This window comes from Citrobacter sp. KTE151, from assembly GCF_000398845.1.
GTDB lineage: Bacteria > Pseudomonadota > Gammaproteobacteria > Enterobacterales > Enterobacteriaceae > Citrobacter > Citrobacter braakii.
This window is the reverse complement of the sequence record NZ_KB976065.1, coordinates 57,672-115,342: the sequence shown is the minus strand read 5'-3', so window position 1 is coordinate 115,342 and position 57,671 is coordinate 57,672. Positions and strand designations below refer to the sequence as shown.

At 49.3% G+C, this 57,671-nt stretch carries 43 protein-coding genes and 1 pseudogene (2 of these 44 cut by a window edge); 20 read left to right on the top strand and 24 right to left on the bottom strand.

The annotated features are described in order from the left end of the window. The 5 genes from gabT to WC7_RS08105 form a co-directional block, all read right to left on the bottom strand. Window positions 1–1,159, bottom strand: the 5' portion of a protein-coding gene (gene gabT, locus WC7_RS08085) for a 4-aminobutyrate--2-oxoglutarate transaminase (protein WP_016154135.1). 125 nt of this gene lie to the left of the window's left edge; only the first 1,159 of its 1,284 coding nucleotides appear in the window; the start codon lies at window positions 1,157–1,159; its stop codon lies beyond the left edge, outside the window. Between the two features lie 25 nt (window positions 1,160–1,184). Continuing rightward, on the bottom strand, window positions 1,185–2,633 hold the full coding sequence (gabD, locus tag WC7_RS08090; protein ID WP_016154134.1) for an NADP-dependent succinate-semialdehyde dehydrogenase: 1,449 nt from the start codon (window positions 2,631–2,633) through the stop codon (window positions 1,185–1,187). Window positions 2,634–2,656: 23 nt separating this feature from the next. Beyond that, window positions 2,657–3,925, bottom strand: coding sequence for an L-2-hydroxyglutarate oxidase (lhgO, locus tag WC7_RS08095; protein ID WP_016154133.1), 1,269 nt, complete (start codon window positions 3,923–3,925; stop codon window positions 2,657–2,659). Between the two features lie 19 nt (window positions 3,926–3,944). Next, window positions 3,945–4,922, bottom strand: a complete 978-nt coding sequence (gene glaH, locus WC7_RS08100) for a glutarate dioxygenase GlaH (protein WP_016154132.1) — start codon at window positions 4,920–4,922, stop codon at window positions 3,945–3,947. Window positions 4,923–5,182: 260 nt separating this feature from the next. After that, window positions 5,183–5,785, bottom strand: coding sequence for a short chain dehydrogenase (locus WC7_RS08105; RefSeq protein ID WP_016154131.1), 603 nt, complete (start codon window positions 5,783–5,785; stop codon window positions 5,183–5,185). Window positions 5,786–5,883: 98 nt separating this feature from the next. Here WC7_RS08105 and WC7_RS08110 point away from each other — a divergent pair, with 98 nt between their 5' ends. Then, the gene (locus WC7_RS08110) at window positions 5,884–6,774 is read left to right on the top strand and encodes a LysR family transcriptional regulator (RefSeq protein WP_016154130.1); all 891 of its coding nucleotides are present in this window, start codon (window positions 5,884–5,886) and stop codon (window positions 6,772–6,774) included. Window positions 6,775–6,817: 43 nt separating this feature from the next. On the opposite strand, the gene WC7_RS08115 is transcribed toward WC7_RS08110, so the two are convergent. From WC7_RS08115 to WC7_RS08125, 3 genes are read right to left on the bottom strand one after another with little or no spacing between them, the layout of a single operon-like run. Next, entirely contained in the window at window positions 6,818–8,332 is a 1,515-nt protein-coding gene (locus WC7_RS08115; RefSeq protein ID WP_016154129.1) for a tripartite tricarboxylate transporter permease, read from the bottom strand. 10 nt (window positions 8,333–8,342) lie between these two features. Then, on the bottom strand, window positions 8,343–8,777 hold the full coding sequence (locus tag WC7_RS08120) for a tripartite tricarboxylate transporter TctB family protein (RefSeq protein WP_016154128.1): 435 nt from the start codon (window positions 8,775–8,777) through the stop codon (window positions 8,343–8,345). Window positions 8,778–8,791: 14 nt separating this feature from the next. Beyond that, a complete protein-coding gene (locus WC7_RS08125; protein WP_016154127.1) occupies window positions 8,792–9,769 on the bottom strand; it encodes a Bug family tripartite tricarboxylate transporter substrate binding protein in 978 nt (325 codons plus the stop codon). Between the two features lie 153 nt (window positions 9,770–9,922). Here WC7_RS08125 and tctD point away from each other — a divergent pair, with 153 nt between their 5' ends. Further along, window positions 9,923–10,597 carry a transcriptional regulator TctD gene (gene tctD / locus WC7_RS08130; RefSeq protein ID WP_016154126.1) on the top strand — a complete coding sequence of 225 codons (675 nt, stop codon included), beginning with the start codon at window positions 9,923–9,925 and terminating at the stop codon, window positions 10,595–10,597. Further along, on the top strand, window positions 10,584–12,035 hold the full coding sequence (locus WC7_RS08135; protein ID WP_016154125.1) for a HAMP domain-containing histidine kinase: 1,452 nt from the start codon (window positions 10,584–10,586) through the stop codon (window positions 12,033–12,035). The genes tctD and WC7_RS08135 overlap by 14 nt, the downstream gene beginning before the upstream one ends. Here WC7_RS08135 and WC7_RS08140 read toward each other — a convergent pair. The 4 genes from WC7_RS08140 to WC7_RS08155 are packed head-to-tail and all read right to left on the bottom strand — an operon-like array spanning window position 12,028 to window position 16,982. Then, window positions 12,028–13,110: a fimbrial protein gene (locus WC7_RS08140; protein ID WP_016154124.1), complete on the bottom strand. Its 1,083-nt coding sequence runs from the start codon at window positions 13,108–13,110 to the stop codon at window positions 12,028–12,030. The two genes, WC7_RS08135 and WC7_RS08140, sit on opposite strands and share 8 nt — an antisense overlap. Window positions 13,111–13,120: 10 nt before the next feature. Next, on the bottom strand, window positions 13,121–15,673 hold the full coding sequence (locus WC7_RS08145; RefSeq protein WP_016154123.1) for a fimbria/pilus outer membrane usher protein: 2,553 nt from the start codon (window positions 15,671–15,673) through the stop codon (window positions 13,121–13,123). A gap of 13 nt (window positions 15,674–15,686) precedes the next feature. Beyond that, a complete protein-coding gene (locus tag WC7_RS08150) occupies window positions 15,687–16,358 on the bottom strand; it encodes a fimbrial biogenesis chaperone (RefSeq protein WP_016154122.1) in 672 nt (223 codons plus the stop codon). A 54-nt stretch (window positions 16,359–16,412) separates the two neighbouring features. Continuing rightward, complete coding sequence (locus WC7_RS08155; RefSeq protein ID WP_231390986.1) at window positions 16,413–16,982, bottom strand: fimbrial protein; 570 nt, start codon at window positions 16,980–16,982, stop codon at window positions 16,413–16,415. A gap of 1,046 nt (window positions 16,983–18,028) precedes the next feature. On the opposite strand from WC7_RS08155, the gene WC7_RS08160 reads away from it, so the two are divergent. From WC7_RS08160 to WC7_RS08210, 11 genes are read left to right on the top strand one after another with little or no spacing between them, the layout of a single operon-like run. Continuing rightward, window positions 18,029–19,444 (top strand): undecaprenyl-phosphate glucose phosphotransferase, encoded by a 1,416-nt coding sequence (locus WC7_RS08160; protein WP_016154120.1) that lies wholly within the window; start codon window positions 18,029–18,031, stop codon window positions 19,442–19,444. Further along, window positions 19,434–20,720: an outer membrane beta-barrel protein gene (locus WC7_RS08165; RefSeq protein ID WP_016154119.1), complete on the top strand. Its 1,287-nt coding sequence runs from the start codon at window positions 19,434–19,436 to the stop codon at window positions 20,718–20,720. Before WC7_RS08160 ends, WC7_RS08165 begins: the two co-directional genes overlap by 11 nt. 1 nt (window position 20,721) lies before the next feature. After that, on the top strand, window positions 20,722–21,279 hold the full coding sequence (locus WC7_RS08170; protein WP_016154118.1) for a polysaccharide biosynthesis/export family protein: 558 nt from the start codon (window positions 20,722–20,724) through the stop codon (window positions 21,277–21,279). Window positions 21,280–21,281: 2 nt separating this feature from the next. Continuing rightward, entirely contained in the window at window positions 21,282–23,411 is a 2,130-nt protein-coding gene (locus WC7_RS08175; RefSeq protein WP_016154117.1) for a GumC family protein, read from the top strand. Then, complete coding sequence (locus WC7_RS08180) at window positions 23,408–24,619, top strand: lipopolysaccharide biosynthesis protein (protein WP_016154116.1); 1,212 nt, start codon at window positions 23,408–23,410, stop codon at window positions 24,617–24,619. The genes WC7_RS08175 and WC7_RS08180 overlap by 4 nt, the downstream gene beginning before the upstream one ends. Next, a complete protein-coding gene (locus WC7_RS08185; RefSeq protein WP_016154115.1) occupies window positions 24,616–25,986 on the top strand; it encodes a hypothetical protein in 1,371 nt (456 codons plus the stop codon). Before WC7_RS08180 ends, WC7_RS08185 begins: the two co-directional genes overlap by 4 nt. 4 nt (window positions 25,987–25,990) lie before the next feature. After that, window positions 25,991–26,980: a glycosyltransferase family 2 protein gene (locus WC7_RS08190; protein WP_016154114.1), complete on the top strand. Its 990-nt coding sequence runs from the start codon at window positions 25,991–25,993 to the stop codon at window positions 26,978–26,980. A gap of 14 nt (window positions 26,981–26,994) precedes the next feature. After that, a complete protein-coding gene (locus WC7_RS08195; protein WP_016154113.1) occupies window positions 26,995–28,206 on the top strand; it encodes a glycosyltransferase family 4 protein in 1,212 nt (403 codons plus the stop codon). A 1-nt stretch (window position 28,207) separates the two neighbouring features. Further along, window positions 28,208–29,320, top strand: coding sequence for a glycosyltransferase family 4 protein (locus tag WC7_RS08200; RefSeq protein WP_016154112.1), 1,113 nt, complete (start codon window positions 28,208–28,210; stop codon window positions 29,318–29,320). 2 nt (window positions 29,321–29,322) lie between these two features. After that, entirely contained in the window at window positions 29,323–29,730 is a 408-nt protein-coding gene (locus tag WC7_RS08205; RefSeq protein ID WP_016154111.1) for a hypothetical protein, read from the top strand. Between the two features lie 31 nt (window positions 29,731–29,761). After that, complete coding sequence (locus WC7_RS08210; protein WP_016154110.1) at window positions 29,762–31,153, top strand: DUF4832 domain-containing protein; 1,392 nt, start codon at window positions 29,762–29,764, stop codon at window positions 31,151–31,153. A 40-nt stretch (window positions 31,154–31,193) separates the two neighbouring features. On the opposite strand, the gene galE is transcribed toward WC7_RS08210, so the two are convergent. The 6 genes from galE to melR form a co-directional block, all read right to left on the bottom strand. Further along, window positions 31,194–32,210: a UDP-glucose 4-epimerase GalE gene (galE, locus tag WC7_RS08215; RefSeq protein WP_016154109.1), complete on the bottom strand. Its 1,017-nt coding sequence runs from the start codon at window positions 32,208–32,210 to the stop codon at window positions 31,194–31,196. Between the two features lie 66 nt (window positions 32,211–32,276). Next, the gene (locus WC7_RS08220; protein ID WP_016154108.1) at window positions 32,277–33,215 is read right to left on the bottom strand and encodes a glucosamine inositolphosphorylceramide transferase family protein; all 939 of its coding nucleotides are present in this window, start codon (window positions 33,213–33,215) and stop codon (window positions 32,277–32,279) included. 208 nt (window positions 33,216–33,423) lie between these two features. After that, the gene (locus WC7_RS08225) at window positions 33,424–34,059 is read right to left on the bottom strand and encodes a carbonic anhydrase (RefSeq protein ID WP_016154107.1); all 636 of its coding nucleotides are present in this window, start codon (window positions 34,057–34,059) and stop codon (window positions 33,424–33,426) included. Window positions 34,060–34,213: 154 nt separating this feature from the next. Continuing rightward, entirely contained in the window at window positions 34,214–35,386 is a 1,173-nt protein-coding gene (locus WC7_RS08230) for a MalY/PatB family protein (protein WP_016154106.1), read from the bottom strand. 124 nt (window positions 35,387–35,510) lie between these two features. Then, the gene (nhaC, locus tag WC7_RS08235; RefSeq protein ID WP_016154105.1) at window positions 35,511–36,971 is read right to left on the bottom strand and encodes a Na+/H+ antiporter NhaC; all 1,461 of its coding nucleotides are present in this window, start codon (window positions 36,969–36,971) and stop codon (window positions 35,511–35,513) included. Window positions 36,972–37,164: 193 nt separating this feature from the next. Next, complete coding sequence (gene melR, locus WC7_RS08240) at window positions 37,165–38,103, bottom strand: transcriptional regulator MelR (RefSeq protein WP_016154104.1); 939 nt, start codon at window positions 38,101–38,103, stop codon at window positions 37,165–37,167. A gap of 309 nt (window positions 38,104–38,412) precedes the next feature. Here melR and WC7_RS08245 point away from each other — a divergent pair, with 309 nt between their 5' ends. From WC7_RS08245 to WC7_RS08250, 3 genes and pseudogenes are all read left to right on the top strand, one after another. Continuing rightward, a complete protein-coding gene (locus tag WC7_RS08245; protein ID WP_016154103.1) occupies window positions 38,413–38,913 on the top strand; it encodes an anti-virulence regulator CigR family protein in 501 nt (166 codons plus the stop codon). 630 nt (window positions 38,914–39,543) lie between these two features. Then, window positions 39,544–40,157: pseudogene (gene evgA, locus WC7_RS0124630) on the top strand (acid-sensing system DNA-binding response regulator EvgA). Window positions 40,158–40,161: 4 nt separating this feature from the next. After that, window positions 40,162–43,404, top strand: coding sequence for an ATP-binding protein (locus WC7_RS08250; RefSeq protein ID WP_016154100.1), 3,243 nt, complete (start codon window positions 40,162–40,164; stop codon window positions 43,402–43,404). Window positions 43,405–43,478: 74 nt separating this feature from the next. Here WC7_RS08250 and WC7_RS08255 read toward each other — a convergent pair whose 3' ends face one another. Next, window positions 43,479–44,105, bottom strand: coding sequence for a YfdX family protein (locus tag WC7_RS08255; protein WP_016154099.1), 627 nt, complete (start codon window positions 44,103–44,105; stop codon window positions 43,479–43,481). 280 nt (window positions 44,106–44,385) lie between these two features. Here WC7_RS08255 and WC7_RS08260 point away from each other — a divergent pair, with 280 nt between their 5' ends. Further along, window positions 44,386–44,982, top strand: a complete 597-nt coding sequence (locus WC7_RS08260; RefSeq protein ID WP_016154098.1) for a DUF308 domain-containing protein — start codon at window positions 44,386–44,388, stop codon at window positions 44,980–44,982. Then, window positions 44,982–45,329, top strand: a complete 348-nt coding sequence (locus WC7_RS08265; RefSeq protein ID WP_016154097.1) for an HdeA/HdeB family chaperone — start codon at window positions 44,982–44,984, stop codon at window positions 45,327–45,329. The genes WC7_RS08260 and WC7_RS08265 overlap by 1 nt, the downstream gene beginning before the upstream one ends. 361 nt (window positions 45,330–45,690) lie before the next feature. On the opposite strand, the gene WC7_RS08270 is transcribed toward WC7_RS08265, so the two are convergent. The 5 genes from WC7_RS08270 to WC7_RS08290 all read right to left on the bottom strand — a co-directional run bounded on the left by WC7_RS08270 (window position 45,691) and on the right by WC7_RS08290 (window position 52,380). Next, the gene (locus WC7_RS08270) at window positions 45,691–48,807 is read right to left on the bottom strand and encodes an efflux RND transporter permease subunit (RefSeq protein ID WP_016154096.1); all 3,117 of its coding nucleotides are present in this window, start codon (window positions 48,805–48,807) and stop codon (window positions 45,691–45,693) included. Window positions 48,808–48,835: 28 nt separating this feature from the next. After that, window positions 48,836–49,993 carry an efflux RND transporter periplasmic adaptor subunit gene (locus tag WC7_RS08275; protein ID WP_016154095.1) on the bottom strand — a complete coding sequence of 386 codons (1,158 nt, stop codon included), beginning with the start codon at window positions 49,991–49,993 and terminating at the stop codon, window positions 48,836–48,838. A 278-nt stretch (window positions 49,994–50,271) separates the two neighbouring features. Continuing rightward, the gene (locus WC7_RS08280) at window positions 50,272–50,838 is read right to left on the bottom strand and encodes a Slp family lipoprotein (RefSeq protein WP_016154094.1); all 567 of its coding nucleotides are present in this window, start codon (window positions 50,836–50,838) and stop codon (window positions 50,272–50,274) included. Window positions 50,839–51,107: 269 nt separating this feature from the next. Next, window positions 51,108–51,620, bottom strand: coding sequence for a hypothetical protein (locus WC7_RS08285; protein WP_016154093.1), 513 nt, complete (start codon window positions 51,618–51,620; stop codon window positions 51,108–51,110). Continuing rightward, window positions 51,610–52,380 carry a winged helix-turn-helix domain-containing protein gene (locus WC7_RS08290; RefSeq protein ID WP_016154092.1) on the bottom strand — a complete coding sequence of 257 codons (771 nt, stop codon included), beginning with the start codon at window positions 52,378–52,380 and terminating at the stop codon, window positions 51,610–51,612. Before WC7_RS08290 ends, WC7_RS08285 begins: the two co-directional genes overlap by 11 nt. Before the next feature lie 997 nt (window positions 52,381–53,377). Between WC7_RS08290 and WC7_RS08295 the strand changes: the two genes are divergently transcribed. Beyond that, a protein-coding gene (locus tag WC7_RS08295; protein ID WP_231390988.1) for an autotransporter outer membrane beta-barrel domain-containing protein crosses the window boundary here: on the top strand, window positions 53,378–57,671 show its 5' portion. 2,621 nt of this gene lie beyond the right edge of the window; the window shows 4,294 of its 6,915 coding nt (coding positions 1–4,294); the start codon lies at window positions 53,378–53,380; its stop codon lies beyond the right edge, outside the window.

Here is a 57,671-nt window from a genome sequence, read left to right as displayed (position 1 = left end):
GGATCAGCCCTTTATCGCGCGCACGCGCGACGATTTCCGCGGTCAGTTTGGCGTCTGGTTTCGTGTGATCGCCGTCTTCAAACAGTTCGATTGCGATCATCGCTCCCAGCCCGCGTACATCGCCAATCTCGCGGTGGCTTTCCGCGATAGCCAGCAGGCCTTCGCGCAGGGTTTGCCCCAGGTCGTTGGCTTTTTGCAGCAGATTTTCCTGTTCGAAAATATTCAGTACCGCCAGTGCGGCGGCGCAGGCAATCGGGTTACCGGCATAGGTACCGCCCAGACCGCCCGGTGGGATTGCGTCCATGACTTCGGCGCGCCCGGTCACTCCCGCCAGCGGGAAGCCACCGGCGATAGATTTGGCGAAGGTGGTGAGATCGGGCGCAACGCCCATCTGCTCCATAGCGAACAGCGTACCGGTACGGCCCGCGCCGCTCTGTACTTCATCGGCAATCAGCATGATGCCGTGCTCGTCACAAATAGCGCGCAGACGTTGCATAAAAGCAGGAGAGGCGGCGTAAAAACCACCTTCGCCCTGGACGGGCTCTATCACGATGGCGGCAACGTCTTCCGGAGCGGCATCATTTTTGAAGATACGGTGAATGCTGGCGATAGCATCGTCTTCACTGATGCCGTGCAGCGGGCAAGGATAAAGCGCACGGTACACGTGGCCCGGCATCAGTCCCATTCCTGCAGAGTACGGGTTTACTTTCCCGGTCAGCGACAGGGTGTAGTGGGTTCGACCGTGGTAAGCGCCGCTGAAGGCGATAGTGCCGGTTCGTTTGGTGGCAGCGCGGGCGATTTTCACCGCGTTTTCCACCGCTTCCGAGCCGGTTGTCACCAGCAGGGTTTTTTTGGCGAAATCGCCCGGCACTTTCTTATTCATGATTTCGCACAGCTCCAGGTACGGCTCATAGGCCAGCACCTGGAAACAGGTATGGGACAGCTTTTTCAACTGTGCTTCTACCGCAGAGACGATCTGCGGGTGCAGGTGGCCGGTGTTCAGCACCGCAATACCGCCAGCAAAATCGAGGAATTCACGGCCTTCAACGTCCCAGACTCGACAGTTTTCTGCACGCTCGGCAAAAATAGGGTGGATTTGTCCTACGCCACGGGGAACGGCGTTGCTGCGGCGTTGCATAAGTTCTTTGTTGGTGCTCATCAGGTGTTCTCCAGTATTTATTTTATTAAAGGCCGATGCACATATATTTGATTTCTAAGTAGTCTTCGATGCCGTATTTCGATCCTTCACGGCCAAGACCGGAGGCTTTGATTCCCCCAAACGGGGCGACTTCGTTGGAGATAATGCCGGTGTTAATCCCGACAATGCCGTATTCCAGCGCTTCGCCAACGCGAAAGACGCGGCTCAAATCACGGGCGTAGAAATAGGCGGCCAGACCAAACTCGGTGTCATTGGCCTGAGCGATGACGTCAGCCTCGTCCTTAAACCGGAACAGCGGAGCCAGCGGGCCGAACGTCTCTTCTTTGGCGACCTTAGCGTTGTCAGGCACATCCACCAAAATGGTGGGCTGGAAGAAGTTGCCGCCGAGTGCGTGAGGTTTGCCACCCGCGATAATGCGCGCGCCTTTATCCAGAGCATCGGCGATGTGTTCCTGCACTTTGGCTACCGCTTTCTCGTCGATCAGCGGCCCGGTGGTGACGTCAGGCTGCAGACCATCACCGAGGTGCAGTTTGCTCACTGCCTGCTGGAGTTTTTCGGCAAAACGGTCATACACGCCGTCCTGCACGTACAGGCGGTTGGCGCAGACACAGGTTTGGCCAGCGTTACGGAACTTCGATGCCAGTGCGCCTTCTACGGCTTTATCGAGATCGGCATCGTCAAAGACGATAAACGGCGCATTGCCGCCCAGCTCCAGCGACACTTTTTTGATGTCTTTGGCGCACTGCTGCATTAACTGACGGCCAATTTCGGTTGAGCCGGTAAATGACAGCTTGCGTACCAGCGGGTTGCCGGTCAGCTCGTTGCCGACCGCGCTCGCTGAACCAGTCACCACGCTGAAAACGCCTGCCGGGATCCCGGCGCGATTGGCAAGCTCTGCCAGCGCCAGTGCGGAGTAGGGGGTCTGGCTGGCCGGTTTAAGCACCATTGTGCAACCAGCCGCCAGCGCCGGACCGGCTTTGCGGGTAATCATCGCCGCGGGGAAGTTCCACGGCGTAATCGCGGCGGTAACGCCGATCGGCTGTTTGATGACGATTAGGCGTTTGTCGGCCTGGTGGCCGGGGATCGTATCGCCATAGATACGTTTGCCCTCTTCGGCAAACCACTCAATAAAGGAAGCGGCATAGGTGATTTCACCTTTGGCTTCTGCCAGCGGTTTACCCTGTTCCAGGGTCATCAGACGGGCGAGATCGTCCTGATGCTCAATCATCAGGTTGAACCAGCGGCGCAGGATGTTGGCCCGCTCTTTGGCGGTCAGCGCGCGCCAGGCGGGCAGAGCGCGGTTAGCGGCGTTAATCGCTTCGCGGGTTTCATCCGCCCCCATTTTCGGTACGCTACCTAATTGCTGACCGTTGGCGGGGTTGGTCACCGCGATGGTCTCGCCGCTGTTGGCGTCACGCCAGTTGCCGTCGATCAGTGCCTGCTGGCGAAATAAGGTTGGATCGTTAAGTTGCATAATTGCGTCCTGTCTTAATCGTTTTAACGGGTGAATGCGGCGTGTAATGTTTCCACGCTACGTGCCGCACGCAGCGTGCGTCCGGGATTACTCTGGTTCTCCAGCAGCGCATGAACTTTGCTGACAATATGCGCGCCGATAGGGATCGCCGACGTTGCTGCCGGAGAAGGCGCGTTACAGGTGTGAATTGAGTGTGGCGTGGTGACAAACAGGAAATCGTCGATTAGCTTGCCGTCCGGTGATACAGCCTGTGCCCGCACGCCTGCAGGCCAGGGCTGCAGATCCTTGAGCGTCAGACTCGGGCAGTACTTTTGTACCAGCCGCAGATAACCGCTTTTGCACAGCGAATTCTTCATTTCGCCAAGTCCTGAGCGCAGGTTGTTTTGCAGCACGCGACGAATGCCGGAAGAGCTGAGGATCTCCAGCGTATCGCTGAGCGAGAAGTCGCGTTTACGGTAGCCTTCACGTTTACATGCCAGTACCGCGTTGGGGCCCACGGTGACGCTGCCGTCAATCATCCGGGTCAGATGAACGCCGAGAAACGGCATCGCCGGGTCGGGGATGGGGTAGATCAGATGGTTGACTATCTGGTTATGTTCTGATGCCAGACGGAAATATTCGCCACGGAACGGACAGATGATAAAGCCGGGTTCAACGCCGAGCATTTTCACTAGTCGGTCCGCCATCAGGCCAGAGCAGCTAATCAGCGTCGCTCCCTCAAATTCCTGACCCTGACGGGTATGTACGACAACGCCCGCAGCGTGCTCTTTTAGCGCGCTGACCTCAGCGTTGTAGATAATCTCACCGCCTTTGGCCTGAAATATCTTCGCCATCGCGGCGGTGACTTCGCGGTAGCTGACGATCCCGCTCGACGGAACAAAAATACCGCCCAGCCCGGTGATGTTGGGTTCACGCTCGCGAAGCTCCTGCGCATTCAGCCATTCGCGCTCAAGGCCGTTAGCGGCGGTGCGATCCCACAGCGCGCGCATGCGCTCCATTTCCAGTTCGGAGGTGGCAACCAGCATTTTTCCGCAGACGTCGTAGCGGATGCCGTTTTGGTCGCAAAAGGCTTTTGTGGCGCGATTTCCGGCCAGGCAAAACTGCGCCTTCAGGCTGCCGGGGGTGTAATAGACCCCGGCATGAATTACGCCGCTGTTGTGGCCCGTCTGGTGACAGGCCGGGCCGGACTCTTTTTCCAGCAGCGCGATTCTGGCGTCCGGATAGACATCAATCAGCTGCATGGCGGTCGACATGCCGATAATGCCGCCGCCAATAATCACAAAATCATACATCCGCTTTATTCCTTCGCGCTTACTGATGAGTCTGGTAGTGGTTTGTCGCGTAAGCGAAATAACCACGCTGGCGCATCAGCTCGCGGCGCAGGTCAGGATGCGAGGTGAAGCGATCGCGACCGTGCAACCAGAACAGGTTGTTGATTAGCAAGAATTTACCGACTGAAACCGGAACGGAAATAATGGCCTTGCTGGTTTCCAACGCATCGGACAAATCGCTCAGCCAGACGCCTTCTTCATAATCTTTAGGCTGGACGAACTGGTCGATGTAGCGCATCACCGGGCGGCCCTGCTGGTCAACGTCAAACACCGGATGGAACACTTCCTGGCTGACGTTTTTGCTTGGCGGTGCGGCAAAGCGCATGGCGCGACGCGCCAGCGGGTGGGTAAAGTACTGATCCAGATGTTCCCAGTCGTCGAGGTGCAGCAGCAGCGAGTTACCGCCGGTCATGTTCTGCTCGTCAATCTTCATCATCAGCACATAGTCGGTGATTTCTTCGAGGTAGGTTCCGTCGTTATGCAGTTCCATTACACGGTGCGGCTGGCGCAGATAGCTGTCTGAGTTATCAACGTTTTTCACCACAAAACGGGCATAGTATTGACCGCTCATTGCATCAAAATTGGAGCGCCCGATAAGATGCGCTACCGCCGTCGCCAGCTTGACCATCTCTTCAGCCTGTGCCACATCATCCACGCCGACGGCGTTGATCAGCAGTGCGCCTTCGGCACGATCGAGCAACGTTTTCAGCAGCAAAGGCTGCAACTGATTGCCGCACAGGTCGTCGAGGATCTTGCCCACTTTGAAGCGCAGGAAGGATTTGTATTCCAGTGCCTGCACCGGCCACTGCGCTACGGCTTTCAGAAATTGCTCAGTGGTTTCAGCGGAAAAAGTCAGCTCCAGCAGGCGAGGCGACTGGGCTGATGGTTTCAACGTGAAACCGCTGTAGTGCTGGGCTGGATCATCAGCGTTCGGTTTTACGGCAGTCAGTGCGTTCATCAAATCGTTCCTCTCAGTAGATTGTCAGGGAGATATGGCGCAGCTCGTTTCGTAGCCATAAATTAAAAATATCTACATTTTTGAAAAACGCGCACAGAATGGGCTTATTTGTTTATTATTTGTGATCAAAAACAACAATTATTTAACATTATAAAAAGTGAGGTTAAGTGCGGGGAGGAGAAGGGAGGACAGGTAATGTTATTTTAAAACAAAGAGTTAATTATGCTGCCGCTGAGGGTAACTCAACGGCAGCAGCAAAGTCAGTAACCGACTTTATAAATGCGCCCGGTTTGGATGCCTTCCACGCTGCGGCGATAGGCATTGGCAACGGTAGCGGCGGGGACGCTTTCAAAGCCTGGGAAGAAACCATCGTATGCTTCGGCGGATTCACTGAGTACGGTTGGGCTTATCAGGTTAATGCGCTGGCCACGACCTAGCTCACAGGCAGCAGCGCGCACAAATCCTTCCAGCCCGGCATTGATCGTTGCCGCATTCGCCCCTTGTGCGATGGGTTCATGGGCGATAATGCCGCTAATCAGCGTAATCGAGCCGCCATCATTGAGGAAATGTTGCCCGGTTAATGCCAGACGTATCTGGCCTAACAGCTTATCCTGTAATCCCTGATTAAAGTCCTCGTCGGTCATTGTCGACAGCGGGCCAAAGAACAGGTTGCCGGTGGCGGAAACGATCGCATCTACCCGACCGACTTTTTCAAACAATGCCCCGACACTCTCCTGCGAGGTGATATCGACCTGGTAATCTCCCTGCGTGCGACCTACGCGGATCACCTCATGTTTACGGCTTAACGTTTCTGTGACTGCGCGCCCCACTGTACCGCTGGCACCAATAATGACGATTTTCATAACCACCTCCAGAATAGTGTGAGCCGCTATTCTTTAATGAAAATGAAATCGGATAAACTGGCTATAAGTTAGATGATTACTAACCAGAGGTTTGTAATATGGATAAGCTGCGCGGCATGGAAACGTTTATCGCCGTGGTGGAGAGCGGAAGCTTTACCTCCGCGGCAACAAGACTCGAGATGTCTGCGGTGATGGTGGGAAAATATATCACCCAACTGGAAGCACAGCTTGGCACGCGTCTGCTGGAGCGCAATACTCGCCGCCAGAGCCTGACCGATGCCGGGCGTGTCTATTTTGAAGAAGCCCGCCGCGTGCTGGAGCAGGTGTCGATAGCTGAGCGTTCGGTAGAGCATCTGCGGCTGGCCCCTGCGGGGACGCTGCGCATTAGCGCGCCTACTTCTTTTGGCGCTTGCGTTATCTCGCCGCTGGCCGCTGCGTTTTTACAGGCCTGGCCAGAGGTGCGCATTGAACTGGATCTGACCAACCGGATGGTTGATCTGGTGAATGAAGGCGTCGACCTGGCGATCCGTATTGGCGATATCCATCAGACTGATGTGGTGGCGAAATACCTGTGTCCTTACCGTATGGCGATCTGTGCATCAAAGGATTATCTTGCCCGTCATGGCACGCCCCTTACGCCTGCGGATCTGGTGGATCATCTGTGCCTGTCCCATACCGTGTGGACGGCTCGCAACGAATGGATACTGCCTGGCGTGACGGGTGAAGTCAGATGGAAGCGCGATGCGATCCTGCGCTGTAACGATGGTCATGGCCTGCGTATGGCGGCGGTAGCGGGGGCCGGACTGTTATTGCAACCGGAGGTGCTGCTGGCGCAAGAGTTGGCTACCGGGAAACTGATTCGGATACTGGAAAAGTTTACGCCGCAGCCGCGGCCGATTCATCTACTGTGGCGACAAGATTTGCGTCCGCTGCCTAAGCTGACGCGGTTTGTTGAGCACGTACTCAGTGCCGTTCAGGAATTAAGATGAAAATGCCGGATAAGGCGCGTCAGCGCCGCTACCCGGCATATTATTAGCTGATATCCACCTGTGGTTTGCTGTTACGTTTACGAATCAGGCGTAGTACTGGCGGGACCACGATAACCAGTACCGCCATCACCAGCAGCACTTTCGCCACGCCGCTGGCCCACAGAATATCCATATTACCGTTACTGATAGACAGCGCCCGACGCAGGTTCTGCTCCAGCATTTCCCCCAGAACGAAGCCTAAAATCAACGGCGACATCGGGAAGTGCATTTTGCGCAATATGTAGCCCAGCACGCCGAGGGCAACCATCAGCACCAGATCGAAAGTGGTGCTGTGGACGGCATACACGCCCACCGCGGAGACTGCCGCGATAGCCGGTACCAAAAACCACAAGGGGATGGTCAGCATACGGGTAAACAGGCCGATCAACGGGATGTTCATCACCAGCAGCATCACGTTAGCAATCAGCAGCGCCGCAATCAGCCCCCAAACGATATCCGGCTGTTCGGTGAACATGGCCGGACCCGGGGTGATATTGTACAGCGTCAGCGCGCCCATCATCACCGCCGTGGTGCCGGAACCCGGTACGCCGAGCGTCAGCATCGGGATAAAGGAGCCACAGGCCGAGGCGTTGTTGGCGGCTTCGGGGGCCGCCACGCCGCGTATATCCCCTTTGCCGAAGCTGTCGCTATTGCCGCTGAGCTTTTTCTCGGTCATGTAGGTGATAGCGCTGGCAATGGTTGCGCCCGCGCCGGGCAGGACGCCGACGAAAAAGCCAATCACCGATGAACGCAGGGTTGCGCCAACGCACTGCGCACCTTCTTTGGCGTTAAATAACATGCGGCCCGTTTTACGCACCAGCGTCTGGCCACTACTGGTATGTTCCAGCATTAACAGTATTTCAGAGACTGAGAACAGCCCAATCACTACCACGATAAACTGCACACCGTCGGAGAGATGAACGCTGTCAAAGGTAAAGCGATAAACCCCGGTATTGGCGTCTACGCCGACGGTCGCAAGGCCGAGACCGATAAGCGCTGCCAGAAATGATTTCAGCGGGTTTTGCGCCATCATGCTGCCAAGGCAGGCAATGGCGAAAACCATTAAGGCAAAGTATTCCGCCGGACCGAAGGCCAGCGACCATTGGGCTAACGCAGGGGCAAACAGAATGATGCCGCCGATAGCGATAAGCGAACCAATGAAAGAGCTGACCGCCGAGATAGAGAGCGCAACGCCGCCGCGGCCTTGCTGCGCCATCGGGTAGCCATCCAGCGCGGTCATAATCGCCGCCGCATCGCCGGGAACATTCAGCAGGATGGAGGAGATACGTCCGCCGTATTCACAACCTATGTAGACCGTAGCCAGCAGGATCAGCGCAGATTCTGCAGGCAGATGCAAAGCGAAGGCCAGAGGCAGGAGGATCGCCACGCCGTTAATGGGTCCAAGACCAGGCAACAGCCCGACAATGGTACCGACAAAACAGCCAATCAGGGCGATGACCAGGTTTTCCGGCGTCATGGCCACCGCGAAACCCTGAGAAAGATAAATCCAGGTATCCATCGTTTCTCCGTTAACCCAGCCAGGCGCCGAGTGGTAAGGTGACGTCAAGCAGTCGGTCAAAGGCATACCACAGCAGAATGCCGAGTACCGCGCCGGAAATCCCCGCAGCCGGAATGGTTGCGCCGAACAGCATGCCAATCACCACGGTGAGAATGGCGGTGGAGATGGGAAAACCGAGCCATTCGAAACCCCAGGCGTACATCAACAGAACAATCACCATCGTCAGCAGCTTTTGCAGCACGTGACGGCGGGGCCAACTGATGGTGTCGGGATGGCGCAACAGCAGCGCCACGGCGCATACCAGCATCAGGCTGATAATGCCAAGCGGAAAGGGACGCGGCCCAACCGGCTCATAGCTGTATTCGCTGGTGATTTGCCAGGCCACGAACAGCCCGGCTATACAGAGCAACAGCCAGATACCTGCAAAAATACGATCGCTCATCATCTTTGCCTCTGCGCTTATTTCGCCAGACCGAAGGCTTTCGCCTGCTCACGGTAATCCGTGACCTGCTTTTTCACGTATTCGTCGAGCTGCTTACCGCTCATGTTGAATTCAAACAGGCCGCGCAGATCGCGCTGCTTTTTAAACTCATCGGTCTGCTGGAGTTTGTTAAAGGCATCAACCCACCACTGATACTCGGCGTCGCTGACTTTTGGTCCAACGTAGAAGCCACGAATGATGGGCCACACGAGGTCGTAACCCTGCTCTTTGGCGGTTGGCACGTTAGCTAACTGGCCCGGCAGACGTTGATCAGAGAACACGGCGAGCACGCGGATTTTGTCGCCGCTAAGATAAGGCACCATCTCGCTGAGATCGCCGGAAACCACCTGGACGTGATTCCCCATCAGCGCGGTGACCGGTTCGCCGCCGCCCTCAAAGGCCACATAGCGCATCTTGTGTGGATCGACGTTGGCTTTTTGCGCCAGCAGCGCCGACTTCATCCAGTCTTGACTACCGATAGAGGCGCCTGCGCCAATGACCACGCTGTTAGGATCTTTCTCCATAGCCGTCAGCAGATCTTTCAGCGTTTTCCAGGGTGAGTCCTGGCGTACGGCAATCATGCCGTAGTCAGTGCCTACACTTGCCAGCCAGCGGACATCATCAACGCCGTAGCGACCAAACTTCCCTTGTGACAGGTTCAGCAGCGAGCCGCCGGAGAATGCCACTACGGTACCCGCTTCAGCCGGACGTTGCGCGACGATCGCGTTATAGGCCACGGCGCCAACGCCACCGGGCATGTAGGTAACGCGCATCGGTTTTTCGATAGCGCCGGTTTCCATCATGCTCACTTGAATCAACTTACAGGTGAGATCGAAACCACCGCCAGGTTTAGCAGGGGCGATACATTCTGTGCGCGATGGCGCTTGTTCCGCCAGAACAGAGGTACTCATCAGTAAAATGCTTGCAGTAAGGGTACGAAGTAACTGTTTTTTCATTATTTATCCTCACGCCGGAAAACCGGATTTTCGGGTACGGAAGAAGATTTTTGTGATTATGTGAGCCGATGTGTAGCAGTTCGGTTGCATGATTGTTAAAACATTAACCTTTCAATTCCCTTTCAATGCGGCAGAAACTTTACAGGATGTGATATGCGTCTCTTATTAGCGGAAGATAACCGTGAGTTAGCTCACTGGCTGGAGAAAGCGCTGGTGCAAAACGGTTTTGCCGTCGACTGCGTTTTTGATGGCCTGGCGGCCGACCATCTTTTACATAGCGAAACGTACGCGCTGGCGGTGCTGGATATCAATATGCCGGGACTGGATGGTCTTGACGTCGTTCAGCGCCTGCGCAAACGCGGGCAGACGCTTCCTGTTCTGCTGCTGACGGCGCGCAGCGCGGTGGCCGATCGGGTGAAAGGATTGAACGTCGGGGCCGATGATTATCTGGCAAAACCGTTTGAAATCGAGGAGCTGGATGCCCGGCTGAGGGCTTTGCTACGCCGCAGCGCGGGGCAGGTGCAGGGCATACAGCAACTGGGCGCACTGGCGTTTCACGATGAGGGCTATTTTCTGTTGCAGGGGCAGCCGCTGGCGCTCACGCCGCGCGAACAGGCATTGCTGACGGTGCTGATGTACCGTCGATTGCGACCGGTTTCGCGTCAGCAGTTGTTTGAACAGGTCTTCAGTCTAAACGATGAGGTCAGCCCCGAAAGCATTGAATTGTACATCCATCGTCTGCGTAAAAAGCTACAGGGAAGCGATGTGCGCATCGCCACGCTGCGCGGGCTGGGCTATGTGCTGGAGCGTAGCGATGAAGTGGGTTAAACCCCAATCGTTGTACCTGCAACTGCTGATGTTTCTGGGTTTGCCGCTCATGTTGTTGTGGGGGTTGTCGGCATTTAACAGCTATGTCAGCGCGCTACAGGCGGCGACGCAGGCGTATGACCGGACGCTGCTCTCGTCTGCCAGAACCGTCTCCGAGCGACTGGTGGTGCACAACAAACAGCTGGAAGTGAATGTGCCGTGGGTGGTGCTGGACAGCTTTGAGCTGAATATGAACGACAGGTTGTATTACAAGGTGGTCGACCCGGCGGGGAAAGTTATCTCAGGTTATGACGATTTACCTGCGATGCCGCCTGCGACATCGCGTACGCGGCTTTATCCGGCGCTGGCGTGGTTTTATCACACTGAATATCGCGGGGAGGCAATTCGCGTGGCGCGTCTGCTGCAGCCCGTCAACGAGGGCGGCATTATCGGCATGGCCGAGATTTATGTCGCCGAAACGCTGCAATCGCGACGTTACCTGGCGCGACAGTTGCTGTTTTCCTCGTGGGTTTCGCAAGGGCTGCTGGTGCTGCTCACGCTGGTGCTGGTCGGCTGGCTGCTGCGTCGGGTGTTACGCCCGATGCGCCAGCTGTCATCGCTGATGGTGCGTCGCGAGCCTGGGCTGTTGACGCCGCTGCCGGAGCTACTGCCGTGGTCGGAAACCCGTCTGTTGATTGTGGCATTCAACCGTTATCTGGACCGACTTCGCGGCCTGATCTCTCGCCAGGAGCGCTTCAGCGCGGATGCTTCCCATCAGCTTAAAACGCCGCTGGCGGTGCTAAAAACTCAGGCGTCGGTGGCCCTCGCCAGCCAGCAGCCGCAGCAATGGTATGAGAGTCTGCAAGCCATGAGCTCCACGCTGGACAACACCATTCAACTGACGGAAAGGCTGTTACAGCTGTCGGCTGTGAAGCGCAAAGAGCAAGGAGAAAGGCACTTCTCGCCGGTTAATTTGTATGAGGTGGTGCAAAGCAGTTGTTTCACGCGACTGGCGCAGGCGCGCAGTAAAGGGATCGATCTGGGCTATGAAGGGGAACAGGATGCGGTGTGGATTGAGGGCGATGAAGTCCTGCTTGGCGAACTGTGCGGGAATCTGCTGGATAACGCACTGAAATACACGCCGCCGCATGGTGTGGTAACCGCCCGTCTGCTGCGAAAAGGAGAGGCGGTGGTGCTGGTGGTTGAAGATAGCGGGCCGGGCATCGATGAGCAGATGGTGCACCAGGCGCTGCTACCGTTTCATCGCCTTGATAACGTCGGTAATGTTCCTGGCGCCGGGATAGGTCTGGCGCTGGTCAACGACATTGCTCGTCTGCACCGCACGCACCCTCAGCTATCACGGAGTGAAACATTAGGTGGGTTAAGCGTACGACTGCGGTTTTTATGCCTGGTGCGAGACGCGCAGGACGATCAGCATCGTCCTGCGCCTGTTATTTAAAGGTCACCGTCGCATTGACAGGGATACTAAATGTGCCGGGTTGGGGAGGATTCTTCAGCCAGAACAGGGTTGCCATGAACTCTTTGCGTCGGCTGTCGCTCTGGTTGGTAAACGCGCTGCTGGCAAAATCGATACGGTTGCCGCTGATAATGTCCCCGGAGCCGGGTTGTGCAGCATCCTGGAGCGTAACGCCGATATCTGGCGTCCCCTGACCGGTAAAAACTGCGCCGCTGTTGCTCGTGGTGCCGGTAAACGTTACCGCGTAGTTGATGCCGCGACATTCATGCTTCCCGGCGGCTTCTGCGGCAATAACGGCAAACTGTTTACTGTGGCTGTTATCTTTTCCCACTTTTGCTTCGGTAATGCTGATCCTGCCAAACTCGACGGTATCCGTTCCTTTGTCAGAGCTGATAGAGACGATCGGTTCGCAGTTGATATAACTGATGTTATTCAGGCCATTAAGCGCGGGGCCAAAGTTTTTGGCCGGATTGCTGGTGGAGCAATGCGAACCGCAGGCGTTAATGCTGCCAATACCGTCGACGACGAAAACTTTGTTGATGGTGCGACCGGCCAGCGCAGGCAAAGGATCCGGGAGTTTTCCGGTAGCGACCAGACTGAGGTTAAAGGTGAAAGAAAATGTTTGTGGGCGCGCCTGGCAGTCACTGGCATGGCTGTGGCTATTACTGCTGCAGTAGTTGTCTGAACGTGTTCGGGGCAACGTTGCCTGATATTGGGTGGCGACGGCCTGGGCACTTTGATCGTAGGGGCGACCATCAATGCTCACCACCAGTTTCATATTGGTTCCCTGCAGAAAATGCGCAAACTCATGATCAGGGTCGATGTAGATTTTGGCGGCTTCGCCGTGGGGCATATAGTCTGTGTCGCTGCAGGTGACGCTAACGGTTTGTGGATTGGACACCCAAACGGTGTCCCCGGCGGTGGTACTGTGGCTGATTTTAATGGGATCAACCTGTACGGAGATGTTGTTTGCTTTACAGGTAACTGCATAGCTTGCACTACTGAATATCGGCAAACAAAGCAGCACCACGAGTTTAACTATTTTTAACGGATTCATTGATTGCACCTTACGAGCCGACGCACTGGGCGGTAATTTGTGTATATCCGATTTTCTTCACCGGCTGGTTATGGTTATCCGGCATTTGAATAAAGCAGTGTTCATTTGCATGGGCGCCCCAGCGCACTTCCAGGCGAGAATTGTCCTCCACGCCGCTGGCATACAGTGCGCCATGCATACCGACCAGACCGTGGCTACGACCTTTAGTATCTCGTACGTTCGCGCCGACCGGGGGGGCAATGTTGCCGGGCATGACGGCATTGACCAGATAGTTGCGGCCGCTGAAGGTTTCAAACACCACTTTGCTGATGGCTTTCTCTGTTGGAACAATTTTTTTCTGTGCCTGCGGAATATCCAGCCCGGCACCAATATCAGCGGTATTCAGACTCACCACGTTGTAATGCCATGCGTCTGCGGCGGTAAGGACCGCATAGCCGTTACCGTCAATTGCCACGCCATTTTGTTGCTGGATATGGACACCGTCGGCATTTTTGGCCTCGACCAACACCATGGTGTCGCCAGGAGAGTGCATGAGCGTCACGCCGCCTGCGTGCAGCATTGCCCCGCCGCTGATGCCCATATTCATATTCTGGTAGTTGCGTCCTGCGCTGTAGCCCCCCTGAACATTGATCTTGTCGCCTTGCCAGGCGGCGTTAACCCCGGCAGAGGAATCCTGTCGATCGGTGGTACTGCCCTGAACGCCCCAGCTCAGACGATCGTCAAATGCTGTATTGCTGTAGCTGGTGGAGTAGCTGTCGCCATTCTGCTGGCTATGCATGATGTTGGTGGAGACAAAGCCGCGGCTATCCATGAAATCGAATGGAATGGAAAGCGTCAGGTTGATACTGCGGTCCTGGTAGTCGTACTGGTTACGGGTATCCTGTACATAAACGCTCCAGTTGATTTTCCCCAGTGTATCGTTGTAACCCAGCTGTATCGTGCGGTCGTGACTCCCGTTGTGCCAGTAGTTTTGCTGGCTGGCGCTGACGTAAAGAGAGGCGTTATCCCACAAACGCTGGTTAACAGAGACCTCAAAACGTTGGCGGCGATTATTGTAGTTAGTGGTGTAGTAATGCTTTTTGTTGTGCTCCTCGCCAGGAAAACGCAGCTGTTGATTCGGGTCGTCATAGGCGATGTCGTAATAGCCCGAGGACCAACTGTTATGCTCGTTAATGGTGTCGCTAAAGCTGTAATAACCGGAGGTATTGTAGCGGTAGCCTACCAGACGGAAATCCGTACCGTACTGGTTCAGCGATTTGGAGTATAAGAAACGGTAACTTTGTCCTGTGGACGTATCTCCACTGGCAAGCTGCGCTCTGGCGGTAGTGATATCGAAAGAGATCGCGCCGAACTGGTGCAGATCCTGAGCGATCCCGGTGGCAATCGCATTATAGCTTTCTGCGGTCAGGAAACCACCGTACAACGTGGAGCCAAAGCTGAGACCATAACTCAATGTGCCTTGAACAAAGCGGGGCCGCCAGCCGCCGCTGTAACCGTCGCGGTATTCCCCTGCCGTAAACTGAAAGCGGCTGTTACCTGCACGCAGCATGTTCGGGACCGCCGAATAAGGCACACTGAAATTACGCCGACTGCCATCGGCTTCAATAACGCTAACGTTCAGGTCGCCGCTTTGGTTGCTGGGGTTGATATCGTCAATGTCAAACGCGCCTGGCGCGACGTTTTTGCTGTAAATCAGATAGCCATTTTGACGGATTTCGATTGTGGCATTGCTATTGGCGACGCCGCGAACGACTGGTGCAAAATCGCGCTGGCTATCAGGCAACATGTTTTCATCGCTGGTGAGCTGTGCCCCGGTAAACTGGATGCTGTCAAACACATCGTCGTCCGTATATGTTTGCCCGAAGCGCAAGCGGCTACGCAGCGCAATAATATTACGTTCCACCCACGTGGAAACCGCCTGCCATTGACGGCCTGAACCGCTGGCATAGCTGAAAGTAGACTGGTTGCGAAAATGCCATCCCGCCAGGTTTATACCGTTGGCAAAACTGGCAAAAACAGAGTCATGATCCTGGCCCTGTTCAATCAGGTGCGTCGTATTGGCGTTGTAGCCGACAAAAGCGGCATTAATCCCATCGTCATAGGCCGATTCAGGCACGGCGTCATGCGCAGTCGAAAGCAGAAACGCTTCCGGCACTGAAATATCAATGCGCTGGTAGTTTGCATCTGCCGTCAGGCGGCTGTTTGCGATCAGAGCCGTGAGCTCCACGCAGGTATCGGCGTTACCCTCGGGGATTTTAATCCCGTATTTGCGCAGATCGTCCGCGCTCAGGCAAGGTTGCGGCTTGCCTTGTGGTTGACGTCTTTTAAAGTCAACATTGCGCGTTTCGACGAAGCTATGGTCAAGATATATATCGTATTCAAACGTGCCTTCGCTAAGTCCGTCATTACGGGCTATTTGCACTACGGAGGTAATATTTTGCGTACCATGTACAAAACGGGTATTAAACTGCGGTGTGCTGCTGGCGTATGCAGGTATGCACACGGCCAGCGTTGACAGCGTAAAGAGGGTGTACCGTTGCGGGTGCTTATTTTTTTTCATCATGTGCAACCCCAGCTTAATTGCAAGATACCGGGATGTTATTAACCGCGTTAGTGCCGCCGTAATCATCTACCCAGCTAAAACCGATATGGCTGACTTTTTGCTGTGACAACGCAAACGTGCGTTCGTCATGCGGATTAACCATGTCGGCATCGATGTTTTGGCCGTTAATATGTAATTGCGTCAGGGAGATATGTAACGGCGTCGCATTGATCGCCCGCAGAGTATGACCGTGGCACTGCCACTGTAATTTCTCAACGGCTTCAGGTAGCGTCATATTCAGACCAACAGGGCGATAAAATAGTTTGATGCGAATACGCTGCGCCAGCTGTAAGGTATTTTCTTCATTCTCGATGGTGGGGATTTCCTGCACATTAATCCACACTACAGATTCAACATCCTCAGGAAAGCCGTTGCCCTGATAAATAGCTCGCAACACGGCTGATTTATGGCCGTCAAGTTTCAGGATCGGAGGCGTAATTAACATTGGCAGATTGGCAGGCGTCTCATCCGGATTACCATTATCCAGCCACGTCTGTACCATATATGGCTTGTCTGTATTATTGTTGACGTCAAACATCGCCGCTTTATCGTTCTCATTATAAATAACGCGCGTTTGACCCAAATTAATTGCGCTGTGAGCGGTGCTAACCACACACAGCAACAGGTAAAAGAATATTTTATTCATCAGGTGCACTTTCCAGGTTCAGGGAAGAGTGCCATCCATAGCAATCAACGTCCGTTATTTATAAATGACGGTGTAATTCATATCCGCAGTGATCGTGCCAGCCGTAGGCAGCGCTGCGCCAATTTGCTGATATTTGGCGACCAGATCGATTTGTGCATCGCCACTTGCGCCAGTTGGATTCAGAACTATTTCGTTTTTACCACTGGAGAAATCGAGGGCTTTACCTGCATGATCCACTTCGATGCCAACATCTGTGGCAGGAGTCGAGCCACGTTTCGCTTCCAGAAGTGCTGTGTTACTGCCAGGGGTATTACCGGTAAAGACCACCACATAGCCGCTTCCTCCAGTTGCCCCTTGGCAGTTGGTAAATTGCAACGTAAACTGAGTATCACCGGTGCTAGAACCCGCGTTGCCAAATAACTGGTTGGTGACTTGTGGTAATTTGATATCTTTATCTGTCGTAGCGGTATTAACCACGCAGGTACTGGCAACAATTTCACCGGTAAAATGGACCGTCGCGGTGGCTTTAGAACCAGCTCCTGGAGTGGTAACGCTAGCAGCGCCTGCATTAGCGGCAAACAAAGCGACCAGTACACTGCTGGTAAGTGCAGTTTTCATCATCATAACTCCGTTAAATTTATTATTTACCCAGAAAAGTACTTGTCAGAGGCACAGATTCAGCTGGAGTTCATCAACGTCAAAAAATGATGTAGGACTTCATTTGAAAGAAACGATTAAAGTGCGTAAATTGCTCAACAAGTAATCCGATGCGGATATTATTTATTTGCGAAAAATAAGTAAACAAAATTTTTTGGCATCATTGAATGGCTTTGGGAGGGTTTTTTATATATATCTTAACAAAAGCGTATACATTGTTATCAATAGTTCTCTGGGGCGATTTACGCTGCTTTTAACAAAAAATTAATGCTGTCATTTATTCACTTCTCTTTATTTTTAATCGATATGTTGGTAAGCGCTGAAAATTCTGATGTTAAAGGTGTGTTCATGCAGAATGTTGACATTAGTAATATGTAACACGCATTTTCTCAATGATTGGCTATCGTTTTAATTTAAGCCATGCTTGCCGCTTCTACTCATCGGAGTTGCTACAATTATTTAAACTAAATTTTTTTTACTATTCGTTTTTTTTTGAAATTTGAGCGTGAAAATGAAAGCAATCGCAGACTCTTCGTAAAGTACCTTATTTATAATAAGGTTGCTAATCATTGCTTTGTAAATGTGTTACTAAGTTATTTTTATGGTGAGAATTATAAATAAACTTATTGATTTCTTCTTGTCGCTCTCCAGCACTCTCATCACTGACCGTAGCGCAACGAGGTTTGGACAAAGTATTGCTTTTTGTAAGGTTAACCCGTTGTCAGGCGCTCATCATGTGATTCTAGCCATTGGTAGCTTATGAATTGTGATCTGTCAATGACGTTTATGTTGCAATTAATCATGTTTTTCAAGGATGAAATTAAAAAATATTACCAATAAATAATCATCTAAATCATTGGGTTGCATTTGTATGGTGCGAAACCCATCACATTATATTACATTGTTTTTTACATTTACTGACAGTGTGCCATTGCGTTTTTAAGACTTGTGATATAATTAGCAACATAAATGAGAAAAAAACAATTAAAGATCAATAAATAATGGGCTGAGATATGCTTAAACAATCGCTAAAGATTAGCAGCCAGGGATATCCAGTCTTTTTAAAGCTGGTCGATTTCATTGTAATCAATGCGACGTTAATTTTTAGCGCCCATCTGTTAGGTCTGGCGCCATTTAACACCATTGCCATTCTGAGTATTCTCTTCTCAGTCTTTTTCTTACTTTTTGCTGAATACATTAAAATGTATCAACAAAAGATTAAGACGATCGGTTTACGTAATCAAAAACGGTTGGTTTTTTGTACGCTACTGGCGATTTTTCTGAACGAACTGGTCAGCATGACGGTGGCTGAACCCGAGTCTCTCGGCTACTTAGACAAACTGCCTTCCCCCTTTTATTCAGCGATTATTTACTGGTACTTCATCCCATTACCTTTTCTTTATTACATTCGCTTTTTCATTTTTAAATATTCAACGAAAAAAAGTATGCGTGTGGCGATTATTGGTCTGACCGACAATGGCCTGGCGGCAGAAAACGCGTTAATGGATGAATACGCTAATATCACATTAGATCTGGCTTTTTATGATGAGCGCGCCTTATCCCGCTGTGGCGATATCGTCGATAAGGTTAAAAGCCCCTTTCGTGGGCCGGTGATCAATCTGGTTGAGGAAGCCCGGCAGGGAAATATAGACGAAATCTACATCGCTTTACCGATGGTAGCTTTACAACGCATTCGTCATTTTTTGGCGATGATGTCAGACACCACCGTAGATACGTATATTGTTCCTGACTTCCACACCTACAGTAACAACATGTCCAAGCTGCGCTCCATTCACAACCTGCAAACTATTGGCATTTTTAGTTCGCCGTTTGAAGGGGCGGGTTCGTTTATCAAGCGGGCGGAAGATTTGGTGCTTGGTAGCATCATTATGGTGATGATTTCTTCGCTGATGTTGGCCATTGCCATTGGAATCAAACTCACTTCCCGCGGGCCAGTCTTTTTCAAACAAGATCGGTATGGTCTTAGCGGGCAAAAAATTAAGGTCTGGAAGTTTCGCTCGATGCGCGTTATGGAGAACGCCGATACGGTTATTCAGGCCACTAAAAACGATCCACGAGTAACCAAGTTTGGTAGTTTCTTACGCCGCACCTCACTGGATGAACTGCCGCAGTTTATCAATGTATTGCAGGGAAGTATGTCGATTGTCGGTCCCAGACCTCATGCGGTTACGCATAATGAGCAGTACCGTAAACAGGTCGAAAATTACATGATCCGCCATAAAGTTAAGCCTGGGATCACCGGGCTTGCGCAGATCAACGGTTTCCGCGGGGAAATCGATGCGCTTTATAAGATGGAAAAAAGGGTTCAGTACGATATTGAGTACATTCAAAACTGGTCTTTATGGTTGGATATAAAAATTATTATTAAAACTATTTTTAAAGGATTTATCGGTAAGAATGCATACTAAATTACTCGTGATTACCGGAATCGTGATATCGCAGCCCGTATGGGCTGATTTAACACCGAAATCACACATTGGCTTTGCGGGGATCGACTTCCAGGGCAAGGTCGCTGTGGACTATGGTTATAATGATAACGTGTCTTATCAGCCACATAGCAGAGATGCTATCGGTTCCTCGTTTCAGAGCGCAGCGCCCGTTTTGAGTATGATCGGAGAGCGCGGTCAGGATAAGTATTTACTGATGTACTCCGGTGATTATCGTAACTACTCAAGCGATTCCGCTGATAACTATAACGATCATTTTTTCCGTTTTAACGGTGCCTGGCGCTATGGGCTCAAGCACGGCTTAACACTCAATCTGGAGGATACGCTTGGGCACGAATCGCGCGGTCGAGGGATCACTGAGGGTTTTCTACCGGGTCAATTCGAGCAGTATGGGATTAAATCTCCGCTGACGACGAATTTTATTAACAGTGAATTGCGCTATAGCTATGGCGCGCCGGATGGGCGCGGGAAAGCGGAACTGGCGTTGTTATACAAAAAACTGACGTTCGACAATACGTCTGACGCCCAGGAGAGTAGTGAAGATTTCTACAATTATATTCAGGAACAGGAATGGCACGAAAATAGCCTGGTGGCAGAAATTTTTGACCAATACACATCCAGAACGCGTTTTCGCTATAGCTTTATTACTAACCAGCGTCACTATGATAACAACTCAGAAAAAGACACTAATGAGTATTATTTACTGTATGGCCTGAAGTCACAGTTGACGGGAAAAACCAATGTCGACATGAATATTTCATGGTTGTACAAGACATTTGAAAACAACGCAAACTCGCATGATTTTAATGGTCTAAACTGGGATATAAAAGGGGAGTGGAAGCCGTTACAGCAGTCTGTTTTCACGGTGCACTCAGCACAAAGCATTAAAGACCCATCGGAAGTTGGGGGATATATTTTAGTCACCCAGTATGGTCTTTCTTACCAGCACTTCTGGTTAGGCAACCGTTTTTCTACCTTGCTGGATTACTCATACACTTCAGAAGACTATAAAAAACAGAATAAAGATCGGCATGATAAAGATGGGGTATTTAGCGTAACCATGAGCTATGACTACACGCCGTCTGTCAATTTTGAGATTAAATATCAAATAGATACATTGAATTCGAATAAGGATACTGATTCGTTTTATATCGGTCCCAACGACAATCAGGAAGTCATCAGAACGTTGGGTTATGATAATTCTATGATTATGCTTAAAGCTAAGGTTCAGATCTAAAATGAAAATAATAGAACTGTGCGCGGTTTTGCTATTCAGTATCCTGATGGTCGGATGCACAACGTCCAGCCCGAGGTTAATGGACGATCCTGCTACTGTTCAGCAGGATTACCGACTTGGGGCAGGGGATACTGTCAATATCGCTGTTCATGGTCAACCCGATATGACGATGCGGTTTATTTTGGATAAGAGTGGGGAGATTAATTTCCCGTTTGTTGGTGCTCTTATATTAAAAGATAAAACTGTTGAACAGGTGACTAACGAATTAACTCAACGCCTGACTGGAGATTATTTTACTACTCCGATGGTGACGGTGAGTATTGCCGAGTTCCGTAAATACTATGTTTCTGGCGAGGTGAAAAGTCCGAATGGATTCGCTTATGAGCCAGGACTTACCGTCGAGAAATCTATTGCGCAGGCGGGGGGATTTACAGATCGTGCTGACCGTCAAGATATCAACATTCGCCTGTCAGGTAGCAATCAGCTGCTTGAGAATGTTGATTTAACGCACTCTGTTCATCCTGGGGATGTCGTGATTATTGGCATGGGGTTCTTCTGACGATGAAACTATCAATAGTGGAAAACGGCAAAAAACGAGAAAGCACTGTTGAATTCTCCCGCTTTGCCAAAGCGCTGAAAAAGAACGCCTGGAAAATCGCGCTGGCCGGTATCGTTGCCGGGGTCGTGGCTTATCCGTTAATCAGCATGATGTCCTCAAAGTATGTATCAACGGCGACGGTGCTGATTAAGGCGCAGGCCGATAATGTTTCTCCGTTCCCACAGGTTGATGGTTTCGATTCAACGCGCAGTGGTTACTACGAAACGCAATATGCGTTGATGCATTCACGAATTGTGCTCGAGCAAGCCGTTCGCGATATGAAGCTGGATGAAAACCCGGTATTTACCGGGGAAAAAGCCGATGCTCAGGGCGCTGATAGCAGTGAAAGTCGGCAACTGAGAATGGAGCTGGCGCTGAAAACGTTGTCGAAAAACCTGAATGTCATCGGTATTCGGACAACGAACCTCGCCTCTATTACCTATGAATCGACTTCGCCCCAGGTTGCGGCTGATATCGCCAACGGCGTCGCGCAGGCTTTCATCAACTATACGCTGGAGCAAAAGCGTCAGAAAGTAGAGAAAGCCCGCGAACTGAATTATGAAAAAATGGAAGAGATTCAGAAGTCGATAGCGAAGCAAAAAGAAGAGATGGAAAGCTATCTGAAAAATGCCGGGCTGTTGACCTTTCGCGGTATCGATGGTTTTGAAACTGAGCAGTTAAGTATCGTGACCAATCGTCTGGCCGACGCGACCCAACGTCGTGTTGCCGCTGAATCCGTTTATAACGAAGTGAATGGAGCAGGGAAGTCCGCCGAGAGCGTTATCTCGCTGCCTTCGGTCTCTAACCACGCTCAGATTCAGGATCTGCGCATTGCGCTGATTCAGGCGCAGCGTACGTTGTCTGAACTGCGCAAAGTTTATGGGCCAAAAAACCCCGCCATTTTAAAAGCAGAGGCCGATGTTCAGTCGATCCAAAGCCAAACCGGACGGGTGTTGGGTGAGCTGAAAGTCGGCTTACGTCAGCAATATCTGGCGGCGCTGGCGGATGAAAAGAACTATCAGCAACAGGTTGAACAGCAGAAAGAGATCTTCCAGAAAATGGCGTCAAAACGGGATGCCTGGAACGGCCAAAAACTGTCGTTAGATAAAATGGAAGACCTGTATAAATCGCTCTATCAGCGTACTCAGGAGCTGTCGCTGTCCGGCGTGAATGCCGATGCGGTGTTATACGATCCCGCAGTTCCCGCATTAAAACCGGCGAAGCCGAATAAATCACTGCTGTTGGTGATGGTGGTCATGCTGGTGGTCGTGTTCAGCATCATGTATTTCATTGTCAAAGCGGCGATGGATAACTCAATCGCCAGCCTGAGTCGCATGAAAAAGCGCCTCAACGTTACCCCGCTGGGCGAAATCCGTCGTTTTAGTGGAACCTCAGGGCGTGCGCAAGTGCGGGACATGATCCTGAAGAACCCGCTGAATGCCGATATTGTGCACGGTATCCGTACCCGGATTATGCTGGATAATCGTCCATTACAGACGCTCGCCGTGGCATCGACGGAACACGGTGATGGGCGTTCTTTGTTGGCGAATCTGTTAGCGAACTCCTTTAGTTTTGACCAGAAAACGCTGCTTATTGATGCAGATTTCTTTAATACGGGCGGGCTTTCTTCTGAACTGGCATCAGCCACATCCGCAGGCCTGGCTGAGCTGCTGCGCGGAGAGACTCAGATGGAACAGGCGCGGATCACGCTCAGTGATAATCTCGACTTTATTCCGCACGGCAAGAGCACCATCTCTTCTTTACTGATGTTGTCGTCGGAGCACGTTGAACCCTTAATGCGCGAACTGAAATCGCATTATCAGCGCATCATTATTGATGTTGCTGCTGTGAATCAGAGCCAGGATGTTCAACTGATCAAACGTGCCGTCGATGGGGTTGTTTTCATAGTGAAAGCCGGGGTGGAGTCGGCGGGACACATCGCCAGCGCGCTGGATAAGATTGAGGAAAATAACGGCGTGGTGATTGGCGCGGTGCTCAATGCGGTTGAAGAAAAAGATCTTGAAACCCAGGAGGGTCTGCGTTCACTTAACTTCAGTACCGATCAACTGATGACGACGCCAGGCCGGGTATGAGTCTACTGAAGAGCGCTTCCACGATAGCCGGTTCATCAGTCATCTCGCAGTTGATTGGTGCGCTGTCTATCTGGTTGATTTCGCACAAGTACGATATGGCTGAGGTGGGGCTTTATGCGCTCAATTACAGCATCGCCGTGGTGGGCGCGCAGGTGTGTACCTTTGCATCGCAGCTTTTAATTCCAAAACAGCACGACGACGAACTGGTACAGAACGTCGTATTTTGCCTGCTCCAAAGCACGATCATTGCCTTACCGTACGCCGTACTGACAGCGTGGCTGTTTCACCAGAATATCCTGTTCCTTTATTTGCTGACGCTGGCGACGGCGTGGGTTTTAATCTCGGAAAACCTGTCGCTGCGCACGGCCAATTTTCGTTTTCTGATTTTCCAGCGCATCTCTGTCTCTGTGGTGGTATTACTTTCGGTTCTGGTTACGCATCAGGTGCAACTGTTTTATTGGTCATGGGCCTGCGCGACGATGGTGCTGACCATAAGCTGTATTTTGCATTCGTTTGATATTCGCTCTGTGGCGGCCAGACATTTGCGACCTGCCAGTAACTGGCATTTTTTCAAACAAAATATCCATCACATTACCAAAGTCGGTAGTGCGGAAGTGCTGGCGATGGCCAGCAGTAATTTGCCGATTATGTTGATTAACTTTTGGTTCTCGGCGCTGACGGCAGGTTATTTTTCCGTGGTTAGCCGCTTTTGCCTGGCGCCGGTGGTGATCATCGGCAACGCAGTGCGCAATACTATTTTTTCCAAGTGGTCTATCGACTTCAGAAATAACACCTTTAATTATCAGGAATATACCAGGGTACGGATGCTACTGTTGGTTCTGGGGGTTATCTGTACTCTCGGGGTATTTGTTTTCTATCCAATAGTGATGCGTCTGGGCTTTAGCGAAGACTGGATTAACTCCATTGAGACGTCGCGCTACATGTTGCCCTATTTATTCCCGGCGCTGGCGATAAGCCCTCTGACGGTGATTGAGCTTATTTTTGGTTCCCACCGCTATTTTCTGCGTATCCAACTGGAACAGCTGGCGATTGTGTTATTCGCATTTGTCGTCATTCCCTATTTTCATAAAGATTATGCCACGTCGGTTATCCTGTTTTCTTCACTGACATTTATTCGCTACGCCTTCATTTATCTGAAAATGAATAAGCGAGCCAATCTTCTGAAAGACAAGCCGGTGATACTATGACGCTGAATACCGGATACTATTTACAGGTTTTTAGCTTTGTCACGCTGATCCTGTGTGGCCTGGTGCAATACTTTACCGGCATGCAGTCGGTGCTGTGGATCCCCTTTTTCCTGACCCTGTTGATGGTGGGATTATTGGTGATGCAGACGCGTGATGGCTCGCTGCAGCTGGATGCGCAGGAGACGATTGTCCTGGCGTTGTATTTTTCGTTCCTGATACTGGCCGGAACATCGACGCTGATTCAGGGCGGGATCACCGTCGCGATTGTGGCATTTAAAAATGAAATCGCATTGTCACTGGTGATGATCTGTTTGCTGCTGGGATTTTGCCGGGAGTCGCAGATTTACCGTGCAACGCGCTATCTGTACTGGGTGTTTTACGCGCAAATCCCGGTAATGATTTATCAGGTTTTACTGGTCGTTCCCCAGCGCGTTGCGGTGCGTGGCGAAGATGAGAAATGGGACTCCGTGGTTGGTACGTTTGGCGGTGACCCCATGGGGGGCGGTAACACTGCTGCGATGGGCCTGTTTTGCCTGTTGATTATGTTGTTAAAAGTCTCTGAGTATAAGCACGGGTTGACCACGTTCAAGTCCATGGCGTTGCACATTGTTCTTGGGATCGGGCTATGTATTATTGGTGAAGTGAAGTTCGTCATTCTGCTGTCACCTCTGTTCCTCGCGTGGGTGTGGATCTCACCGAGCTACGTCAAAGACGTCAGTAAGGTTAATCTGAAAACGCTGTTGGTTATTGTGGCGGGCATGTTGCTGCTTATTAGCCTGTCGATAGTGATCCTCGCGTACTATTATTCTTCCGCGTTTGGCGGCGATCCGTCGAAAAGCTCGTTAAGCATTTTCATCGACTCCTTAAGCTATATTTTTGACCCGAACTACATCATGTCTACCGGGGAGTTAGGGCGCTTTACGACGTTCCTGTTCTGGTTGAAAAATAACGATCTGTGGGGGCTTTCAGGAACGTTATTTGGGTACGGGCTCAACGCCACAAACAGCGGGAGTACGGTGTCGCCGGGCTTTTTGAATATCATTTATAACTTAATTCTCGACTCGACTTCCCTGAGTATGCTGCTGTGGGAAGTCGGGGTGATCGGCACGTTACTTTTTATTAGCTTATTCATTTATATCCTGAAAGTTTGTCAGCCAAAGCCATTACTGACGCTTGAACAACTGGACCAGCAGGATCTTCAGTTGCTGAGCTTTGCACCGGCGTTTAACGCTTTTGCTATCAGTTGCTTAATTAGCTTACCTTACAGCCAGATACTGATGATTACACCGATGTTACAATTCCTGTTCTATTTATCACTAGGATCAAGTTTAGTGATTCGTCGAACCGTCCTTCGCTGTGTAGGGTAATTGTATGGACCAAAAACCGTTTATTTCAGTGAGTATTAAAACACTCAATGAATCTGAATGTATTGAGAAAACGATAGACAGTATCCGCAGGCAGCTTGTTGATTATCCACATAAAATTATAGTGGCAGATAGCCTGTCAACGGATAACACCCAACAGCTTGCGATCGATAAAGGGGTGACCGTGGTCTCTTTAACTGACCCAGGCGATCGCTGCTGCGGCGTCGGGCATCAGTTAGGTTATCTGTATAGTGAAGGGGAATATCTGTTGCTGATGGACGGCGACATGGAGCTGGAAGAGGGCTTTGTGGATCAGGCTGTCGCTTTTTTGCAGGCTGAGCCGGAATATGCAGGTGTCGCGGGAACCGTTGAAATGGACGATGCCGTTAACTATGAATTTAAATCGCGTAAGCAGCGTATTAGTAAAATCTATCCGCTTGGAGATAGCGACCATTTAGGCGGTGGTGGGTTATATCGCCGCTCTGCGATTGAGAAAATTGGTTATCTCACCAACCGTAATTTGCACGCTTATGAAGAAGCTGAACTTGGCCTGCGTTTGCTCGATGCGGGTTATAAACTACGCCGTCTGAATATTCCGTATTTTATCCATACTTCGCATACCATGCCGACCTTTCAGATGCTGAAGCACCGCTGGAAAAGTGGATACTATCAGGCACCGGGCGAGCTTTTACGTTGTGCATGGGGAAAACCTTATTTCGGCAAAGCGTTAAAAATGGTTAAGAACGAGGCGATTTTTTCTGTGTATCTGATTGCCTTGTTTATTGCGGCGGTGACCTTCAATCTCGAACTTTTCGATATTGCATTTCTACCCTTGCTTGCCTTTATTATCTTGAAAACCGTGCAGAATCGATCGTTATTGAACGGATTGCAGAGCGTAATGAACCTGGCCGTGCTTTCTGCGGGACTTGTTAAAGGGTTGACTAAACCAGTACGCGATCCGTTGACTCCGCCTGACAGTAAAATCATTCATGAATAACTAAGGCTGGCGCAATGAAAGTTTTATTAGTGAATAAGTTTTTTTTCATTAAAGGCGGCGCGGAAACCGTTTATTTTCAAGAGCGCGAGATGCTGAAACAGGCCGGAGTACAGGTTATTGATTTCTCGATGCAGCATGAGAACAATTTCCCTTCGGACTATGCGGATTATTTCGTCAGCAATGTGGACTACCACCAGGAGAGCAATCTGCTGGGCGGGCTCAAAACGGCGGTTAACTTTATTCATAATTCGCAGGCCTGCAAAAAGATGCTGGCGCTACTACAAAAAGAGCGTCCGGATATCGTCCACTTCCATAACATTTACCATCAGTTAACGCCGGCGTTGATTAAAGTGGCCCGCAATTTTGGCTGCAAAACGGTGTTGACCGCGCATGACTATAAGATCGTCTGTCCTGCCTATTCCATGCTGCGCGACGGTAAAGTGTGTGATTCCTGTATTACCGGGACGGTTTTCAATGCTTTCAGGTATCGATGCCAGGAAGGCTCTGCTTCAAAAAGCCTCCTGCTCTCTTTAGAGGCGACCTGGCAGTATATTGCGCAAAATTACCAGGCGCTGGATGTGATCGTTTCGCCGAGCGTCTTTTTACGCGGCGTATTGTTGCGTAAGCTGCCGAATTCGCGCATTGATGTCATCGTCAATGGCGTTGATGACAGCCGTCCTCTGGGTGAGGTAAGCGATGCGGGCTATATGCTGTACTTCGGTCGCCTGAGCCGTGAAAAGGGCGTGGCAACGTTATTGGCGGCGCATGAGAAAATGCAGAACAAAGCGCCGCTGAAAATTGTGGGTCATGGTCCCCTGCACGACGAATTAGTCGCCCAATACCCGGACGTTGAGTTTTTAGGTTATGTGCAACAAGGGGAAGCTCTCGATAACCTTATTAAGCATGCGCGGGCAGTGATCCTTCCTTCAGAATGCTATGAAAACTGTTCTATGGCGATATTAGAGGCGATGTCTTTAGGCAAGCCGGTGATCGGGTCGCGCATCGGTGGCATCCCGGAACAAATTCGTGACGGAATCGAAGGGATTTTATTCGAACCTGGCAATGCGCAGGAGTTAGCAAATGCGCTGGATGCACTGGCCGACTCGCCAGAGAAGGCGCGGGTCATGGGCTTACAGGGTCGTGCGCGATTGAGTGAAAAATATGCGCTGAGTAAACATATGGATACTCTACTGGCGCTCTATAAAGAACTGCTGAGCAGGCCATAGTATGAGTAAAAAAATAACGGTTTTTGGTACGCGTGGTATTCCTGATGTATTGGGCGGGGTGGAGACACACTGTCAGAATCTATATCCTGCCATTAAGCAGCAGTTGGACGTTGATATTTGCGTGATTGCACGCTCGCCGTATGTAAATTACAAACGATCGTTATATAAGAAAGTTGAAACCTACGCGCTGTGGGCACCCAAAAAGCGCTCGCTGGAAGCGATTGTCCATTCCGTTTTAGCGGCATTTAGGACAAGTATCGACCATTCAGATATTGTGCATGTCCATGCTATCGGGCCTGGGCTTGTGATCCCATTATTACGTATGTTAGGGAAAAAGGTGGTGTTCACCCACCATGGACCTGATTACGATCGTCAAAAATGGGGATTCGTTGCTAAAAAAATATTGCTGCTGGGTGAGCGTTGGGCTGTGAGATATGCCAACGAAGTGATTGTGATTTCTGAGGTTATTAATCAACTGATCCAGAAAAAACACGCTCGCTATGATGCGCATTTAATTCACAATGGCGTCAACGAGCCGCGGTCGTTATCTGCGCTGACCATCGACAATACGCTCTCCCGCTTTGGGCTTCAGCCGAAAAACTACCTCGTGGTGGTTGGGCGATTTGTGGAAGAAAAAGGGATGCATGATGCCATCGCCGCCTATCAGCGCAGCGGTTTAACTATGCCGTTAGTGTTAATTGGCGATGCGGATCATCCGACCGAATACAGCATTCGCCTCAAAAAGCTTGCCGCGGACACCCCTGGCGTTGTGATGACGGGGTTCTTGCGTGGTGATGAGCTTCAGGCGGTGTTTTCCCAGGCACAGCTGTTTGTGATGCCTTCATACCATGAAGGATTGCCCATTGCGCTGCTGGAAGCGATGTCATTTTCTCTTCCTGCCGTCGTCAGTGATATTCCGGCTAACCTCGAAGTTGAACTGCCGTCCGAGGCCTATTTTAAGGTGGGGGATGTGACCAGCCTGGCCGAAAAATTAACCGAGTGGGCGGCAACCAATAGCGTGGACTATCGTGTATATTTGCAAAACTATAACTGGCATGAAATTGCCAAAAAGACGATTAACGTCTACCACTCAATTGATAAAGATATAGGTTAATTTTGACCAGTCCTCAAAATCGTCCTCCCGTCATCGAACGATTTTATGCTCATCTTGACGAGCCGATTGCGCAAGGGTTGACCCCTGAACAAAAAGAAGGGGTAGAAAAAGCGATCCTGGCTTCGACTCTGACTTCGCGGCATCAGATCGATATTCGCCGAAGCTTTCCCTTTTTCAGTAAACGCTATTATCTGGTTTTTTTGTTTGGCAGAGACTTGCGTCGGCAGCATCGTCAGGAATCGACCCTGTCGAGAATATTGCTCACTTTCTTGTTGCTGATTGCCGTGTTGTTCGTTACCTGCTGCGTATTGCTGACGCTGTATATGATCAAATCAGCATTAGGTATTGATGTGTTTCAAAATTTTCATGTGGGTATATGGGACTGGTGGTTAAGTCTGAAAAACCGCTAGCGTAAACAAACCTGTGGAGGGCGTCACTGCGATGAAGTGTAAATGGGTTTCTGCGCTGTTGTTGATGTCCTTTCCGTTGGCGGTTATGTCCGCATTAACGACCGTAACCCCCAAAGCATTAACGGGCCCGCTAACCAATCCGGGGATTGGCGTGGCAAGTTTCCATCAGGGGTACGGTGAAACGCTGGGTTTGGCGGATTATCCCAATACCGGATTTGAATACGAGCGATTTTACTGGCGAGAGCTGGAGCCTGTTGAAGGTCAGTATAATTTTGCGCTGGTGGATGATGCCTTCAAATACGCGGCAGCGCATCGTCCCGCGATGAATGTCGGGCTGCGCTTTATGGTGCTTGCCGATCCGGGGGATGGCACCAAAATTCCCGATTGGCTGATTAAAAAAGGCGTGAAAGGCCGCTGGACGCCCGATAATAAAACATTTATTCCGGATTTAAGCGACCCGCTGTTTATTGAGTACAGCCAGCGTCTGCTGAACGCATTCGGAAAACGCTACGACGGTAATGAGAATCTCGCTTTTGTGGATATCGGCATGGTGGGGGCCTGGGGTGAATGGCATAACAGTAATTTCCCTGATCTGAAACCACTGTTGGAGCAGTACACCACCGCGCAGTTAGACCGCTACGTCGCAATGCACTTTTCTGCCTTCCCTTCGACGCCGAAAATAATGTTGATGAGCGGTGGGCAAAGCCTGGCGAATGCGGTGGCGCGAGGGGCTGGATGGCGGGCGGATTGCTGGGGTGACCTGCGCGTATTTTCGGACTCCTGGAGCCATATGGCCGATGATTACCCGCAGCGATTACTGGCAGCACAGCAGAGCTATTCGGGGTTTAACGATGCCTGGAAACGTGCGCCGGTCAGTCTGGAAATCTGTTCATATATGCAGGACTGGAAGAACACCTTCCACTATACGCGTGCCGAAGTGCAGGGCATTTTTGACTGGGCGGTCAAGCAGCACGCCAGCACGATCAACCTGAAATCGAGAGCGATACCCAGCGATTATCGACCGATTGTTGATGATGCGCTGACCAAACTGGGCTATCGGTTTCGCTTAGCGTCTCTGAGCCATGAGTCCGTGTGGGACGGCGGACAAACGTTGAGGTTGAACAGTACCTGGTATAACGAAGGTATCGCACCGATTTATCTGCCCTACACGCTGGCATTTCGTGTGGTGGATAGCGCCAATCAGGTGGTGGCGCAGGGGAATACGGCGGATGATATACGACGTTGGCTCCCGGGCGTTTATCAGGTTAGCTACGCATTGCCCATGCCGGGCCGACTGGCGAAAGGGCAATACGCCATTGAGGTTTCGATGCTGGATAAATCCGGGGCGGCAAGAATTAACTTTGCCAACGAAGGAAAGCAGAGCAGCGGCTGGTATCGCGTATCAACGATAACGGCACACTAGCCCGTCACTGCAACGAGCCTGAGGTTCGTTGCCGGGTACATCAGATGTTATAACCATTCGGGTTGTTTTTTTGCCAGTTCCAGGTGTCACGCATCATTTCATCAAGGTTATAGATGGCCTTCCAGCCCAACTCTTTGTATGCCAGTGACGGGTCAGACCAACATTCGGCAATGTCGCCGGGCCTTCTGTCGACAAATTGATAGCTTATTTTTTTCTGCGCCGCTTTTTCAAACGCCTCAATCAGATTAATCACGGAATAACCGACCCCGGTACCGAGATTAATCACCTTGTAGGCAGCGCCTTTGTTCTGGCTATCCAGCGCGGCTAAATGGCCGGTCGCCAAATCCATGACGTGGATATAATCACGAACGCCGGTGCCGTCGGGGGTTGGATAGTCATTACCGTACACCGACACGGTTTTCAGCTTACCAATCGCAACCTGGGAGATGTACGGCACCAGGTTATTGGGGATACCGTTGGGATCCTCACCAATTCGACCCGATGGATGGGCGCCTACCGGGTTGAAATAGCGCAGGCAGGTAATGCGGAAATCGGGCTGCGCGCGGGAGAAATCGGCCAGAATCTGTTCGACCATTAATTTAGAGGTACCGTACGGATTGGTGGTTCCCCCCGTACGCGATTGCTCGCTCAGCGGCACGCTTTCCGGATTACCGTATACCGTAGCAGATGAGCTAAAAATGAATCGATTAACGCCTGCGGCCAGCATCTCATCCAGTAAAACCAGCGTTCCAGTGACGTTATTTTCGTAGTAAGCAAGGGGTTCTTTTATCGACTCGGAAACCGATTTGAGGCCCGCAAAATGAATGACATCGGTGATGTTATGGTTGGCGAAAATGTTTTTTAATGCCTGCCTGTCGAGAACATCAGCGATATAGACAATGGGTTCCCTTCCTGTGAGTTCCGCGACCCTGTCCAGCGAGATTCGGCTGGCGTTTGCCAGATTATCGATGACAACGACATCATCGCCTCTTTCCAGTAGCGTTAAAACAGTATGTGAACCAATATAACCTGCACCACCAGTGACAAGAATAGCCATACAGACTCCAGAAAAATGCTAAAAACCCGAGCGATTTTCCAGCAATGCACCCAAGGATCCAATGGATCAGTTATTTTGCCGGGAAAGGTATACGTTTCTATATTTAATCATACACTTATATGATATTTTTTTAAAGATTGCCAACAGACTGAACTTATTTATTTTTGTATCATAGGCAATATAATTACTTGAGAAATTTAGCGTGTGAACGCCGTCACTGTGGTTGATCGACGAATTGATTTGTTCGATCAGATTCTCATCAAAATTAGCGTCATTCAGTGTGACTAATTCTTTGATGTAGATAGATTTTCCATATGTTTCAGGTGTGCATTCCTGGGTTAAGAAATACATTTTGTTATCGACAAGATAAGGCGCACCTGCTCCCCGATGATGATGATTGCTCACCTTCAATGCAGGAGTAATTCTCTGCCACTGTCCGTGGAGATGCTCGGCCGAATGAATAATTATTTTATTATCCATGGTGGTCGACATAAGATAGCAGGTCTCATTCATTGAAAGAAAAATGTTATCTGTCACTTCGGTGTCAGAGATTAGAACTTTAATTTTCTTCCAGCGCGTAGGAAACTCTACTGACTGAAACAGTATCACTTCTTTTCTTTCTGATGATTCAGGAATCATGAAGAGCTGATCGTTGATATTAATCAGGAAAGGAAATGACAAATGACACATCAGGTCGTCAAAACCTTCAAGTTTCACGTCATCAATTTCAACCAGTTCACGATCAAGAATACGGCATCGGAGCGTGCCTTTCGAGTTGCGAAAGCTAAAAGCTTCATAAAAAACAAACAGTTTATCATCTTTTTCAATAAGAAAAGGATCGGCCTGAAACGTATATTTCTTTTTTAACTGCTGTGCAGCGGATTTACTTAATATATCCAGTGTATTATTCGGGAATAAGTGTGTACCATGATCCTTAATAATCATGATATCCCACGACTCATGATAGAATAACATATTTATTATTCTTTTTATTTTTGCTTGCATTCGCACTCGCTCCTTTTTATCGCCTGCATCATGTATGAACAGCTATTTGCGGCTCAGTTCATGAGACCTGTCGCAACGTTGTATGAATGTGCGAAAACTGATGTGAGAACACCAGTGGCTATTTTAAAACTAGTCGCAAGCATGTTTTTTGTCTATAGCACAAAAGTAGGTAAAAGTTCTCCAGAGCATCCTTGCTCCAGTGGACGATTTACTCGAAATGCACCTGCGGGTTATCAGCAAGGGAGACGTAGGTTTTGCTGTTTTTATCCAGGGTACGGATTTCACCGCTTTCGATGTCATATACCCAGCCGTGCAGACGAAGCGCATTATTTCGCAGCCCAACCGCGACGCAAGGATGCGTTTTAATATTATTGAGCTGTGCGATAACGTTTTCTTCCACCATGGCGTTAACCTTATCGATTGGGTTATCCCAGGTTTTCTTCTCAACCACGGCTTTCGCGGCATCGGCATAGTGCAACCAGTGAGCCACAGCGGGCATCGGATCCAGAGGCTGGCTATCGGCAATGGCTTTCATCGCGCCGCAGTTGGAGTGTCCGCAGATGACGATATCCGTCACGCCAAGTGCGACAACCGCGTATTCAATCGTAGCAGATACGCCACCGGGTTCCGGTCCAAAAGACGGAACGATATTACCGGCGTTGCGGATAACGAAAAGCTGTCCGGGCTCTTGCTGAGTAACGAGTTCTGGCACCAGGCGGCTATCGGAACAGGAGATGAAAAGTGCTTTAGGATTCTGGCTGGATGCCAGGCTGCGAAAGAGTTCCTTACGTTGAGGGAAAATCTCTTTTTGGAAGTTGAGGAAGCCCTCAATGATATGTTGCATAGCAGTGTCTCTTTTCTCTGTTTAAGCAGGTTATGATGAAGATCACACTTTCCAGTTTAACACCAGCCGACAGAACGGAAAAACTTTATAGCAGTTCTGCAACATCTTTGTATAGTTTTGCCCCACCGTGGCGGGGCAAAGAGTGTGATGCGCGCTACGCGTTCTGTCGTTTTTGGTACGCCGCTTTCAGTTGGTTCATCGCTTCTACCAGTACCGAGCGCGGGCACCCAACGTTGAGTCTCATGTGACCCTCTCCGCCGGGGCCATATTGCGCGCCTGGTGACAGACCCAGTTTTGCGTCCTGCACAAAAAATGCGCTTAGCTGTTCATCGCTAAGATTCATTTTTTCCGCGTTCAGAAACAGAAGATACGATGCGCCGCCATACACAATGGAGATTAAGGGACAGTGCTTTTCAATTTCACTTTTAACAAACGCCACATTGTCGGCCAGGTAGGCTAATAATTTTTGGTGCCAGTCGCCACAATGGGTAAAGGCGCTGTAAATGGCCGCCTGCTGTAATGAATGTGTCTCGGCAAGGTAGCAGTTATCCAGGAAACCATAGAACTGATGGCGTAATTCATCATTTTTAATAATGGCAATTCCGCCCTGGATCGCCGCCGTGTTGAAGGTTTTACTGATTGAGGTCAGCACGATTGACTGGCTCCCTGTCGCTTCGTCTAAAGTAAAAAACGGCAGATGGCGCTTGCCTGGCAGGGTTAAATCACTATGCACTTCATCTGAGAGAATAATGACGCCAGCTTGCTGACAATAGTGACTTACTTTTTCCAGCGTTTCCCGCGACCACACCATACCGCCCGGATTATGCGGCGAAGGGAAAAGAAACATTTTGCACTGCTTGAGTTTTTCGCTGAAATCATACCAGTCAAATTCGTAATGACCATCTTTCTCAATGAGGCGCGTTTGAATCAAATTCCTGCCGCTGGTTTTTACCAGATTAGGGTAGGGGTCATATATTGGCGTACAGGTTAAAATATTATCACCTGGTCGGGTAAACACCATCAGAGAGAGCACGATAGTTTTTATGACGCCGGGAATAAAATGCAACCAGTGTGGCTTTATGTCGACATCATACTGTTGCGCATACCAATGAATAACGGACTCTTTCCATTGCGGATAATCCAGGTTGTAGCCTTGTACTGGCTGCGATACCACTGAACGCAGTGTGCTCATGATTGGCTCTGGCGTCACAAAATCCATATCTGCAATCCACAGCGGTAATACATCGGTGGTGCCGTACATCTGTTGTAATTGACCGTATTTACGGCAATTAACATCCCTTATGACAATATCATCAAACAAAGACATTGCTGACTCCTGGACAGTCTCTGAAAAATAGTTTAAGCAACGCAACAGTGAAGAATATTTCTGTATATCTAATCGATATATTAAATTTACCCTGGTGGTAGCCAATATTTAGCTATTTATTAACCTATGATTTTTGCTCAACCATATGCTCTGTAGCTTCATTTGGTTCATATTTAGCAATGCCAATACCGGTGGCAGCCCACAGCAGGGCAAAGATGATGCCGCTGTAGCAGAGGATTGCCCATGGCAAATAATCAAGCGTCGCCACGCCCAGCATCGTGGCGCAATAAACGCCTGAGGCAGACCAGGGGATAATCGGTTCGACAACGGTTCCGGCATCTTCGGTAGTACGCGAGAGGTTCTTTGTCGCAAGCCCTCGTTTTTTATATTCTTCTTTAAAGGCATCGCCGCACAGCAGCAGTGGCAAGGTTCCATTTGCCGTACAGGCACAGATGGTAAACGTCGTCACAATCGTGGTGGCCACCAGGCGGAATGTGGATTTAACGCCTTTCGTGAGCGCGTTTATCACGGTGTGCAAAGAGCCTGTCGCACTCATTGCGCCGGCAAAGCTGAAGGCGCTGAAGACGGTGACGAAGCTGCTAAACATTGAAATGGCGCCGCCTCGTTCCAGTAAGCGCGAAACATCTGATGACAGTGTTGGCAGGTTATCTCCGGTGAGCATCGCGAGCTTAAAGCCGCTAACCACGGATTCGCCAACCGATGATGCGGTAAATTGCTGAAAGGCTAATGCCAGAATCATCGAGACTATTGTGGATAAAAAGAGCATCGGGATTGGCGGTCTTTTTGACAGTGAGCCATACAAAACGATGATCGGTGGCAACAGTAGCAGAATGTTAAAGTGATAAATCTGGCCGATAGCGTTCATCAAGTTGGTGATATTGGCTGGCGCGCTGGATGAGGCATCAATGCCCATGCCCATATAGCTGTATACGACGCAGCAAATAATAAATCCCGGGCCGGTGGTCCACAGCAGATGGCCGATATGCGAGTACAGGTTTACACCGGCAGCCAGCGCCGCCATGTTGGTTGAGTCAGAAACCGGAGAAAGCTTATCACCAAACCAGCAGCCGGAGACAATAGCGCCAGCAGCAATGGGCAGCGAAACATTCAGACCAATCGCTACGCCAATCATGGCGATCCCGACGGTTCCGATAGATCCCCAGGAGGTGCCGGTACAGACTGAGATCAGCGCTCCCAGCATAAATGCTGAAATATAGAAATACTGCGGGTTAATCCACTTCAGACCATAATAAATCATCATTGGAATAGTGCCTGACACCATCCATGCGCCAATTAAGAAACCGATACTGGCGACGATTAATATGACAGGAAGCGCTTCAGATATTTTATTGCAAATAGATTGTAGAATGTCATCCCATGTGTAGCCGTGAGCGATGGCGATAAACGAGGCGGTTGCGGTTCCCATGAGGATCATGGGTTCAGCACGAATATTGAAGATAAAATATCCGATGCTAATGCCACCCAGCATGACTATCATGGGTAAAACTGACCAAAAGAAAGACAATGGCTTTCTGTTGTTGGCGGTGCAGCTATTTAATTCCATAATTCCATCCCAATCGTTAATGGTTGAACACGTCAAATAAATACCTGCTACAGGTCACCCATAACTGAGTAACATAGTTGCCAGAGTTCATGTCTGAACCCTATTTTATTAACTGCTGCAGATTATCTATTTTGACCTGCTATTCTGACGCTTATATTTTGGTAGTAAGGTAAGAGTGAGTTTGACGAATAAATTACCCCTCGGCATAAGGTGAATGATTTCGGCGCTGTTGGCTCAGTTTGCGATACTGCTGCGGCGGCATGCCGACGTATTTATGAAATGAGCTATAAAAACGGCTGCTGGATCGGAAACCTGCAATTGTAGCGATATCCAGAATTGTTTTATCCGTATCGCTGAGCAAAGCCCGCACATGGTTGATGCGCATTGCGGTAATATACTGTTTCATGGTTAGTTGCATCACGCGATGAAAAATGCCCATCGCATAATTTGGGTTGAGCTTAACGTGTTCGGCAATAGCATCGACCGTAAGCTGTTTGTCGCAGTTTGCGGCAATAAACTCCAGCATCTGGCTGACGTAAAACTGTGAATGCCGTGAAATACTGTTTTTCTGGGTGCGCGATGTTTTGTTACCCAGCACTGGCCGCCAGCCAGCGAGGCTAAATCGCTTGAGCATCAGGGCAATCTCATCAATGGCTAATTGACGAATTTGCTCATTGTCGCTGTTGAGTTCACTCTGCCAGCGCTGCACTTCAAAAGCGCTCAGCTGCTGCGAGGCAAGCGACGTAATCACCATCCCATGCGTCACGTGGTTAATCAGTTCCCTGTCCAGCGGCCAGGACAAAAACAGATGCATCGGTAAGTTGAAGATGGCCATCTGTTTACAGTGCCCGGCATCCGTCAGTTGATGGGGTGTGCAGGCCCAGAACAGCGTGATAAAGCCCTGTTTGCTTTTCACCACTTCGTCATTGAAAAGGTACTCCACATCGCCATCAAACGGCACATTCACTTCAACCTGACCGTGCCAGTGGCTGTAGGTCATGGCCAGCGGAGCCCGCAGCTCGACGTCCATCCGCTGATACTCTGAGTAGAGCGCCAGCGGACTTCGCGACTTTTTTTCATAGCTGCGACACATATGTGGGTCGAGCGGCAGCTGCGGGGTACTTTTTGCCATTATGGGTGGGTTCCTGAATAGTGAATCTGACCATGGGTAGCGCCAAAGCATGAACATAGCTTAACCGAAAAAAAACGCCGTTTTCTCTCCATTTTCGCGAAGTTATTCCCAAAAACTCAGATCCTGTGCCTGTCGCTTGCCGATCTGAGTTAACGGGAATGGCGGTTTTTAATTTAAAAAACGGTCAATCAAAGCTGCTCGCTTTGCAAAGCGACAGCGTTTTTCTGTCAATAAATCGGATTCATAGCGATAGCCAATATTCACGCAATACCATACATTTTGTATGTATCCATATCTTAAGGAATCATCATGTCCAGGCTCCGTACTTTAGCAACGGCTTTAGTTGCCGTTGCCGCGATGTCGATGTGCGCTATCCCCGTTTCGGCTAACCCCGGTAATGGCAACGGAAATGGTAATAGCGGTAACCATGGTAATAGTGGGAATAAGGGTAATAGCAGTCATAGCCAGAAAGGAAACCCAGGCCCAAAAAACAACTCGCAATCGGAACAGCGTAAAAATTATGGCAAGCCGGACCATGTTGATAGTGATATTAGCTATAACGTGGCCAGGCAATATGCCGTCAGATATGGTTTGACGGGATATAAGTCACTGCCTCCGGGCATCGCCAAAAATCTGGCGCGAGGAAAACCACTTCCTCCGGGGATCGCTAAGAAAAGTGTCCCATCCTCGATGCTGAATCAACTGCCGTATTACCCAGGTTATGAATGGCAGGTTGTTGGCGACAATCTGGTGTTGATTGCACTGAGCACGGCAATTGTCACCGCGGTTATCAATGGTGTGTTTGATTAAGTATCCCTGTACTTAACCACCACAAGCCCGCGCTACGCGCAATACCGTTCAGTTAAGCATGTATGGAGAACATGTGATTCTTGCTCAGATAAATTTAAACCCCAGCGTAAAACGTTGTATGTCGTGACCTCCGTTATTGCCGCGGGTTTCCTGTACCTGACCTTCAGTGTGAGCAGTGCAGATATGGCGGTGATTTATCAGTGTATTTCAGCCCTGTTCATGTTCTTCACCATGGATCTTTTTCTCCAGATTTGACCTGGTATAAAAATGATTCTTAGATAGCTATTCTGCATATACACCTTTGTCGTTGTGATGAAAACTCCCCCTGGTTATATGACCCCGGCCATTAAGAATGAATCATAATAAATGAGGGATTTATCCTACGCATGTAGGAATATTCCTTTTGGTTGTGTTAATGGTTTGATATTTAGATAGGCTCAAGGTTTAAAATTTGTAAAATACAGTGTTGCATTTATGCCTTATTCTTCGTTTTTATAAAAAACTAATAAATATACGTGTGAATGTGTTAGGATTTACCTGATAACGCCTTATTTTTATAAATTATAATGCTTAAGGCTCACCTGCTCGATAGCCATCGCCTCTCTTTATTTATCGGGATTCTTATACGCAATGAACGCGATAATCGTTGATGATCACCCATTAGCTCGCATAGCCATCCGCAACTTACTCGATACTAATGGTATTACCGTAACCACCGAGCTCGACAGCGGAGAGCATGTGGTCCAAACCGTTGAAAAAACTAAGCCGGAGCTACTGATTATTGATGTGGATATTCCGGGCATCAGCGGCATCGAAGTGCTGGAGCAACTGCGAAAGCGGCACTATGCTGGTGTAATCATTATCATTTCAGCCAAAAATGAATTTTTTACGGCAAACGTAGCGCCGAATACGGTGCCAATGGATTTGTGAGTAAAAAAGAGGGTATGAATAATATTCTTGCCGCAATCGAAGCTGCAAAAAATGGGTATAGCTATTTTCCCTTTTCCCTTGAGCATTTTACTGGCTCATCTGTCAGCGAACAGGATAAGCTTGATACGTTGTCGACCCAGGAAATGAGAGTGTTGCGTTATATTCTTAACGGTATGGATTACAGCACTATTGCCAGCAAAATGAACATCAGTAATAAAACGGTAAGCACCTATAAAAGCCGTTTGATGGAGAAGTTAGATTGCTCGACATTAATGGAAATTTATGATTATGCGCAAAGAAATAAAATAGGATAGAGTAATGCTGGAACGCTTGTTTATTTTTTTGATGGTCATATTTACCATCGGGTTTTCTACGGGTGTAAGCTCAGCCCGGCAAGTTGAGCTAAAAAGTAACTATAATACCTCAGTACAACATATCGGCTTGAACAGGGAAGAAACAAACTGGTTAGCGCATAAAAAAACCTTGGTTGTTGGCACCTGGTTACCGGAAGTCTCCCCCATTGTTTATCAAAATAGCGGTGAATATTATCGGGGCGTCAACGCGGATTATCTTGCGCTAATGCAAAAGAATCTCAATATAAAAATTGTTATAAAGCAGTATGATAATGAGCAAGAAGCGCTGACCGCACTTGCCAGTAACGATGTAGATACATTGATAACTCAGCTGTCCCGGCGACAAGATGTCGGCGGCCATTTATTGCGCACTTCGGCATTACTGACGACGTGGCCAACGCTTGTGACCTCGCTAAAAAACACCATGCTGCCGCTGACCTCGGAGCATCAGGTTAGCGTCGCGTGTGTGCGAGATTGTCCTTTTCTTGATGTTATCCAGGATGCTTTTCCTGAAGCTAAAGTCTCATTTTACGACGACGAGTATCAGGCCATGGCATCGGTAGTGAACGGTGATAACCAATATTATATTGGGAACAATATCACCAGCAGTCATTGTGTCTCCCGATATTTTTCGCAATCACTGGTTATTACGCACTACTTTGATAAACAAGAGCAATATAATTATTTTGTGGTGAAGGACGACCAGCCGGTATTAAGAAATATTCTTGATGGTTTCATTACGTCAATCAGTAATGAAATTCATATGCAGGTCATGCAGAACTGGCTGAACCGCGGTAACCTTGCTTTTCTGAATGCGCCTATTCCTTTTACCGATCAGGAAAAAGCGTGGCTGAAGAAGAAACATACTATTCGCATTCTTATCAATCCAGATTATCCGCCTTACACGCTTGTCGATCGCAGCGGTGAGTTACGTGGAATTCTTGGCGATTTGCTGAATATTATTCATCTGCAAACGGGGATTGATTTTGAGCCTGTTTTGGCCAACACCAAAAGTGAACAGACCAAACAAATAAGCGGCGAACGATGGGATATGTATCCCACTATCACCCTGACAAATCAAAATCAGCACAATTCGACCTTTAGCGATCCGCTGATGAATGTGGCGTTTGTGATTATCACTTCCCGCGATGAAACGGCCGACTCGTTACTGAATACACCGATCCGTATTGCGTTGCCCGCCGGACATGTTTTGGAAAGTGACCTGAAACAACGCTACCCGCAGGCCACCTGGGTGGATGCTGATACTGGCAGCGTCGCGATGACTATGCTCAGGGATGGCAAGGTTGACGCGGCAATTGCTACCGAATTGTCAGCAAGGTTCATGGTCGATCATGACTACCAGAAAAACATGCACTTTTTTAGGCTACCAGATATGCCAGGTGCGTCGGTGAGCTTTGCGATTTCTCCCCACGAGCCCATGTTGAAGTCCGTAATGGATAAAGCGCTGCAGGCGATACCGCCGCGTGAGATTTTGCAGATGACGGAGAAGTGGTCGAAAATTTCTAATACGCAGGTCGATCTCTGGAGTCGGTATAGCAAACAGTTCTATCAACTGGTGGTGTTTGCGCTGTTGCTGATAGCAATTAGCCTGATCTGGGGGATCTCACTCTCCCGTGAGGTAAATAAAAGAAAACAATCGCAGCGGCAGCTGGAAGAGCAGCTTCATCTCAAAGAGGCATTATCTCAAGAACTGGAAACTGAAAAAAATAAAGCGATTGAAGCAACCAAGGCCAAAAGTCGCTTTCTTGCGAGCATGAGCCATGAATTACGTACCCCTGTCAGCTCGATTGTGGGCTTTCTGGAATTACTGTCGAGCTCAGAACTCAGCCCGGCACAACGAAAAGAGGCGATTGCTCTTACCGCAGCGACAGCCCAGTCATTGCTTGGGCTGATCGGCAAGATTCTGGACGTTGATAAGATTGAGTCTGGTAAATATCAGGTTGTTCCTCAATGGACGGATCTCTCGCAGCTCATTGAATTGCAGTGTCACTCTTTTGATGCCTTAGCCAGACAGAAAGGCGTTACGCTTGCATGCGTAAGCCAGTTGCCGGCAAACGAGAGGGTGTTTGTCGATCAACAAGCTTTGCGGCAAATTCTCACCAACCTGGTGGGCAATGCGCTGAAGTTTACCGAGCAGGGTAGCATTCATGTGACAGCCCGTTTAACACCTGACGGGGAGAATCACGGTACCCTGACCATCGCCATTAGCGATACCGGTTGCGGGATTAGCGAAGAGGAGCAGGCCGGGCTGTTTCGTCGCTACGCTCAGGGGCGCTGTGGGCGTCAACAAACGGGGTCTGGTCTGGGATTATTTATCTGCAAAGAGCTGGTGACGCTGATGGGCGGTACGCTGGAGCTGATGAGCGTACCGGCGCAAGGAACCACGTTTACCATAACGCTGCCGGTTGAGACTGCCCGCCAGTCAATTGTACCGGATAGCAACACACCGGGGGCGCTGTTGCCGCTGCCGTGTCTGTCTATTTTGATAGCAGATGACAACCCGACCAATCGCCTGTTGCTTAAGCGACAGTTGAACGCCATTGGTTACAGCGTGGATGAAGCGTGTGATGGTGAGGAAGCCGAAGCCAAACTGGCTAAAAAATCATACGACCTGTTGATAACCGATGTGAATATGCCGAAGAAGGACGGGTTTGATCTTGCGGCTTCGTTACGTCGTCAGCAGCCTCATTTACAAATATGGGGACTGACGGCCAGCGCGCTCCCACAGTCACGTGACAGGTGTCTGCAAAACGGCATGAATTTGTGTCTGTTTAAGCCCGTGTCGATTCAGACACTGACGCATGAATTAAGCAAAATCGAAACCGGTTATTCGTCTCCTTGTGCAATCCGGCATCTGAAATTCAATGTCTTGACGGAAAATACTGGCGGCGATCGCGCATTAATGAACGAGATACTCGAAACATTCCGCGAGGCAACGTTTAGCGATTTACAGGCGGCCGAGAAAGCCGTTGAGCAAGACGAACCCCAGCTGTTTTTGCGAGCCCTTCACCGGTTGCATGGTTCGGCGCAAATTCTGGGCATTACTGCTCTTCAGACGCTATGCGAACCTTTTGAATCGATGCGACATGACGATCTTCCTCTGGCAGTACGCCAGGAAGCATTACAGAAGATTGTTGCCGTCATGCGGGAAATTGAGATTGAGATTAACAGTTTGATTAGCCATTAACCCCCCTGATCGGGTTGCCGTAGCAACCCGATCAGGAGAGAAAGTCCTGGTTCAACACTCCGTAGTGCTGAGTATTACTGGCCTGCGCCCAGCATCTCGCTATCGATCACAATGCCTTCTTCAGCACCTTTTAACACAAGGTTTGCTTCATAGTATTTACCTGAAGACAGCAGTTTTTGAGCGCTGGCAACGGCTTTACGCGTCTGATTCAGGGGCATCAGGTATTGGGTCTGAAGCACGCTGATACCCGCCAGTTGCAAGGTATCCACAGCACCTTTCCAGTCGCCTTTAGCCATTTTGCCATTCGCTGTATTGATAGCAGATTCTTTAGCTGGGGTGGCAATATAGTCTTCTGACAGCGCAATCGTAGCGTTAATAATCACGTACTGATCGTCAATCATCTTGGCTTTAGGCGCAGCTTTTACAAATTTCGCCCAGTCGTGGCTGTCACCCGCAAGCAGGGAAGCGGCGTCATCGGTTAATTTTTTAGCACTGTCAGGCTGTCCATGAAACAGGGCCAGACGGGCAAGCTGAATATCACGCATCGCGTTTGCACCTTGTACTGCGACCTGCATAATATCGGCAGCTTCTTTTTGTACATTGGCGGTAGCAGTTTGTGCCGGCGTGGTAGTGGTAGCTGCCAGTACCGGGGCTGAGCCCATCATGGTTGCAAGCAGACCTGCAAGAATAATCTTTTTCATTACTTTCTCCTGAATAAATTTGGTATATCTCACCAAACGAAATAAGCATATTAAATAACTTCGAAGAGTGGAATCAGAGCCAGGATAGAATAATGAGCGTTTAATCTTACAGGTGTCAGACGTCTGACGCGTGTAGGATTATGCGGATAATGACATTCCTTTATTCTTATATACGAATTCGGAGTGAAAGTCTTATCATTCCATTGTAAGTGATATGTATTAAGTGAATATTACTCTTTTATTAGTAGGTTACATTGCGTTTCTATGTAACGGAGGATGTATGTTTGTTTTTAATCAGCGTAGCCTGAAAGCATTTAATGAAAAAACACTATTTCATTATAAAAGACACGCCACAATCATGGCCGTGCTGTTGTTGGTTTGCGGCATCTGCTGCTTAATCTATCCAATCGCTGCAGGTGTTTACTTAAGCTATGCAACAGGTTTTATGTTCCTGGTGTGCGGCTTCTATTCTATTTACAGCCTGTTTTCCTCGAGTAAAAAGCAGTTGAAAGCCAAATTTACCTATGCCTTTTTTGCTATCGCATGGTTGCTGCTGGGATACTGTTTCCTCGAAAATCCTGTGATAGGTATGAATTCATTGGCAATGGTTTTTTGCTGCCTGTTTATTCTTGGCGGGATTTTTCGTGTTGCTTCCGGCGTCAAAATGTTCCGCAGTCCGGGCTATGGATGGAATATTTTTATCGGTATTTTTGACCTGCTTATTGCAGCCGTGTGGCTGAATATGGATCCCGACCGTTCTTATGTATTTACCTCCATCTTTATAGGCGTTGAGATGATCTTTAGTTCTTTGGCTTTTATCAGTCTGCGCAGAAATGCGTCGTTGGTACAAACTGAAAAACGCGCCGATAAAAATTAATGCTACTTCTGGAGCGCATTGTGAATATTAAATTGATTGTCTCTGCAGCTATTCTTATGACCTCTGTTATGGCGCCGATGAGCCGTGCTTTTGCTACACAGGCAACGGAAGCGGCGCCACAAGATATGACCTGTAAAGAATTCGTTGATATGAGTGGGCAATACATGACGGCAATTGCCTTTGTGATTGTTAATAAAAATTCGGACTTTAAAGGCGATGATTATGTTCCCCTGCATGAGGTGGAAACTGTCGCTGTACCGAAGATGATTAAAATGTGTCATCGACACCCTGATACTAAATTGGGCGAGCTGGCCGTAAATCTGAAGGGTTCCGGTCTGCACTATTGATTACCCGTTTTGATAGCCTGGCATGAGTCAGAATTGACAACCTCTGTACCTACCTTAGTTGTTACCCTACAAGAAAAAATCCCCGTAATGTTTACCCTGCTATCCACGAGAAATTCGCTGGATAGCAGGGCCCGCTAACAACCGTAGACCTGATAAGCGAAGCGCCACCGGGCATTGATTACCCGCAGAGCAGAGGGACTCAAGTGTGGTGGAGAATGCCACTCTTAACGTAGTCACAGTATCGTCGCTGTAATGAAATGAAGAACTTAAGGTGAACGGAACCCTTTCTCTGAGAGAGCATTGAGAATCCCTGGGATTTAATAAACTTATCCCAGGGATAATCACGTACGAGGGCAGGGAATCAGCGCCGTGTTTTGAATCGCGCCAGCATGTTTTCTACGAGAACAAAGAACAGCGGAACAAAGTAGATCGCCAGCACTGTTGCGGCCAGCATCCCACCAATAACACCCGTACCGACGGCATTTTGCGCGCCAGAGCCCGCGCCGTTGCTTATTGCCAGAGGGATAACCCCTAAGATAAAGGCCAGTGACGTCATCAAAATAGGGCGTAAGCGCATTTGCGCGGCCTCTACTGCGGCTTCAAGCGGCGTTTTTCCTTCCTTTTGCATGATCTCGACGGCGAACTCGACGATCAGAATGGCGTTTTTAGCCGAGAGCCCCATGGTGGTGAGCAGGCCTACCTGGAAGTAAACATCATTGCTCAGGCCGCGCAAGTCGGTCGCCAGCAAAGCGCCGACCACCCCGATTGGCACAACCAGCATTACCGAGAACGGTATCGACCAGCTTTCATACAGTGCCGCCAGTGCCAGAAACACGACGATCAGCGAAATGCCGTACAGCATTGGTGCCTGGTTTGTGGACAGCGCCTCCTGATAAGACAGACCGGTCCAGGCATAGCCGACGCCCGCAGGCAGTTTATTTATCAGCGATGCCATAAATTTCATCGCATCGCCGCTGCTTTTCCCTTCGACCGGCTGGCCCAGAATTTCCATTGCAGGCTGACCGTTGTAGCGTTCAAGGCGGGGAGAACCGTAGGTCCATTCGGTGGATGAGTAGGCCGAAAGCGGCGTCATAGCGCCGGAGGCATTACGTACGTACCAGTGATTGATATTATCCGGCAACATACGGAACGGCGTATCGGCCTGGACATACACTTTTTTAACGCGTCCCTGATTCAGGAAATCATTGACATAGCGACTACCGAACGCCGTGGAGATGGTCTGATTGATATCCGATAATGCAACGCCCATGGCTTCTGCCTTCGTGGCGTTAACATGAATGCGGAACATCGGTGTATCTTCCAGACCATTCGGGCGCACCCCGTCGACCTCACCGGACGACTGGTTGGCCAGCGCCAGAAGCTCGTTTCGGGCCTGCATCATTTTTTCATGCCCAAGGTTACCGTTATCCAGCAGCTCCATGTCAAAACCTGAAGCCGTTCCCAGTTCTGCAACAGCGGGTAAATTAAACGGATAAACGACGGCATTATTGATGGTGCTTAAGGCCATCATCGCCCGTCGAATAATGGCGGTAACTGAGTTTTCTTCACCAACGCGTTCTGACCACGGTTTCAGGCTGATAAACGCCAGACCGTTGTTTTGCCCCTGGCCGCTGAAACCAAATCCGCCTACGGTGAAAACCGAAGCGACATTTTTCTGTTCTTTCGTCAGGTAGTAATCCGTTATTTCCCCGAGCACTTTGCTGGTGTTCACCATCGTTGAGCCCGAAGGCAATTGCGCGGTGGTCATGAATACCCCCTGGTCTTCTTCAGGCAAAAAGGAGGTCGGGGTACGTAGAAACAGCACAATCATGCCCGCGCCAATCACTAAGTACACGACCATATAACGGCCTGTGCAACGTAGCAGTTTACGGGTGCTATCCGTGTAGTGCTGAGTACATTTCTCCATAAAGTGATTGAAACGGGTAAACAGAAAATGTGTGTTTGCTTTTTCTCCCTCGTGGGATTTCAACAGCATGGCGCAGAGTGCTGGCGTCAGGCTCATCGCCACAAACACCGACAGCAGCATAGAGGAGATTAAGGTGATAGAAAACTGACGGAAAATTTCACCGGTTGCTCCGCTCATAAATGCCATCGGCATAAATACGGCGGATAACACAACGGCAATACCGACCAGCGCTCTTTGCAACTGGCCCATCGCTTTATGGGTCGCCGCTTTTGGTGACAGGTGTTCTTCGGCAATAATGCGTTCTACGTTCTCAACCACCACGATGGCATCATCGACTAACAACCCTATCGCCAGCACCATGCCAAACATCGTGAGCGTATTAATCGAAAAACCCGCGACGTCGAGTATCGCAAAGGTGCCAAGGATAACTACCGGAACGGCGATTGTGGGGATAAGCGTCGCGCGGAAACTTTGCAAAAACAGATACATGACGAGGAATACCAGAATGATTGCCTCGATCAAAGTATGAAAAACCCCCTGAATCGAAATTTCGATAAACGGAGTGGTGTCATAGGGATAAACGGTTTTCATGCTGGCCGGAAACCAGGCCGATAATCTGTTCAGCTCCTGTTTGACTGCCTGGGATGTTTCCAGGGCATTCGCGCCAGCGGCAAGTTTAATTGCAATCCCGGCGGCGGGTTTGCCGTTGTAACGTGCAACCGTTGCATAATTTTCCGCACCCAGCTCAATTCGCGCGACATCGCGCAGCAGAACCTGGGAGCCATCTTGCTGAACTTTAAGGAAGATCTTGCCAAATTCATCGGTAGTTTGCAGGCGCGTCTGGACGATTATCGACGCATTTAGCTGCTGATCGGCTGACTGAGGCATACCTCCCAACTGCCCACCCGATATCTGATTGTTTTGAACTTTGAGCTGGGTAATGACGTCCTGAGGTGTGAGGTTATACTTGTCGAGCTTTTGCGGATCCAGCCAGATACGCATGGCGTATTGCGAACCGAATAACTGTACGCTCCCCACCCCGGCAGTGCGGCTTATTGGGTCTTTAATGTTCGAGGCCACATAGTCGGCAATATCATATTGGCTCAGGCTGTTATTATCAGAGATAAAGCCGGCGACCATCAAAATATTGCTGCTGGATTTATCAACACTGATCCCTTGCTGCTGTACTTCCTGCGGTAAAGAAGGCATCGCCAGCTGCAGTTTATTCTGTACCTGAACCTGCGCAATATCGGGTGACGTGCCCGTTTTGAAGGTCAGGATAATCGACGCATTACCTGCCGCATCGCTGGTGGATGACATATACATCAGGCCATCAAGACCATTCATGTTCTGTTCAATCACCTGAGTCACGGAGTCTTCAACGGTCTTTGCGTCTGCCCCTGGGTAGGCAGCGCTGATGGTAATGGTTGGGGGAGCAATTTGTGGATACTGGGCGATTGGCAGGTTCATTATCGCGATACCGCCCGTAAACATCATGATAATGGCGAGCACCCAGGCGAAAACCGGGCGCTCAATAAAAAAGTTGGCCATGAAGAAAGTGTCCTTAATACCTGAAATATTACTGTTCAGTTCCCGCGTCAGGAGTGGTCAGTTTTGAAGGGAGGACCCGGGCTTTGATTCCCGGACGAATTCTTTGTAATCCGGACACAATGACCCGATCGCCGGGGCGTAATCCTGCGGTCACCAGCCATTGATTGCCAACGGCCTTCACGGCGTTTATTTCGCGCAGTTGCACCACGTTTTGCTGGTCAAGGATCAGCGCGGTGGCTTTTCCTTGTTCGTTATGCGTAATCCCTTGTTGGGGGACCATCAAAACGTTCTGCTGGCTGCCTTCGTCCAGCAACGCCGTGACATACATGCCGGGTAAAATTTCACCTTCAGGATTGGGGAACACGGCGCGCAAAGTCACCGATCCGGTGGTCTCATCGACGGCGGGATCAGAAAACTCAAGCGTACCGGTATGGCGATAGGGTTTGCCGTTTTCCAGCATCAGCTCAACTGGAATTTTGCCTTGTTGCTGGGCAATTTTGCCGTTGGCTTTCTCTTCTTTCAGGCGTAAGAAATCTTGTACTGACTGTGTTAAATCAACATAAATCGGATCCAGCCGCTGAACGGTGACCAGCGCGTTTTCCTGATTTGCGGTGACCAGGGCACCCACGGTTACGGAGGATTTACCGCTGATGCCATCAATCGGTGAGGTGACATTAGCGTAACGAAGGTTGATGGTGGCCTGCTCAAGATCCGCTTTTGCGACGGCGACATTGGCTTCTGCTTCATTAAGCTGTGAGCGTGTCGTGTCGTAGTCCTGGCGGCTGACGTAATTGGATTTTATTAACGCTGACTGCCGATTTAATGTCAGACGCACATTATTGGCCGTCGCCAGTGCCTTTGCCAGCGCGCCTTTGGCTGAATCCAGTCGTGCCTGCAGCGGGGCTGGATCAATTTGATACAGTGACTCTCCTTTGCTGACTTTATCACCTTCAATAAAGTTGCGTTTTATGATGATCCCACCAACCTGAGGGCGGATTTCGGCGATCTCGAATGAAACCGCGCGACCTGGAAGTTCACTTTTAATATTCACTGAAGAGGGCGCTAAGGTAACAACGCCGACCTCGGGCTCCATCGTGGTGGTTTTTACTGCAGGTTTATTATCGCAGGCGGTGATGATGACGCTACTAAAAAATAATGGTATCAACAGTAAGCATTTTCTGTTCATAGTAATCCCTGAATAAATCGTAAACACCAATGTTCTTTTATTACACGCAGGGTGGGAGAGTTATCGGTAAATAACAAAAGATGCTCAGGCATGAGATGGCTAAAGCCCATTTTTTCGCTCAAGTGTTAGCGGGTAAAATTATATGTAACAGGAAGAATGCGTGCTAAGCGAAGGATCTCATAAAGCAGGATGGCGCAATAAGGTTAACGCGGGGTGATGTGGTGGGCGTTTGTCAGTACCCGACTCCGGTATATATTCGCGCCATCTTACTACAGAGATTATTTCACTAGCTCCGGAGTTACCTGAGTTACTGTATTAGCGTAATAGGGGGCTCCCCACATGGGTTCAGGCCAGAACGCGCCATAGCCGTAATCCCACATATTATAGGTGGTGTTGACTGACTCCGTTAAATGCCAAACCTGAATACCTTGTAAATCAACTTTAACAAAATTGTACGGGACTTTGTTGATGAATCCTGGTTCATCTCCTTGAATTGTCCCCAAAATAGTAACGAAATGGTTTCTGTAGTTTACCGGATCGAGAAAACCTTTCTGCTGGGCAAGAATACGCCCCTGATAGCTCGCGTCTATTTGCGGTTTAGCATAGTTGTTCAGTGGCAGAACGGCGATTTCCAGTAATGTATCCGTTTTGGTGTTAATCACATTGATGACTTTACCCCCAAAGCGGGCCTGCTGACCGGTATATAATCCCGGTTGGTTATGCACGGAGATAAAGTTTTTTTGTATATCTGGTTGATTATTACCTTTGATATTCTCAGGAATTGAAGCGCATGACGCCAGGGTGAAAGCAAGGGCAACAATTATCAACCCTTTTGTTTTTTTCATTTTACTTTCCTGCTAAAAAAAATACAGGCCTATAGTAACCCTTTGCTCATTATTGTCAGCAAACGTGCCGTTGATTATCTAAAATTAATATTATTGTAGCTTATGGTAATAACAAGCTGTATTTTATCTGGTCGCTGGATAGGGCGAAAGTGTGTGGCGACAGGGAAAGCGATTTACTGTCGCCACACGTGGAGTCAGGTCTAATGCGTTACCGTGGCCCTGCTCTGGTTTAGCCCGGCGGGTAGGCAATCCTGGCTTACGGCTTATTACTACGATTTACTAACGCAGACGTTCGTTGGCGAAAAGGTATTGCCTAACAGGTAGGCATTATCAATTTTATATATTTGCGCACGCTTACTGGGTGTGAACGGGTCATAGATATTATGGATAAACATCTCATCCGACACGTTATCCAGACTGTGTTTACTCATTTTCACGTCTTGCAGAAAAACGACGCCTTTATCTTTTATCCGATAATTAAAACTGACGGAGCGTTGCAGGATAAGGCGATGTCCTGGGCGGTTGTCTGCCAGTGGGGTTGTGGTAATAATCCCTGAGAAATCAATGACGCCAGTGTTATCTGTTTGCAACTGGATCATCAGGCTACCATCGTATTTCCCACCCCCGGGCAGTTCGGGTAGTGAAAGTGTGGAGACGCAATGCACGCTTATTCCCTGATTGACTGGAATGAGGGTGATTCCATTCGCGCTTAACAAGGCGCTGACAGCGACCAGAACGGCCGCTCCTGCAAGTAATATCTTGGTTTTATATTTAGTATTCATGGATATAAAGGTCCTTGCATCCAGCAAACTTTGTTTTTTCTGCATTATTGAAAGTACAGCGGGATAAAAATATGCGACCTTTTTCGCCGTAGACGTACAGATCGTCAGGCTGGAAAATAAACAATGCGCCAGCCAGACACTTCAGGTGTAAATCAGCCATTTTTTTGGCTTTTTCAAGTTTCGCAGTTGCCACTTCTCGTGAGCTTTCAAAAACGGTATAGACCGGACAGAGGTCGATATTGCCAAGTTTATACAACTGCACGACGGGAAGGTGGTTTTGAGTGCTGTTAAACAATGTGTTGACTGGGTAAAGAAGCATGAATAATGAGACGCCCCCAGCTGCAAGCAGCATCATTTTTACGCGTTTTGACAGGGAAGGCGTGGCTTTTGCGGGAGTGAGGGACGCCGCGGAAACCAAAGGCGGTTCCTCTATGGTGGTTACCAATCCTTCAGCGATGAAAAAGCCGACCCGTGGTACGGTTTGAATGATCTCGTGTTCACAACCGAGCTCCTGTAATCCTTTACGAATCAAAGAAATATACTGGCTTAATGAGTTGTTTGAGGCTTGCAGACCATTTTTGTCCCAGACATTCGTAAACATCTCTTCTCTCGAGACTACTTTCCCTTCCTGCTCGAGGAGATAGGTGAAGATCCTGTTTGCGGTAATAGACAGGGTGAGTGAGTTGTCCGACGGACTCAGACTCGCCAAAACGCCATCATCAGTCCTAAATGTAACTTCATTGTTAATTAGATATTTCATTTTTTCATCATTAACAGGGTATTACGTAATTATAAACCATAGTGGTATTTCTTCTTCACTACAGTATCGTGAGAGGTGACAGGGCCGAGGCAGGAGGAGGGGGCATTTGAGCATTGTAAAATATCCCCTCTGGCATAAAAAACTATGAAATTGTTCATTTTAAGTATAAATACCTGCTTCACTCTGATTAAATTATAAGAGTGCTACTATTTTCAGATAGACCATTATAATCATTCGCCGGTTTGAGAACTGCGTAGTTCTGAGTCTCTGGTTGATTTACAAATTGTCAGTAACTTTAGTAAATGGCATTTTTTATAATGAGTAAACGAAAAGTTACTTAAGTAAAATAATCTAAAAATAGTATGGTATCAAGCGTCTTAAACAATAATTAGAAAGGCTTTGATATTTTTTACTTATTACATTCAACCCCTGGCGGTACAGATGCCGCGGAACTTGCTTATCGCGAGGTGTGTTTTCGACTGACTGAAATCCCTGTTTCTCGCAGTTATAATTTAAGTAACTCAAATGGGTTATGTTTTTCAATATAACCCATGCAATAAGATTTCTCTTATAAGTTGTTTGTTGTTTAAGAGCTGTGATTATAAATGTTTTTTACGGGGTATGAAATAAATTAATATGCGTTTTATTTAATTTGAAATGTTTGTTTATTGTGTAGAAAATTAGGTCATCATATTACATTGTTTATGCAATTCATTAACAGTTGCTTATGTGTTTCTGTGATGATATCGATACTTAAATCTATAATTACTTATCTTTTTAGATAAAACATCTATAAATTGCAAATTTATCAGTATAAATAGATTGGTTGTTGATGCGGTAATACCATTCGTCATGTACAGATCGCTCAATGTTTCAGCGGAAAAAACTCCAGAGAAGAGGTATCTGACCGCTGGGTAACTATGAGCATCCCATAATGCTATGTGACCACGAATTTTTCCCAGGAAGGATATTCGTGGAATTATTCGGAATGGTAATGATGAACAAGATTTTTAAAGTGGTATGGAGTGTTTCGCACTCTTGCGCGGTTGTTGTATCTGAACTGGCAAAACGTTGTGGTGCTTCTGTCGAAACCAATAGTTCTGCCCGCATTGAATCTGGAACGCATAAATTCAATATTTCAAGAATTGCGCTAAGTATAATAGGTGCCGTACTGGCTACGCATTCAATATATGCTTTTGCCGCTGACTACGTCTTGCCTGATTACTTACCGTCGACTAACGCTAATGGCGCAGGGCAACTTGTTGTCGGTGACGGTGAAACCATGAATATTATCACCGGTACTAAAGGATATGGCAGCATCGCCTCTGGTGCATCGGGCTTTAAAACGATGACTATTCAGCAGGCAATGGATAATGGTTATATTTCGTCAGGTAGTGAAAATATAAATCTGACGCAGACGACTTTAGGTGGTCGTACCCACAGCATTCAATACGTTGACCCCATCACCGGGGCTTCGCGTACAGTCCAGGTGTATGACAGCGATAATTTTGCCTCTACCAGCGTTGGCGATCTGACGACTTATCTGGGGGTCAGCGTCGGTGATGGGCAGTATGTGAATATGAAGCTGGCGACAGTGACATCAGGCGGCACGCTTGATGTGAATGTTGGTTCAACGGAAAGCGGCTGGGCATCGAACTCGGCAAATATCTTCAATGCTGTCACCAAGGTCTCTGGAGTTTATAACGTTGAGAGCAGCGCCAGTGACACTAAAGACGCGGTACTGAATTACAACGCCAAAACCATCGTGCAAAGCGGTAACGTTGGTAATGTCGCGAAAAATACCGGTAAAGATTATAACTTTGATACCGCAACCTATAACGGCACCTTCTCCAGCGCGCTTGGCGAGTATACGGTTAATAATCTTGATGATTTAAAAAACTACAATGATGCTCTGGTGAAAGCCGTAGAGGCTGGGCAACTTTCGCCCACGGACTACGAAGCTGAGCTTCATAAAGCCTATACCACGGAACAGAAAAACATTCACTTCGACACCAATATCCCGGATGGCGATGCGGTGTTGCAGGCTGCGAATCGTGATGTGAACAGTTTTATTAAAGCTTCCGGTGCGCGCTCTGTCGTCAATATTTCTGCTGATGCCAATATTCAGGCGGTTTTTAGCGATACCTCCGTGGTGACGCTGACCGACGGAGCCACCCTCAATAACAACGGCACACTGGGGGTTGCCGCCGGTGCAGCCGGTGGTGATTATGTCGTTTCAGCGCGTGATAGCATCGTAAATAACAATGGAATTATTGATGCGGGTACCAGTCTTGATGTGAAAAATGCGTGGGTTGGCGCCCATACCGGGATTCTCGCGACCGGGACGACAAAGGTACAGAACGACGGCGTCATCAACCTTGCCTCGCATCAGGATATCTATAATGCCTATGGCGTGCTGATGAATGACACGGCGACCTTTATTAATAACGGAGTAATGAATATTGCCACCGGAGGTGAGCCTGCGAAATCTTCCGATGGTGTCTATACCTACGGCGTGTTTGTTCAACGTAATGCCGTGGCTACTAATAACGGGACGCTCTACATCGGACGCACTGCACAAGCGGTAAAAGATGAGGCGAGCAGTGACGTTCAGGTCACTCTTCCGGCCATTGGTATGTTTGTGAAGAGTGGAACCATCAATAACACCGGGAACATCACGATCGGAGAAAAAGTCGAGAATGCTGTTGCCATTCAGGCAAACGGCAGTGCGTCTCCTGGTGCAATCAACGTTACCCAGGACGGCGTCATTGACATCAATGGCATCGGCTCAGCGCAAAATATTGGCCTGATGGGGATTAACGGTGCAAAAGGGCTGGTAAACAGCGGCACGATTAACCTCAATGGGTACAGCGCCAGCGGTATTGAACTGCAGGGAGGGAGTCAGGCGCTTCATTCGGGCACGATAAATATCACCAATGGTAGTACCACGGATAATACATTAAAAAATATTGGTGCCTGGGTCGAGGGGACCGGGTCTCAACTCACGATGAGTGGGAGTGTGAATCTTGCTGCAGATAACGCCATTGGTCTGCACGTTCGTGACGGCGGTGTTATCGATATTACCGATACGGGCAAAGTCTCATTTACCAGTGGCAAAAACCAGATTGGCTATTTTATTTATGGTGAAGGTTCAAAAGTAAACGCCTCCTCTACCAATACGCAAGATGTCTCGACTGAAGGGTCAACATTATATCGCATAGAAGGTGGTGCGACTTTTGATGGCAGCGGGTCGTCTGGTACGACAATGACGGCATCAGGCACCGACAGCACTATTCTGCAGGTGACCGGGACGGGGAGCCATTTTGATTCCGGCTCGCAATCGCTGAGTATCACGGGTGACGGCGCGACCGGGATTCGGGTTGAAGGCGGAGCGGATGGGGTTATCACCAACGACGCGGTGATCGTGAAACTTTCCGGTAAAGACACCACCGCCGGGATTGTGGACGGTAATTATTATGACTTGTCCGGGAATGTCGATGAGAATCAGAAAGGTGACTCAATCCTGACCAGTTACGCCACGCTGAATACCAGTAATACGGCGGATGGTGCTTTCGGCTACATCGCCCGCAACGGCGGTACGCTCAACCATAAAGGCAGCATCGACTTTGGCCAGGCGGGCAGCACAGGCGTGCTGGTTTCCGGTGGTACGTTGAATAACGACGGCGACATCAAGGTAAATGGCGTGGCGGTCAGCATCGAAGGCGCTGATTCCGTTGTGAACAACAATGCGACGGTTACCGCGACGGATGGCACCGCAGCCTATCTCGTGGGCAATGATGCGTCATTAAGTTTGACGGGTTCGGGAGAAACCAAAGCATCGGGAGACGCGCACGGTATCTTGTTGGCCGCCGGTGCGAAAGGTCTGCTGGTCGATGGAGCCATCATCACGATGGACAGTACGGGTAAAGGAAGCGCGATTGAAAACGTCGCCAACATTGCGGGTATCCAGCTAAAAGATACAACTATCAGTGTGGGGAATGGAATCGGTATTCATACCGGAGCATCCCTGGCGCAGACCAACTCCGGAACGATTAATGTTACGGGGAGCGGTACGGGGATCCTGTTTGAAAATATCGACGGCAGCGAAACGAATCAAACGCTGGATATGTCTGACTCACGCGATCTGGTTATCAATGTTGAGCAGGCTGCGGGTAAAGGGATCGTCACCAATGCGTCAACCGACCTGAAAACGGGCGTCAGCGTTAACGTACTCGACGCTAACGGTGGTGAAGCGTTGATTGTCGGTGGTACGACCAAAAATGTTGAACAGGCTGGTGAGTTGACATCGAAATCGACCAGCCACGCAGTGGTGAATGTTGATAACGGTTCCCTGGAAACGTTTATCAATAAAGGCGTTATTAAAGCGCTGGATGCGTCGCAAAAAGCGGTAGAAATGCTCTCGGGGGCAGGCATCGCGTTTACTAACGCGGCGGGTGCCAGCATTGTTGGTCAGGTTAACCTGATGAGCGGTGATAACACCGTTACGCTGGAGTCTGGCAGTACCGCAACCGACATCAAGACGGGCAGTGGTAACGATCTGTACCTACTGAAAGATGTCAAAGAGACAGAAACCTCGCTGTTTACCAGCCTCAATGGTGGTGATGGGGAGGATACACTTCAGTTGAATAACGCACAGTACATCCTCAATCACGCCGATGCTATTACCGGCATGGAGCATATCGATCTGACTGCTGGTTCAGTATTTACCGTTAATAATGTTGATTTTGCGTTGGGTGATAACCAAAACGATGCGACCGGTACGGGTTACAACATTGATACGACCAGCACCTTGTCGCTGAATTCTGACGCTGCGCTGGCTTTTAATAGCCATCTGGCGGGAACCGGAACTGTCGCCGTTGATGCCAGCGGTAATGCGTTTGATTTTACCAGCAACAATGCGGCAGATGGATTCAACGGTACGCTGGCGCTAACGAACAGCACCTTTGAGCTGGCTGGATTAAACACTCAGGCGCTGAGCCAGGCAACATTAAATGTAGGCGAGGGGAACGTCACCCACGTGGGGTCCGGTGAGCAAAATATCGGAGGCCTGGCGTTTAACGGCGGCACCATCAGCTTTGACGGGGTGACGCCGGGGCAGAGCAGTTCCGAAGGAACAATTCATGCTGGCGCGATGGATCTCTCCGGACGCGGAACCGTGCAGGTTGATACCGGCACGATTACGAACGATCGTCCGCTGGCTGATACCACGCTATCACTTCTTGAGCAGGACGATGCGCAGTCCCTGATTCAACTGGCAACATCTGATTCTT

Bases quoted from the DNA above. Each gene is read 5' to 3' on its own strand.
- gabD (WP_016154134.1), bottom strand. From the start codon at position 2,633: ATGCAACTTAACGATCCAACCTTATTTCGCCAGCAGGCACTGATCGAC.
- lhgO (WP_016154133.1), bottom strand. From the start codon at position 3,925: ATGTATGATTTTGTGATTATTGGCGGCGGCATTATCGGCATGTCGACC.
- glaH (WP_016154132.1), bottom strand. From the start codon at position 4,922: ATGAACGCACTGACTGCCGTAAAACCGAACGCTGATGATCCAGCCCAG.
- WC7_RS08105 (WP_016154131.1), bottom strand. From the start codon at position 5,785: ATGAAAATCGTCATTATTGGTGCCAGCGGTACAGTGGGGCGCGCAGTC.
- WC7_RS08110 (WP_016154130.1), top strand. From the start codon at position 5,884: ATGGATAAGCTGCGCGGCATGGAAACGTTTATCGCCGTGGTGGAGAGC.
- WC7_RS08115 (WP_016154129.1), bottom strand. From the start codon at position 8,332: ATGGATACCTGGATTTATCTTTCTCAGGGTTTCGCGGTGGCCATGACG.
- WC7_RS08120 (WP_016154128.1), bottom strand. From the start codon at position 8,777: ATGATGAGCGATCGTATTTTTGCAGGTATCTGGCTGTTGCTCTGTATA.
- WC7_RS08125 (WP_016154127.1), bottom strand. From the start codon at position 9,769: ATGAAAAAACAGTTACTTCGTACCCTTACTGCAAGCATTTTACTGATG.
- tctD (WP_016154126.1), top strand. From the start codon at position 9,923: ATGCGTCTCTTATTAGCGGAAGATAACCGTGAGTTAGCTCACTGGCTG.
- WC7_RS08135 (WP_016154125.1), top strand. From the start codon at position 10,584: ATGAAGTGGGTTAAACCCCAATCGTTGTACCTGCAACTGCTGATGTTT.
- WC7_RS08140 (WP_016154124.1), bottom strand. From the start codon at position 13,110: ATGAATCCGTTAAAAATAGTTAAACTCGTGGTGCTGCTTTGTTTGCCG.
- WC7_RS08145 (WP_016154123.1), bottom strand. From the start codon at position 15,673: ATGATGAAAAAAAATAAGCACCCGCAACGGTACACCCTCTTTACGCTG.
- WC7_RS08150 (WP_016154122.1), bottom strand. From the start codon at position 16,358: ATGAATAAAATATTCTTTTACCTGTTGCTGTGTGTGGTTAGCACCGCT.
- WC7_RS08155 (WP_231390986.1), bottom strand. From the start codon at position 16,982: ATGATGATGAAAACTGCACTTACCAGCAGTGTACTGGTCGCTTTGTTT.
- WC7_RS08160 (WP_016154120.1), top strand. From the start codon at position 18,029: ATGCTTAAACAATCGCTAAAGATTAGCAGCCAGGGATATCCAGTCTTT.
- WC7_RS08165 (WP_016154119.1), top strand. From the start codon at position 19,434: ATGCATACTAAATTACTCGTGATTACCGGAATCGTGATATCGCAGCCC.
- WC7_RS08170 (WP_016154118.1), top strand. From the start codon at position 20,722: ATGAAAATAATAGAACTGTGCGCGGTTTTGCTATTCAGTATCCTGATG.
- WC7_RS08175 (WP_016154117.1), top strand. From the start codon at position 21,282: ATGAAACTATCAATAGTGGAAAACGGCAAAAAACGAGAAAGCACTGTT.
- WC7_RS08180 (WP_016154116.1), top strand. From the start codon at position 23,408: ATGAGTCTACTGAAGAGCGCTTCCACGATAGCCGGTTCATCAGTCATC.
- WC7_RS08185 (WP_016154115.1), top strand. From the start codon at position 24,616: ATGACGCTGAATACCGGATACTATTTACAGGTTTTTAGCTTTGTCACG.
- WC7_RS08190 (WP_016154114.1), top strand. From the start codon at position 25,991: ATGGACCAAAAACCGTTTATTTCAGTGAGTATTAAAACACTCAATGAA.
- WC7_RS08195 (WP_016154113.1), top strand. From the start codon at position 26,995: ATGAAAGTTTTATTAGTGAATAAGTTTTTTTTCATTAAAGGCGGCGCG.
- WC7_RS08200 (WP_016154112.1), top strand. From the start codon at position 28,208: ATGAGTAAAAAAATAACGGTTTTTGGTACGCGTGGTATTCCTGATGTA.
- WC7_RS08210 (WP_016154110.1), top strand. From the start codon at position 29,762: ATGAAGTGTAAATGGGTTTCTGCGCTGTTGTTGATGTCCTTTCCGTTG.
- galE (WP_016154109.1), bottom strand. From the start codon at position 32,210: ATGGCTATTCTTGTCACTGGTGGTGCAGGTTATATTGGTTCACATACT.
- WC7_RS08220 (WP_016154108.1), bottom strand. From the start codon at position 33,215: ATGCAAGCAAAAATAAAAAGAATAATAAATATGTTATTCTATCATGAG.
- WC7_RS08225 (WP_016154107.1), bottom strand. From the start codon at position 34,059: ATGCAACATATCATTGAGGGCTTCCTCAACTTCCAAAAAGAGATTTTC.
- WC7_RS08230 (WP_016154106.1), bottom strand. From the start codon at position 35,386: ATGTCTTTGTTTGATGATATTGTCATAAGGGATGTTAATTGCCGTAAA.
- nhaC (WP_016154105.1), bottom strand. From the start codon at position 36,971: ATGGAATTAAATAGCTGCACCGCCAACAACAGAAAGCCATTGTCTTTC.
- melR (WP_016154104.1), bottom strand. From the start codon at position 38,103: ATGGCAAAAAGTACCCCGCAGCTGCCGCTCGACCCACATATGTGTCGC.
- WC7_RS08245 (WP_016154103.1), top strand. From the start codon at position 38,413: ATGTCCAGGCTCCGTACTTTAGCAACGGCTTTAGTTGCCGTTGCCGCG.
- WC7_RS08250 (WP_016154100.1), top strand. From the start codon at position 40,162: ATGCTGGAACGCTTGTTTATTTTTTTGATGGTCATATTTACCATCGGG.
- WC7_RS08255 (WP_016154099.1), bottom strand. From the start codon at position 44,105: ATGAAAAAGATTATTCTTGCAGGTCTGCTTGCAACCATGATGGGCTCA.
- WC7_RS08260 (WP_016154098.1), top strand. From the start codon at position 44,386: ATGTTTGTTTTTAATCAGCGTAGCCTGAAAGCATTTAATGAAAAAACA.
- WC7_RS08265 (WP_016154097.1), top strand. From the start codon at position 44,982: ATGCTACTTCTGGAGCGCATTGTGAATATTAAATTGATTGTCTCTGCA.
- WC7_RS08270 (WP_016154096.1), bottom strand. From the start codon at position 48,807: ATGGCCAACTTTTTTATTGAGCGCCCGGTTTTCGCCTGGGTGCTCGCC.
- WC7_RS08275 (WP_016154095.1), bottom strand. From the start codon at position 49,993: ATGAACAGAAAATGCTTACTGTTGATACCATTATTTTTTAGTAGCGTC.
- WC7_RS08280 (WP_016154094.1), bottom strand. From the start codon at position 50,838: ATGAAAAAAACAAAAGGGTTGATAATTGTTGCCCTTGCTTTCACCCTG.
- WC7_RS08285 (WP_016154093.1), bottom strand. From the start codon at position 51,620: ATGAATACTAAATATAAAACCAAGATATTACTTGCAGGAGCGGCCGTT.
- WC7_RS08290 (WP_016154092.1), bottom strand. From the start codon at position 52,380: ATGAAATATCTAATTAACAATGAAGTTACATTTAGGACTGATGATGGC.